Raw genomic sequence first — 57,671 nt, 5'->3', positions numbered from 1 at the left:
TGACCGGTTCGCAGGGTGACCCGATGGGCGTGCGGGGTGGGGGTCTGGTCGTGCGGGGCTGGGGGGGGTGGTTGCCGTCGGTGGTTGACGAGATCGTGCGGGCGCCCTGTCGTGGTGGTGAAGAACAGCAGATCAGCCCGTTGAGGCGCTGCCGATTGCGGGCCGGCCCCGGCGTGGAGTGAGCGTCGGCCATGCATGGGCCGAAGTGCTTCCCAACCCGTCAATTGGCCACCCCGTCACCGCCAAACGACCCGCCCGCCGGCCGGGGCGGGCCAGTTTGCGGGGGCGGGCAGATCTGGGTGAGGGCTTGAACAGGTAATTGCTTGTCTCAGACCACCAGTTCCTGTTCACACCCTCGGCAGCCGGCTTGCCTCGGGGGACGTTGAGATTCACAGAGTTCTGCTGTCACCGGGCGGCAGCAGGACTGCGTGGGGCGCCGGTGCCAGGACCGGCGGCTGGGCTCGGCCGGGGAGCTCGCGTCCGAGAAGACGCCCGGCTACGCCTTTGGACGTTGGCGCTTGGGCGCACCTTCAGCCGAGCCTCGGCTGAAGGTGCACGGGGTGAGGGGGAGGAGCTTCCGCGTTGACGGGCGGACCGGTGGGCCATCACAACTGCACTTCAGGAGGTGCGTTCAGGCGTGGGTTGGTTTGGAGAGCTCGGTTGTGATGGCCTGGGCGTCCGGAGTTGGGGTGTGGCGGCTGGTGGTCGGCTTGTGTGGGCGGACGGCCAGCACCCACTAACTCGGTCAGCTCTTGTCGCGCCACGCGGGGAGCCGGCCTGGAATGGGCTGGGTGAGGGTATTGGTGGGTGGCTCGGGTCCGCCTTGGCCCGCCGTCGCGGTGGCGAAGGTGGGGTTAGCGGGGTGGGGGGAGGCGGTTTTGGGTGAAGGTGCTGGTGGTGTCTAGGCCTTGTTGCTGCCATTGGCGGGCTGTGTACCAGCGGCCGGTTTTCTGGAAGCGGGTGGAGGTGAGGCTGTCGAGGCGGTAGGTGTTCTTGTCGAGGGTTACCTCGCCGGTGGGGATGACGGCGCCGGAGTTCTGGACCATGCCGGTGGCGCTGGTGCCGCCGCGCATGGTGATCAGGTTGCCGGTGACGGTGATGTCGCGGAGTACGTTGACGCCCCAGGGGCCGGAGCCGCGGGTGCGGGACTGGATGGCGATGCCGTTCACGTTGTTCGCCACGACGTTGTCGCGGACGGCGACGTTCGACGAGGTGTTGACGTTGATGCCGCCGCCGTCCCACAGGGACTTGCCGGAGCCGCGGCCGGTGCCGTGGCCGTTGCCGGTGACCAGGTTCTTCTCGATCACGCCGTTGCGGCCGATCTCGAAGCGGATGCCGTCGGCCGCGTTGTCGACGATCGTGTTGTCGCTGAAGGTCCGGTTGTCGTCGTACGCGTCGCTCCACAGCCCGACGCCGCGGTTCTCCTTGATCAGGTTGCCGGTGACGGACCCGCCGTTCGACCAGGTGGTCTTGATACCGCCGGACTCCCAGTCGGCGATCCAGAAGCCGTCGGTGTTGTTGCCGCGGACGTCGTTGTCGGCGATGGTGCCGTTGACGGTGCTGTACTGGCCGACGCCGAGCTGGCCGTTGTGGTGGATGCTGTTCTTCTCCAGGATCGCGCCGTCCGCGTTCACCAGCATGACGCCGACGGCGTGGTTCCAGCGGACCTCGTTGCCGGAGACGTGCCACTTCGGGCCGAGCTGGAGTGCGCCGCCCTGCGGTGGGGTGGCGAAGTGTTCGATCGTCAGGTCGCGGACTGTGACTCCGGCCGCGTTGGAGGCGATCGCGGTGGCGGTCTTCGACATCTCGACCGCACGCTTGCGTGGATCGGTGCCGAGGTAGACGGCGTTCGCGGTGTAGTCGGCGTAGAAGGTGCCGGCGGCAACTTTGTCGCGGGAGGCGACGCGGGTCAGGTGCTTGCCGTCCAGGAACACCTGTTCGCGGAGGTAGCAGATGTTCGCCACGTTGTCCTCGCACTGCCCGGTTTGCCCGTACGCCGGGGGGAGGACGCCCGTGGTCACCCAGTCGTCACCGTTCGCCGCCCACTGGGTGAGTGGAACCGATCCGGTCAGTACTGCACCGGTTTCGCCGGTGAGCACCTGGTTGGCCTTCGGCGCGATGGTCGAGCTGATCCGGTGCAGACCTTTGCTGAAGCAGAACGTCGTCCCGGCCGGAGCGCTCGCCACCAGCTTGGCCGCGTCGTCCTGCGGAGTGATCTGTACCCCGGAGCATGCAGGAGTCGTCGGAGGGGGAGTGGTCGGGGAAGTCGTCGGCGTTGGGGTGGTCGGGCCGGGCGTGGGCGTCGCGGTGGGGTCGTCGGCCGGGCGGACGGCGAGCAGGTCGTCGACGGACGGGAAATCGGCCGAGCCTTCGTCGGAAGCGAGCTGTGCGTCGTCCGGGGTGAAGTAGGTGGGGCCGCCGGGATTGAGCTGTGCGGGGTCAGCGGCCGGGGGGTAGCCCTCGGCGTCTTCCCCCGAGGGGAGGTGCTCGCCTGAGGGGAGGTACGCCTGGGGTTCACCTGAGGTGGGGCCGATGGAGTGGTGCGCGGCGTCTCCGAGATAGGCCTGCTCAGCGCCGGGGTGGGCGCTCAGGAGTTCCGCGGTGGGGCGGGGCGTGCCACCGCCGTGGCTCGCGCCGGGGCCGGCGTCGTCGGGTAGGCGGATGCCGACGGGGCCGGCCGGGGCGGGGCCTGGGGTGCCGAGGGCCTGGGGGGCCAGCAGGGCAGCGGTCAGGGTGCCGGTGGCAACTACTGCGAGAACGGTGAGCGGTGGTTTCACTGAGGAGCCTCCGGGGGGCAACGTAGTTCCTCGGCGCACCCCCCAAGGCGCGACTTCAAGTCAGCAGCGTACTACGTCGGGTAGCCGTTGCAACCCTTATTCGTTGCTTTATGCACCAAATTTACAGACGTTGCAGAGGGCATCGATCACACAGCGCGAAATCGGTTGCGAACAGTAGTTGTTCAGTTCGCCAGGAAGGTGCTGACGGCGTCCAGGCCGGCGTTCTGCCAGCCGTCGGCGGTCAGCTTGGTGCCGAACCTGGCGAACCGCTTGGCCCCGAGCGCGTCCAGCACGTACTTGTTGGCCGAGAACACGACCTCGCCCGCCGGGACCGGGGACGCGGTGTTCTGCACCATGCCGGTCGCCTGCGTGCCGCCGGTCATCGTCACGGTGTTTCCGGTGACCTCGATGTCGCGCAGGACGTAGGCGCCCCAGGGTCCGACACCGCGGGTGCGGGACTGGATGGTGATCCCGTTGACGTTGCCGGAGACCGAGTTGCCCCGGATCGTCACGCCGGTCGACGTGTTCACGTTGATTCCGCCGCCGTCCCACAGCGACGTACCGGAACCGCGCCCGGTACCGAATCCGTTGCCGGTGATGGTGTTGTTCTCGATCACGCCGTTGCGGCTGATCTCGTAGCGGATCCCGTCGGCCGCGTTACCGATGATCTTGTTGCCGCTGATCACCCGGCCGTCGTCGGCGACATCGGCCCACATGCCGACGCCGCGGTTGGCCTTGATCAGGTTGCCGCTGACCGTGCCGGAGGAGCGGGTCGACTTGATCCCGCCGGACTCCCAGTCGGCGACCCAGAAACCGTCGGTGTTGTTCTCGCTGATCACGTTGCGGGTCACGGCCGCATCGGCCGAGCTGTACTGACCCAGGCCGAGCTGGCCGTTGTGGTGGATCAGGTTCTTGTCCACCTTGGTCTTGTTCGCCTTGACCAGCATCACGCCGACCGCGTGGTTCCAGCGGACGTCGTTCGCGGTCACCTTCCACTCCGGGCCGGACACCAGTGCACCGGCCTGCGGAGCGCTGGCGAAGTGCTCGATGGTCAGCCCGCGCACGACCACGCCGGTCGCTCCGGACTCGATCGCTGTCGCGGTCTTCGACATCTCGACCGAGTGCCCGGCCGGGTCGCTGCCGAGGTACACGGCATCGGCGGCGTAGTCGGCGTAGAACGTCCCCGGTGCCACCGAGCTCAGGCTCGCGACTCGGGTCAGGTGCGCTCCGTCGAGGAAGAGCTGCTCCCGCAGATGGCAGATGTTCGCCTTGTTGTCCTCACACTGCCCGGACTTCCCGTACGCCGCCGGCAGCACCCCGCGCACCACCCAGCGATCACCGTCGCGGGTCCACCCGGTCAACGGCACCGACCCGGTCAGTACGGCGCGATCCGCGCTCGCCAGCACCTGGTTGGCCTTCGGCCGGATCGTCGTGCCGATCCGGTGGACGCCGGCCGCGAAGCAGAACGTCGTACCGGCTGCTGCCGCGCTGACGACCTTGGCCGCGTCGTCGCCCGGCTCGATCGACACGCCGCGGCAAGGACCCGCGAGAGCGGGACCGGCCGAACCCTGGTCGATCGCGGGAACCGTCGGAGCCGTGACCGGAGGAACAGGCACCGTGGGCTTGGCGGCCGGCTTCGACGGCACCGGCTTCTTCGAAGACGGCCGCGCACTCGGCGTGCCCTTCGGCGAAGAGTGGTTGGTGCCGGGCTTGGAAGCCTGGTGGGTGGGCACCTTGCCGCGCGCGATCGAGGGATCCGAATTCGTGCGTGACTTCACGGCACTTGTGGCGTTGTTCTCGTGTGCGATCACCGGGAGGGCGACCGTAACGACCGCGACGGCCGCAGCGATGAACGCTGCGAACCACGCCGTAGAGCGCTTACTGCTCAAGGAACCCTCCGGGGTTGCGGTTCGACACCGGCCTGGATACACCAGGCGTAGCCACCGCGAGACTTAAGGTAGTGCCATGCGGGTCGCCATGTTGCACAACCGTTACCGGAGTGGTCAACCCAGCGGCGAGAACACTGTCGTCGCCCAAACGGTTGATTTGCTGGGTAACTCAGGACATGAGATCGACCTTTACGCTCGGAACAGCGACGACATCGCCGAGATGGGCCGAAAAGATCGCGCATTGTTACCGTTTCGCTCCGTATGGTCATTTTCGGCCGAACGCGATTTAACACAGCTATTGCAAGCGAACCGGCCCGATGTGGTGCATGTGCACAACACCTTCCCGCTCTTCAGCCCCTCGGTCCTGCGCGCGGCGTACCGGTTGGGGCTGCCGGTGGTGGCCACCCTGCACAACTTCCGGCTGATGTGTGCGAACGCCGTACTGCAACGCGACGGTGGTCCTTGTGACTCCTGTGTCGGCAAGCTTCCGTTGGCCAGTGTGCGGCACAGCTGCTACCGCGAGTCCCGGGTGCAGACGCTGCCGCTGGCAACCAGCATCGGCCTCCACAACACCTTGCATACCTGGCAGCGTTACGTCACCAAGCTGATCGCGCCGTCGGAGTTCGTGCGCGAGCGGTACGTCGCTCATGGTTTCGACGCGGACCGGATCGTCGTGAAACCGCATGCGGTGCCGCACGACGGTCAGGTCCGGACCGGGCCCGGGGATGCGGTGGTGTTCCTCGGCCGGTTGGTCGAGGACAAGGGGTTCGCAGATCTGTTGCGGGCCTGGGATTCCTCGCTCGGCCGGCTGGTGGTGATCGGGGACGGTCCACTGCGCGCCGAGGCCGAGGAGCGGGCCCGCGAAGACCTGTCGATTCAGGTACTTGGTCAACTACCGTGGGCGGATTGCATGGATGTGCTGCGATCCGCGCGCGCCGTCGTCGTACCGGCGCGTTCGTATGAGACCTTCGGACTCGTGGTGGTGGAGGCGTTCGCGCACGGCGTTCCGGTGGTCGCGTCCCGGCTCGGCGCGCTGGCGGAGCTGGTGGACGACGGTGAGACCGGGGCGCTGGCCGAGCCGGGTGATCCGGAGGGTTTACGCAAGGCGCTCGGGCTGGTGACGGATCCGGCGACTTCGGTAGCCTTCGGCCAGCGTGCGCGGCAGGTCTACCTGGACCGCTTCACCCCGGAACGCGATCTCGCGGCCACGGAGAGGATCTACACGGATGCGATCGCCGAGCAGGCAACGGGTGAACGGATCCGGAAGGGACGCTGGGCACGTCGTGACGCAGAGGTATAGGGTCACCGCTGACGGTCAGGTCGCTCATCGGCCCGGCCGCGTAACACAACGCTCCGTGGGGGAGCCGCAGGGGGAACACAGTTTGCCGCAGAACGGATTCTTGGCCGGGGTCTTCGACCTGTTCCACGTCGGGCATCTCGACGTGCTCGAGCGGGCCCGCCAGGCGTGTGACCGGCTGGTCGTCGGTGTGCTGACCGACGAGTGGGCGATGGATGCCTGGGGTGCGCGGCCGTTCGTGCCGCTGGTCGAGCGGGTCCAGATCCTGCAGCACCTGCGGGCGGTCGACGAAGTGGTCGTCATCGACGACGTGGACAGCAAGCTGTTGTCCGGCCGGCTGGTGTTCGCCGCCGACCTCGACGGTGTCCTCGGTGCGGACGACCTGAACGGCGTACCGGGCCTGCGCGAGCTGCCCGACGCCCGGATGTCCCGCAGCACGATCCTCCGCGCGGCGATCGACCAGCGGCAGTCCCGCAGCTCGGTGGCATGAGCGCGTATACAGAGGCAGTCGCGCGGCTGTCCGGGGCGCAGAAGCCGTCGGCTGGGACGCCGGCGTACTCGCGGTTCGTGAATCGGCGGATCGGGCGGGTGTTCGCGGCGACCGCGTTCCTGGCCGGGCGGACTCCGAATCAGGTCAGTATTACCAGCGGCCTGTGCTCGCTGGCCGGGATAGCGCTGGTTGCGACCGTGCGGCCGTCGTTCGGGCTGGCGCTGGCGGTGACCGTGCTGCTGGTGCTCGGTTACGGGCTCGACTCGGCCGACGGTCAGCTGGCGCGCCTGCGTGGTGGCGGTTCGCCGCTCGGTGAGTGGCTGGATCACATGATCGACGCGGTCAAGATCGTGCTGCTGCACAGCGCCGTACTGATCTCGTTCTACCGTTTCGATGCCTTCAGCAACGAGCTGATCCTGCTCGTCCCGCTGGCTTATCTCTGTCTGTCCTCGGTGCTGTTCTTCGGGCTGATCCTGATCGACCAGCTGCGCCGCGGGCACGGTGGTGCCCAGAAGCCCAACCAGCGTGGCGATTCCGTGCTGAAGTCGTTGCTGATCGCACCGACCGACTACGGCGTACTGTGCCTGGTGTTCCTTGCCTTCGGCACCCAGTCGCTGTTCGCAGTCCTGTACGGCGGGTTGCTCGCGATCAACCTGCTCTTCCTGGCGGCGGCCGTCGTCAAGTGGTACCGGGAGATGGCTGCGCTGCAGCCGGTGCGCGGCTGATGGGTGTCGTCGGCTACGCGCCGGGTGTCTACGACATGTTCCACATCGGTCATCTGAACATCCTGCGCCGGGCCCGCGAGCATTGTGACCACCTGATCGCCGGAGTCGTCGAGGACGACGTGGTGACCCGGATCAAGGGCCGCCCGCCGGTCGTTCCGCACGACGAGCGGATGGAGGTCGTCCGGGCGCTCGGTCTGGTCGACGAGGTGGTCAGCGACTGGTCGAGCGACAAGTTCGAGATGTGGAAACAACTCCGGTACGACGTCCTGTTCAAGGGCGACGACTGGAAAGGGACGGAGAAGGGTACTCGGCTCGAGCGGCTGCTCGGCGAGGTCGGGGCGCAGGTGCATTACTTCCCGTACACGGCGTCCACCTCGAGTACCGATCTGCGCCGCCTGCTGGAGGGGCTGAGCTGATGACGAGCCGTCCGAAGGTCCTGATCAGCGCGTACGCGTGCCGGCCCCAGGGCGGTTCCGAGCCCGGCGCAGGCTGGGCGTGGGCGAAGGCGGCGGCTCGCGATCACGACGTGTGGCTGCTGACCCGGGCGAAGTTCGTGCACGAGATCGCCGAGGAGCTCGCGATCCGGCCGGTGCCCGGACTGACCGTCGTACCGCTGGAGTTGCCGCGCTGGGTGCTGAAGCTGCGGCGCCGGCCGGCGGACGTGTACTGGTACTACCCGCTGTGGCAGCGGCTGGCCGCGCGGACTGCGGCTGAGCTGCATGCCGAGCACTCGTACGACGTCATCCACCATCTGACGTTTGCCGTCGACTGGATGGCGGCCGGCGTGGTGCGGCCGTCGTCGGCGAAGGTGATCTGGGGGCCGGTCGGTGGTTCGACGACCGCGCCGCTGTCGATGGCGCACTGGCTGGGGCCGCGCGGTGTGGTCGGCGAACTGGTGCGCCGGGTCTACACCGGGATCCGCCGGCACCTGACCGGCCGCAAGGCAGCCCGGACAGCCGACCTGATGGTTGCCCAGAACAACGATGTAGCCGCGACCTTCCGTGCCTATGCCCGCGAGATCGTCGTCCAGCCGAACGTCGCGATCAGCCGCTTCACCGCCTCCGGCCCGTACGAGCCGTTCGGGCCGCCGGGCGTGAAGACGGCACTGTTCGTCGGCCGCCTGATCCCGTGGAAGGGCGTGCTGCTCGCGATCAGCGCCCTGGCCCGCCCCGAAGCCGCCAACTGGGTGCTCCGGATCATCGGCGACGGCCCGGACTGGGAACGCGCCGAGCGGCTCGCCCTCCAACTCGGGGTCCGTGACCGCGTCGAGTTCACCGGCCAGCTACCTCGTGAGTCGGTGCTGGCCGCGATGTTCCGGGCCGACGCCGTACTGGCTCCCGCCCTGCGCGAAGCCGCCGGCTGGGCCGTCACCGAAGCCCTCGCCTCCGGCTGCCCCGTCGTCTGCCTCGACCGCGGCGGCCCCTCCGTCATCGTCGGCCCCGGTGAAGGCGCCGTCGTCCCCTGGCAAGGCGACGTAGTCGGCGCCCTGGCCAAGGGCCTCGCCTCCCTCAACGGACGCATCACCCCCGTAGACCGCTGGGGCCCCGACCGCCTCCCAGACCTCCTGGCGGATTGGTACGCCCCAGCCCACGTCTCCCGATGATCCGTTGGCGGTGTGGGGCATCGAGTGTGACCGGTCCTGCCGCGCGCAGCTAGGATGTGCGGAGCTGTGTCACCGTCCAACCTGCTTCGGAGTGGGCTGGGCAGGGCGTGCTGAGCGTGGACCAGGCGGGTCGCGCGGTGTTGGTGGGTGGTGGCGGGTCCGCCGCGGCGAGTTTCAGGATCTGGGCAGTGACGGGGGACACGTGGGCGGGGGCGGAAACGTGGCACGATGATTGACGTGACGACGATTGCCGATGGGGCCAAGTCCTTGCCGCTGTTGTTCCTGGGGCAGAACACGGATCCGCACTCCGAGCGGGGGGTTGAGTGCCCTGGTGCGCTGCCGCCGGCTTCGGATCCGGATCTGGTGGAGCGGGCGCTGAAGGCGAAGGCTGCGCTTGGTGACCAGGTGTTCGTGCTGGGTCACCACTACCAGCGTGACGAGGTGATTCAGTTTGCTGATGTCACTGGGGACTCGTTCAAGCTGGCTCGGGACGCGGCGAACCGGCCGGATGCGCCGTACATCGTCTTCTGTGGTGTGCACTTCATGGCTGAGTCGGCCGACATCCTCACCAACGAGAACCAGACGGTGATCCTGCCGGACCTGGCGGCTGGGTGCTCGATGGCGGATATGGCGCGGATCCAGCAGGTTGAGGCCGCCTGGGAGGCTCTCGCCGACGCGGGCGTGGCTGACGTGACGGTTCCGGTCACCTACATGAACTCCAGTGCGGACATCAAGGCATTCTGTGGGCGTAATGGGGGAGCGGTTTGTACGTCGAGCAACGCTGACGTGGCGCTCGAGTGGGCGTTCGCGCAGGGGGAGAAGGTGCTGTTCCTGCCGGATCAGCACCTCGGGCGGAACACCGCCGTGCTCCAGATGGGGATCTCGCTCGACGAGTGCGTCGTCTATGACCCGCACAAGCCGGGCGGCGGGCTGACGAAGGAGCAGTTGGCCGCGGCCAAGATGATCCTGTGGCGCGGGCACTGCTCGGTGCACGGCCGCTTCACGCCGGAGTCGGTGGACGACGTGCGCTCGCGGGTTCCTGGGGTGAACGTGATCGTGCACCCGGAGTGCCGGCACGAGGTCGTCACCAAGGCGGATTACGTCGGGTCGACGGAGTACATCATCAACGCGCTGGCGGAGGCCGAGCCCGGTACGTCGTGGGCCGTGGCGACCGAGCTCAACCTCGTGCAGCGGCTGGCCAAGCAGAACCCGGACAAGAACATCGTCTTCCTCGACAAGACCGTCTGTTACTGCGCCACGATGAACCGGATCGACCTGCCGCACCTGGTCTGGACCCTGGAGAACCTGGTCGCCGGCCATGTCGTCAACCCGATCAAGGTCGACGCCGACACCGAGCACTACGCCAAGATCGCCCTCGACCGCATGCTCGCCCTCCCCGGCAAGTCAGCCCGCGACTAGGGCGTGTCGACACAGCCTGTCGGCGGCGCGAGTCGTCTCCGGCAGGCGGTACCGCGGTGCGAGGTGCAGGGCGTGCCTGATCGCGGTCGCCAGGCTCACTCGGTGGCCGATCGAGACGTAGACCGGTTTGACCCGCTCCTGGGTCCGTACGACGGCACCCACCACCTCGTCGTCGAGCATCAGGTCTGCAGTCGCACCGCGCGCCGGCCCGGGCTCGGCATGCGTCCCGACGAACGCCGTCTTGGCGACACCGATCGACGGGATCCCGGTCAGCACCCCGAGGTGTGAGGCGAGCCCGAACCGGCGTGGGTGGGCGAGACCTTGGCCGTCGCACACCAGCAGGTCAGGTGTGGTCGAAAGCTGCTCGAGCGCGCTCAGCAGCCCCGGTACCTCGCGGAACGCGAACAGCCCGGGCACGTACGGGAACGCGGTCTTGCCCAGCACCACGGCGTGATCCACCTCGGCGAGGGTCTCGAAGTCCAGTACGACGATCGCCGCGGCCAGGCGGTCGCCGTACGCGACATCCAGCCCGGCGGCGTACCGCGGAGGTCCGCCGTGGTCGGTGCGGTCGACCTGGTCGCGCAGTTCGTGCTGAACGGCGATCGCTTCGGCAGCGGTGGTGGGCCAGCTCACGGGCGGAGTGTAAGCGCGGATCTGTGCCACTGAGTGGGGCGGTCCACAGCGGGTGTCCGACGGATGGCTGGTGGGGAGCGGGTCCGCCTGTGGGTAGGGGAGGATGTCGCCATGCGAGTGCTGATTGCGCCGGACAAGTTTGCTGGGACGTTGACCGCGGTGGAGGCGGCTGCGGCCATTGAGGAAGGGTGGCGGCGGCGGGATCCGGGGGCTGAGGTGCTGGTGGCGCCGATGGCTGATGGTGGCCCGGGGTTCATCGACGTGCTGTCCGCGGTGGTGGACGGGACGCTGCTGTCGGTGACGGTGCGTGGCCCGCTGGGCGAGGAGACTCCGGCGACCGTGCTGGTAGCGGGGGAGACGGCGTACATCGAGACGGCGCAAGCCTGCGGGTTGCACCTGGTGGAGCCGGAGGACCGGCGGCCTGAGGACGGTACGACGTACGGCGTGGGACAGCTCATTGCGGCAGCAGTCGATGCTGGGGCGAAGCGGGTCATCCTGGGGCTCGGGGGTTCGGGGACCAACGATGCCGGTGCGGGGCTGCTGGCCGCGCTGGGAGCGACTGCGGTGGACGGTGACCTGGCGGCCGGGGCGACTGGGCTGGCTGAGTTGACGGCGGTGGACCTGGAGCCTGCGCTGGCGCGGGTGGCCGGGATCGAGTTCGTCGCAGCGAGTGACGTGGAGAACCCGATGCTGGGGCTGCGCGGCGCGACCAACATCTTCGGGAGCCAGAAGGGCATCACCGACGAGCGCAAGCCCGCGGTGGACGGCTACCTGACCAAGTTCGCGGAGCTGGCCGGGCGGAAGACCGCCGACCAGAAGGGCGCGGGTGCGGCGGGTGGGCTCGGTTACGCTCTGTTGCTGCTGGGCGCCGAGCGGGTCTCCGGGATCGACCTGGTCGCGGAGCTGACCGGGCTGAAGGAGAAGGCCGCCAAGGTCGACCTGGTGCTGAGCGGTGAGGGCGCGTTCGATTTCCAGTCCCGCGACGGCAAGGTGATCGCCGGCGTGGCCAAGGTCGCGAACGACGCGATGCGGCCGTGTGTGGTGCTGGCCGGCAAGGTACTGATCGGAGCCCGGGAAATGCGCACGATGGGCGTGGAATCGGCGTATTCGCTGGTCGACGCGGTGGGCGAGGAACAGGCCTTCGCGGACCCGCACGGGTCGCTGGCCACGGTGGCCGAGCGGGTGGCCAAGACGTGGGCAAGGTAGCCAAGATTCTTGATCCTCAAATTAGGTGTGCGACCATGGGAATGTTCGCGGACCGGGTGAGGTTGACCGGTGTTGACAGGATTTTTGCGAGATGACTGGAGTCAGGAATGACTGAAGCGCAGACCGAGCAGACCGTCGCCAGTGGTGTGCTCCTCACCGACGGGGCCGCAGCCAAGGTGAAGGCGCTGCTCGACCAGGAAGGCCGCGACGACCTCGCGCTCCGGGTCGCCGTACAGCCGGGTGGCTGTTCCGGGCTCCGGTACCAGCTGTTCTTCGACGAGCGCAACCTCGACGGTGACGTGGTCGCCGACTTCGACGGTGTGAGCGTCGTCACCGACCGGATGAGCGCGCCGTACCTCAAGGGCGCGTCGATCGACTTCGTGGACACGATCGAGAAGCAGGGCTTCACGATCGACAACCCGAACGCGACCGGCTCCTGCGCCTGCGGAGACTCGTTCAACTGATCTACCTCCGAAGCCCCCGTTCACGGTCGTGAACGGGGGCTTCGGCCTGTCCGGACCGTACCACCGTGTGAAGCGAACACTTGATGGGTACGGAGCCGCGCATGTGGGACTACATCACCGAGCGGCACGCGCAGCTGCTCTATCAGAGCTACCAGCATCTGAGTCTGGTGATCCAGTGCGTGCTGCTGGCGACCGTGCTCGCCGTGGCGCTGGCGGTCTTCGTGCACCGCAACCCGCGGGTCGTCGCGCTCGCCGGAGGGGTCAGCGCGATCGGTCTGACCATTCCGTCGTTCGCGCTGCTCGGCCTGCTGATCCCGATCGCAGGCATCGGTACGGCGACCTCCGTGATCGCGGTCACCTTCTACGCGACCCTGCCGATCCTGCGGAACGCGGTCGTCGGCCTGGCCGGTGTGGACAACGCCCTGATCGAATCGGCCCGCGGAATGGGCATGGGCGCGATCCGCACGCTCGTAAGGATCGAGCTGCCGCTGGCCTGGCCGGTCATCCTGGCCGGGGTCCGGGTCTCCGCGCAGATGTCGATGGGCATCGCCGCTATCGCGGCGTACGTGCTCGGGCCCGGGCTCGGCAGCTTCATCTTCACCGGGCTGACCCAGATCGGTGGCGCGAACGCGCTCAACTCGGCCCTGGTCGGCACCCTCGGCGTGGTGCTGCTCGCTCTTGTCCTGGACGCATTGCTGCTGCTCGCCGGCCGCCTGACCACCTCAAGGGGTATCCGTGCCTGAAAGCACTACAGAAACCACCGGTGTCGACATCGAGCTGATCGATGTCGTGAAGCGGTACCCGGGCCAGAAGCGCGCGGCGGTCGAGAGCCTCAGCCTGCACATCCCGGCCGGGGAGATCGTGATGTTCGTCGGTCCGTCCGGGTGCGGCAAGACGACCTCGCTGAAGATGATCAACCGCCTGATCGAGCCGACCTCGGGCACGATCCGGATCGGCGGTGAGGAGGTCGGCCGGCAGCACGACGACGACCTGCGCCGCAGGATCGGGTACGTGATCCAGGGTGGCAGCCTGTTCCCGCACATGACGGTGACCCAGAACATCGCCCTGGTCCCGGGACTGCTCGGCTGGGACCGGCGCCGTACGGCGGAACGCGTCGACGAACTGCTGGACCTGGTCGGCCTCGACCCGGCCAGGTACCGCGGCCGTTACCCACGCGAGCTGTCCGGCGGTCAGCAGCAGCGCGTCGGCGTCGCGCGCGGCCTGGCCGCGGACCCGCCGGTGATCCTGATGGACGAACCGTTCGGAGCGGTCGACCCGATCACGCGGCAGCGGCTGCAGGACGAGCTGCTCAGCATCCAGGAGGAGCTGCGCAAGACGATCGTCTGCGTCACCCACGACTTCGACGAGGCGGTCAAACTCGGTGACCGGATCCTGATCCTGACCGAGGGCGCGAAGATCGCCCAGTACGACGTACCGGAGGCGATCCTGGCCAACCCGGCCGACCGTTTCGTCGCCGACTTCGTCGGGGCCGGGGCCGCGCTGAAGCAGCTCACCTTGAGCCGGGTCAGCGAGATCGATCTGGGCAGCCGGACTGTCGGCCAGATCGGTGCCGCGGCGGCCGACGTACTGCGGGCCGCACAGGCGGCTGGTGACGACTGCATCGTGGTCCTGGACGCCAAGCGGAGGCCGGTGAACTGGTTGTGGACCCGCGATCTGGTGCACCTGGACCGGATTCCGGCACCACAGGATGGCACCGACCTGGTCACCATCGACCGGCGGGCGACGTTGAACGACGCACTCGACCTGATGCTCGTCTCGAGTCACGGCAGCGCAGTGGTGACCGGCCGCCGCGACGAGTACCTCGGTGTCGTCGATTTCCAGGCCGTCCTGAACCGGATCCAGGTCACCCACGACGAGCACAACCCGACCCCAGAGGTCGTAGCGTGACCGCCTTGGACACCAGGCCGCCGGAGGGGATCGCTGATGCGAAGGCGGCCGCGGCGAGTTTGGCGGGTAGCCGGCATCGCCGGCCGAGTCTGGGGCTGCTGATCGGGCAGCCGTTGTTCGTGGTGGTCGTGCTGGCGGCCTGGGCGATCTGGCGGTCGCAGGCCGAGCTCGACTCGATCGAGCAGCGGCAGCTGGACTGGGGGCTGCTCGGGCGGCTGACGGTCGAGCACCTGAAGCTGACGCTGGTGGCCACGGTCATCGTGCTGGCGATCGCCGTACCGCTCGGGATCGCGCTCACCCGCCCGCGCTTGCGGCGAGCCGCGCCGCTCGTGGTCGCGGTGGCGAACGCCGGCCAGGCCGCGCCGGTGATCGGGCTGATCGTGCTGCTCGCGATCTGGCTCGGCTTCGGCTTCTGGACCGCGATCCTCGCGCTGTGCCTGTACGCGATCCTGCCGGTACTGCGGAACACGATCGTCGGTCTGCAAGGTGTCGACCGGACCCTGGTCGAGGCCGGCCGGGGGATGGGGATGTCGAACCGGTCCGTCCTCGGCCGCATCGAGCTGCCGCTCGCCGTACCGGTGATCATGGCCGGTATCCGGACCGCGCTCGTCCTGGTCGTCGGGACCGCGACGCTGGCCACGTTCATCGACGCCGGTGGACTCGGCAGTCTGATCACCACCGGCATCCGGCTGCTCAGATACCCGGTGCTGATCAGCGGCGCGATCCTGGTCGCCGCGCTGGCGCTGCTGATCGACTGGGCCGGCCGTGTCCTGGAAGAGGTCACCCGTCCGAGAGGACTGGGATGAGAAAACTTCTGGCCATCGGTATGACGCTCGTCCTCGCGGGCTGTGGTCTCGGGACCAGCGGTGGTTTCGTGCCGACCGGTTCGCTGAACGGTCCGCTGAAGTCCGTCCAAGGTCTCGACGGACTGACCATCGGGATCGGTTCCAAGAGCTTCCAGGAGCAACTGATCCTCGGCAAGATCGCCGCGATCCTGCTGCAGTCGGCGGGCGCGGAGGTGAAGGACCTGACCAACATGCCGGGCAGTGACACCTCCCGGCAGGCGATGCTGCAGGACCAGATCCAATTCTCGTGGGAGTACACCGGGACCGCCTGGATCTCCTACCTCGGCCACGACAGCGGTATCCCGGACAAGCAGCAGCAGTACGACGCGGTCGCCAAAGAGGACCGGGAGAAGCACGGACTGATCTGGCTGAAGCCGGCGCCGATGAACAACAGCTACGGGTTCGCGGTCACCCGGAAGACGGCCGACCGGCTGAAGATCAGCAAGCTCTCGCAGATCCAGTCGCTACCGGCGAAGGAGCGCACGTTCTGCGTCGAGTCCGAGTTCGCCAACCGCAACGACGGCTTCGAGCCGATGCTCAAGCACTACGGCATCCCGCTCGGTACCGGGGTTCGGCGCAACGACATCCGGACCCTCGACACCGGTGCCGTGTACGTCGCGACCCAGAACGGCGACTGCTTGTTCGGCGAGATCTTCACCACCGACGGCCGGATCAAGTCGCTGGATCTCGTGGTCCTGGAGGACGACCAGAAGTACTTCCCGGCGTACAACGTGGCGCCGGTGGTGAGCAAGAAGGTGCTCGACGAGTACCCGCAGCTGCCGAAGCTGTTCGAGCCGGTGTCGGACAAGCTCACCGACGAGGTGCTGATCGACCTGAACGCCCAGGTCGACGTCGACGGCCGTGAGCCCGCCGACGTCGCCATGGACTGGCTGGTCAAAGAAGGATTCGTGATCCGGGACTAACGCCAGGACACCGGCAAGCAGGCCTGGCGCGGCCCTGCGGCACCGTGGTGGTCGGTCGGCATTTCATGAATCACGACGGAGCGGTTCCCCGGCAGCGGCGCGAACGGGACGCTGGTGATCGCGAACCCGGTCCCGGCGCGGGTCACCTCGAAGTCCAGCCACACCTCGGTCGTCGCGTTCACCCGCGGCGGGACGCGCCCGGCGACCGTGTCGGAGTTGTAGTGCGGCCCAGCTGCCGCGCCGTTGCCGGTGATGCACGGGCCCGCGTGCAGATGCGCGCCGAAGTCCCGGCCGGACACCGACCGGTCGATGCCTTGCACCTTCAGGATGACCTGACTGCGGCCGTGGCGCTGGACCATCACGACTCTGGCCCGCGCGTGGTCGAAGGGCCCGGCCTGCCCGAGCTGCAGATCACGAAGGTTGCCTTGGGCCCGTACAACCTCAGGCGAGCCGGCCTGGGCGGGCGCCGTACTGACGACAGCGGTGGTCAGGAGGACCACCGCTGTCGCTGCGAGAAACCTCGGTACTGTCATGAGCCGCAAAATAAGGCCCTCGCGCCAGCACCCGGCTCAGCGACGCACCCGTCCGTCGAAGTGATGGCGAACCGCTAGTGCGCTGAGACGCGGGCGCGCTTCGGGAGCAGCCAGGTGACGGCGAGGCTGACTACGAAGAGGGCGATTGCGACCAGCACGGTGGTCTTGGTAGCGGCGAGGAAGGAGTGGTCGCGGAGCAGCTGGAAGAAGACCGTGCCCAGGACTGCGACTCCGATCGCGCCTCCGAACTGCTGCATCGCGGTCAGTACGCCGGACGCCGAGCCTGCCGCTTCGTCGTCGATCGAGGCCAGGATGATGTCGAACAGCGGCGCGAACACCATGCCGGAACCGATGCCGCAGGCAAGCATCGCCGGGACCAGGTTCCAGACCGTGGTGGCTTCGCCGTAGTGGTGCAGGGTGAGCCACATTCCGCCCATCGCCAGCGTCATCACGGCGACGCCGAGTTGCAGTGCCGCGCGCCCGAGCTTCGGTGCGAGCAGTCCGCCGGACAGCGGTGCGCCGATCGCGATGCCCAGCGAGAACGGCACCATCGAGAGGCCGGCCTTGAGCGGGCTGTAGTGCAGTCCGAGCTGGGTGAACAGGTTGAGGACCAGCGTGAACCCGGACATCGCCAGGAAGAACGTGGTGATCACGGCGAGCCCAGCGACGTACCCGCGACTGCGGAACAGGGACGGATCGATGACCGGGTTGCCCGACCGCCGTTCCCGCCAGACGAAGAGCGCGAAGACCGGGACCGAGGCAACCATCATCACGATTGACCAGACCGGCCAGCCGAGCTCGCGGCCTTGGACCAGCGGGTAGATCAGCAGCGCCGAGGCCAGGCTGACCAGGAGCACACCGGCTGCATCGAGCCGCTGCGCACCAGCTGTCTTCAGCTCGGGCATGAAGCGGAGCGCGCCGAAGATGGCGAGCAGGCCGATCGGGACGTTGATGAAGAAGATCATCCGCCAGCCCTGGCCGAACCAGTCGGCATCGATCAGGACTCCGGCCAGGATCGGGCCGGCCACCGCGGACAGGCCCATCACCGGGCCGAACAGCGAGAAGGCCTTGCCGATCTCGGCGGGTGGGAAGACGGACTTCAGCATCGCGAAGCCCTGCGGGATCATCACCGCGCCGAGCAGACCCTGCGCGACCCGGCTGCCGATCAGCAGTTCGGGGGAGGTAGCCAGCCCGCAGGCGGCCGAGGCGAGCGTGAAGCCGACCGCGCCGATCAGGAACAGCCGGCGGCGCCCGACCAGGTCACCGAGCCGGCCGAAGGTGATCAGCCCGATCGCGAAGGCGAGCGTGTAACCGGCCAGCATCCACTGCATCGCGGACTCCGACCCGCCGAGCTCGGCCCGGATCGACGGCGCGGCGATATTCACGATGGTGGCGTCGACGAGATCCATGATCTCGGCGACCAGCACGGTGGCGAGGACGATCCAGCGCCACCGGTACGCCGGGGGTGCGGCGGCCACGGGGTCCGTGGCGAGGGTGGGGGTGCTCATCGATGGCTCCAATGCGAACGGTGTTCGTTGACGAACACTGTTCTACGCACGAACGCTGTTCCTGTCAAGTACGCTGTTCGCTAGAGTGGCCCGCATGACCCAGTCGCCGTGGCAGCCGATCAGCCCGCCCAAACCCCCGCGCCCGGTCAAGGAACCCCTGACCCGCGAGCGGATCGTGGACGCCGCGATGCGGCTGATGGTCGAGCAGGGGTACGACGCGGTCTCGATGCGCAAGATCGCCCAGGAGCTGGGCACCGGCCCGGCCTCGCTGTATGCCCACGTCGCGAACAAGGGCGAGCTGGATCAACTCCTGGTCGACCGGGCGGCCCAGCAGATGAAGTTCCCCGAGGAGGCCGATCCGGAGCGCTGGCAGGAGCAGCTGAAGGACGCCATGCGCGAGATGCTGCGCGTACTGCAGGCGAACCCGGGCGTCGCCCGAGCCGCGATCGGCCAGGTTCCGCTCGGCGAGCAGGCACTGCTGATGACCGAGAAGCTCCTCGCGATCCTGAAGGCCGGCAAGCTCCCCGATCAGGCCGCCGCCTGGGCGGTCGACCTGATCCCGCTCTACGTCACTGCGGTCTCCTTCGAGGAGACGGTCCAGAACGCGGCGTCCTGGACCGTGGACGACATCGAGAACTTCGTCACCGAGATGCGCGCGTACTTCGTCGGGCTGCCCGCCGACCGCTTCCCGCTCACCGTTGCCCTCGCTGCCGCCCTGACAGCAGGTGCCAAAGGCGACGAGCGCTTCGAGTTCGGCATCACGGTGATCACCGCCGGTCTGGCCGCCCTGGCCGAGAAGGACTAGCCCTCGACCTTCACCACGGTTCCGGCGGCACCGTCGACTGTGACCAGGTCGCCGGTTTCCAGGCGTTGGGTGGCGTCCGGTACGCCGACCACCGCGGGGATCCCGTACTCCCGGGCGACCACCGCGCCGTGTGAATTGGAACCGCCCATCTCCATCACCAGCCCACCGGCGGTCAGGAACAACGGGGTCCAGCCAGGATCGGTCGAGGGTGCGACGAGGATCTCGCCGGGCTCCAGGTGCGCGCCGACCGGATCGAGGATCACCCGAGCCTTCGCGGTGACCGTGCCGGCTGAGGCCGGGCTGCCGACCAGTGCCCCCTCGACGGCCGCGGGAATCGCCAGCGTCTCGGGCTCCACGCCGTCGGACTGAATCAGGCGTGGCACCCGGCGGCGGCGCAGTTCCTGGTCGTACGCCGCCCGGCGCTCGGTGACGATGGCCCGCAGGTCGCCCGGCGACCGCAGTTCGCGCAGGTCGAGGAAGAAGACATCGGTGGGGGAGTCGAGGCGGCCGGCCTCGACCAGCTCGGCGCCGACCTGGCGGAGCTCGCGACGGGCCGCGGCAAGGATGCGGACCAGCAGGTACTTCGGGGCCTCGCGCAGACCGGCGAGTTCGCGGGTCCGGCCGAGGGCGAACCGGACGATCCGGCTGCGCAGCGGGCTGACCCGCAACGCGAGCTCGGCGATCTTCGCCGAGGCCGCCGCCGAACCGGCCTTGAACTGGAGGTCGGGCGCCAGCGCCGGATCGGTCAGCCGCAGGTAGTTCGCCAGGACGCCGATCAGGTGTGCCGGGTTCTCCGACCAGCGCGGCAGGCCGAGATCGATCTCCGCCACGGCGCGATGACCGTAGACGCCGAGGAAGTCAGCCAGTCCGTCCTGTGTGACCTTCGGCAGCCCACCGGATCGGTAGCGCTCGGCAACGATCTCGGCCGGCTCCTCGAACGCCTCGACCGACGCCTCGTCGGTACGGATCCGCTGCGCCAGCGACCACAGCTCGAGGTCCATCTCGGTCGTGACGTTGTGCGGTAGCCCACGCAGAACGGTCTGCAGCTCACCCGGCTGAACCGCCTTGCCGAGCACCTTCTGGGCCAAGCCCAGCATCAGGAACCCCGCGGCGGGCGCGGGCAGCAATCGCGGCATCAACGGGATGACCTCGCTCCGGAGCACCCGCTCGACGAAATCCAGCCGCCCGGTCGCGGAGCGCGAAGCGGCTGCCAGCAACGAATCCAGTCGCCGGGAGGTCCGGCGTACCTGGAAGTGTGCGAGACGCGGGGCCAGGACGGCGGCCAGCACGCGGAGTGGAACACCCCTCCGAAGCGCCACTCGTGCGAGCCGGCCGCCGGCCTCCCGCCGCGACGACGTCAGTACGGCGAACCGCGGATCGTCGAAGACGTGTCGCAGTACTGCGGCCGACCGGGCCTCCATCACGCCGAACACCCGCGGCACGAGCGCGCGGCCGACCGTACTGCGCACGGCCGGGGTGAGGTCGACGAAGAAGCGTTGCCCAGCCTCCGTGTACGCCGCCGGTCCGTCGAGCGGATCGTCGACCCGGGCACCGACGAGCTCGGCGGCCGATGTCGCGATCAACCGGAACCCGGCCAGTCCCATCGGTGTGATCGGCCGGACCAGACCCTGCGCGAGGCTGCCGCACAGGTAGATGCGCGGACTCGATCCATCCATCCGCTGCGGCGGAATCGGGTAGAGCGTGGTGATCGGGCGGGCCTGTGTCAGCCAAAGCTTGCCCTCGGCATCGAGTACCCACTCGATGTCCTGTGGCGTGCCGTAGTGCTCCTGCACCTGTCCGCCGAGCGTCGCCAGTGCGCGCACCTGCTCGTCGGTGAGACAGTCGTGGACGAGCGTCCGCTCGTGGATCGCGCCGGTGGCGGTGTCGACGACGAAGTGGTCCGGGTTCACCGCGCCGGACACGACCGCCTCGCCGAGCCCGGGTGCGGCGTCGATGACGGCCTCGTTGCGCCGGCCGGTGAGCGGGTTCGCCGTGAACAACACCCCGGCGGCCTTGGCGTCGACCATCCGCTGCACGACGACAGCGACTGCGACCGTGTCCTGGTCGACCTCGTTGGTCTCGCGGTAACTCCAGGCCCGATCGGTCCACAGTGACGCCCAGCAACGCCGTACGGCGTCCAGTACGGCGTCGGCCCCGACCACGTCGAGGTAGGTGTCCTGCTGTCCGGCGAAACTCGCGAAGCCCAGATCCTCGGCGGTTGCCGACGAGCGCACGGCCACCGGAACCTCCGCCCCCAGCGCCGCGTAGGCCGCGCGGATGGCCTGCTCGATGTCGGCGGGCACCTCGGTCGCGAGGATCGCCTCCCGCCTCGTTGCGGCATCGCCGTCGGCCGGAGCGACCTGCCGGTACGCCGGCGTCGTCACGCAGAAACCGCCCGGCACCGGGAACCCGGCGCGGAGCAGGATGCCCAGGTTGACGGCCTTGCCGCCGGCCGACTCCAGCTCGCCGGCACCCACCTGTCCCAGTTCGACCACCCAGTCGGTCATGTCCGCCCCTTCCCGAGCCTTACCAGGAGGTTAATGGGCAGGTGACCAAGAATTCAATACGTGATGAATTACTGGTTGTGTGAGCAGCCTCACCCGGGGTGTCCGGCTCAGCCCAGCAGCCGGACCGCGGCCAGCAGGAAGGCCCGCGCGGCGACCGCGAGCTCGGCGATCGGGACGGACTCGTCGGCGCGGTGGGCCTGCTGCGCCACCGATCCCGGCCCGAGGACGACGACCGGGATGCCCAGGTCGCGGTCGACGTACCCGCCGTCGCAGGCAGCGGCCCACCCGGCCAGCGGAACGTCCGGACCACCGGCGTCCCGGCGGGCGGTCTCGGTGATGCGGACCAGCTCGGCGTCGGCCGGGGTCTCGAACGGCGGCATCTCCATCGGCATGTCGAGGTCGACCGAGAGTCCGCGGTCCTCCAGCTGCAGGGCGGCGACGCGGTCGCGCAGGTTCTCGAGCACGGCCGCCGGCGATTCGCCTGGCAGCAGCCGGCGGTCGGCGATCACGACACATTCGGCCGGTACGATCGACCCGCCGGTACCGCCGTTGATCTGGCCGACGCTCCAGGTCGCCGGTCCGAGCAGTGGGTGCGGATCCGCAGCCAGCTCGGCGTGCAGGCGCTCGATCTCGGTGATGATCGCGGTCGCGCCGTAGATCGCGTTGGCGCCGGCCTCCGCATTGCTGGCATGAACCGCGAGCCCGTGCACGGCGACCCGCAGATAGGAGTCGCCTCGCGCCGCGATGATCGTCTGCAGATCCGTCGGCTCGGCGGTGATACAGCCGACGTATTCCCGGGGCGAGTCCTGGACGAAGGCCCGGATCCCTTTGCCGGTCTCCTCCTCGTCGACCACGGCCGCCAGCTCGACCGGGCCACTCAGCTCGACATCGCGCAGGACGGCGAGTGCGGCCACCGCGGCAGCCAGCCCGCCCTTCATGTCGGAAGCGCCACGTCCGTAGATCCTGCCGTCGCGGATCTCGGCGCCGTACGGATCAGTGGTCCAGCCTGCACCGACCGGTACGACGTCGGTGTGCCCGAGCAGAAGCAGTCCCGGGCCGGTGCCGCTGCCGACGGTCAGGCTGATGTTGTCCCGCCCCGGCTCGACCGTCGTCGTGGACACGGTGAGCCCGAGCTCGCGGCCGACCGCGTCGAGCACGGCGACGGTCGCGGCCTCCTCGCCGGGCGGGTTCTGACCGGTCGCCCGGACCAACGCCGTACAGACCCTGAGTAGCAGGTCCTCGTCGATCCGGGCGAGCAGACGCTGTTCCTCGGCGGTCGTCATCCGCCAACCCTAATTCAGCGGACGGGGGAGTAGTCGTCCCAGACGACGCTGTTGCCGGCGATGTAGGCGCGGTAGCTGAAGGTGGCCTTCGGGGCCCACTTGAAGGACGCCTTGCCGTTGGAGTTCGCCTTCACCTTGGTGAGCTGCTTCCAGGTGCTGGTGCCGGCCTGCTTGTACTGCAGGACGATCTCCTTGCCACCCCACGGGATGAACTTGTTGATCGCCGGGCGGTAGTTGCCGGCCGCCATGCTCGCGGTCGTGACGCCCCGCGACTTGGTGACGGTCAGGTCCACGGCCGAGACGTACTTGTTCATCCGGTTGAACGACGCCAGCGTCGCGACCGGGTTGCCTTCGCTGTCCTCACCCGAGCCGTCGTCGGTGTCGCCGGTGAAGTTCACCACGCCGACCGGCGAGACCTCCGAGTACAGCGTGAACGTGGTCTTCCGGTTGCCATCGCGGTACTCGATGTCGATGGAGACCGGGTCACCCTTCTGGCGGCCGTGCCAGTCGGCACTGTGCAGGTTCGCCGGGCAGCCCTTGCCGTAGGTGATCGTGTAGTGGGTCTGGCGGTTGTTCATGACGAGCCGGTCCGGCACCCCCGGGTGGCAGACCGGCAGCGCGGCGGGCTTCTGGGCGACGGGGGCAGCGGCCTGGGCCGGTACGGCGGCGGCGAGGCCGGTCGCCAGCAGGCCCGTTGCCGCGAGCAACGACAGGGTGGAGCGCATGGAGGTCCCCTCAGATGTGATGACTTTGGCTGCCGGTAACGCTAGACAGCCGAAGCCCACCCCGCCGGGGGATCGACCTGATCGTGCATGTTCGGCGGGGCCGCGGTGCCCGATCAGGTCAGCACCCGTTGCCCGTGGCCCTCACTCGGATGTGACGGTGAACTCCAGTGGCGCGAACGACACGTTCAGCCGGCCGTCCACGGTCATCCGCCCGTCCTCGATCCGGCAGCGGAACTCGGCGGCATGCGGCCCCTCGAGCCAGCGGATCGTCGCCACCAGCGCGTCGCCGTCGCCGTACGCACTGGTCACCACTCGCTCACTGCCGGCGTCGCTCTCGCGCCAGGCGCCGACGGTGAAGAGATGGCTGTCCGGCCCGAAGGTGAGCAACGCGCTGCCATCCGCGTCCCAGCGGACCGACTGCAGGTAGCCCTGATTCTCCGCGAAGGTGTAGGTCTTTCCGTCGCCGCCCTGCGGTGCCGGGCCGGTCGGTGCCGGAATCTCCAGCCGCTCGGGTCGCGCCACGGCCGGCAGCTCTTTGCCCTCGAGGGCAGGCAGCAGGTGCTCCCAGATCAGATCCAGCTCCGCCTGCATAGTGGACGCGGCGCTGGTGATGATCAGCACCGCGTCGTGATCGGGGAAGGCGAGGATGAATTGGCCGAATGCACCGTCCGCGCGATAGGTGTTGTGCCGCCCCCGCCAGAACTGGAACCCGTACCCCTGCTGCCAGTCCGGGTTCGGTTCATTGTTGGAGACCTGCTTGGTGGTGGCCGCCTCGAACCACTCGGCCGGGACGAGTTGCTCGCCCTCCCAGCCACCGCGCTGCAGCAGGAGCTGCCCGAACTTCGCCATCGACTCGGTGCTCAGACTCAGCCCCCAGCCGCCGAAGGTGATGCCCTCCTGCGAGGATCCCCAGGTCGCGTCGGTGATCCCCAGCGGCGCGAACAGCCGGGACCGCAGATACTCGAGCAGGGTCTCGCCGGTGAGCCGCTGCAGAATCGCCGACAGCATGTACGTCGCGCCGCTGTTGTAGACGAACGGCGCACCGGGCTCGTGCTCCACCTTGAGGCCGAGGAACTTCTGCACCATCCGATCGTCCCGGCTCATCCGCTGGACCGTGTCCTCGGAGTGTCCCGTGCTCATCGTCAGCAGATGCAGCACCGACATCGCGGCCAGGTTGTCGCTGATCGTCTCCGGCAGCTCCTCGGGGCCGAAGAACGACACCACCTTGTCGTCGATGGTCAGCAGCCCGGCATCGACGGCCAGCCCGATCGCGGTCGAGGTGAAGCTCTTCGAGACCGAGTAGAGCAGATGCAGGTCGGACCGCCGGTACGGCGACCACTCCGCCTCCAGCACGACGTGTCCGTGCCGCACCAGCATCACGGTCTGGAATTCCTGCTCGGACGCATCCAGCGCGGCGACGAACGAGTCGATGGCGGCGGCGGATAGTCCCTGGTCGTCCGGGGTACTGCGTGGAAGGCTGCTCACCTCGGACACGCTATCTTCCCGGACGGACAAAATCAGTTGAGTTCTTCGCACACGGCCGTGATCGTCAACCCGATCAAACAGGTCGACCTCGAAACGTTTCGGGCCACGGTCACCGAGGCCTTGTCCGCCCGCGGGATCGAGACCGTGATGTGGTTGGAGACCACCGTCGACGATGCCGGCGTGACGATGACCCAGGAAGCGATCGAGGCGGGTGTCGACCTGGTCGTGGTGGCCGGTGGTGACGGGACGGTCCGGGTGGTCTGCGCCGAGCTGGCCGGTACCGGGATCGCGGTCGCCGTCCTGCCCGCCGGCACCGGCAACCTGCTCGCCCGCAACCTGGGCATCTCGCTCGATCTGGAGACCGCGCTCGCCGAGGTCCTCGACGGGACCGACCGCAGGATCGACAGCGTCCGGATCTCCGGTGACAATCTGCCGGACGACCGGTTCGTGGTGATGGCCGGTCTGGGCCTGGACGCCGCGATCATCGACGACGCTCCGGACGACCTGAAGAAGCGGGTGGGCTGGGCGGCGTACGTGATCTCCACGGTGAAGAACCTCAACCACCCGGCGTTCCGGGTCGAGCTCACTGTCGACGACCAGCCGCCGATCCGCCGCCGCGCCCGCACTGTGGTGATCGGCAACGTCGGCACCCTGCAGGCGAACATCCCGCTGCTCCCCGATGCCAGCGCGGACGACGGCGTCATCGACCTCGTCGTCCTGGCGCCCCGCCGGGTAAGCCACTGGCCACGTCTTGCCCTCAGCCTGGTCATCAGGAGCTGGCGGGAGCGCGACATCGAACGCTTCACCGGTCAGCGCATCCAGGTCCGGGCCCGCCGTCCCGTCCGCCGTCAGCTGGACGGCGACATGATCGACCCCGGCCGCATTCTCACAGCCGAGGTCGATCCGTCATCCCTGGTAGTGCGCGTCCCCAGCTAGTGCACCAGTACTGCGACAGTCCGCGCCGGTACCTGGACCGTGCCGGACGATGCGGTCCAGGTGGTCTGCTTCACCACCGGATCGCTGCCGTTCGCCTGAACCGGTGCGAGCTTGAGCGATTGCCCGGCCAGTCCAGGCACTGTCTGCGTCACAGTCGACCCGGTGCTGTTGAAGACCACCAGCACACCCTTGAGAGCCGGGTCGACGTTCGGACCGACAGTGTCGTCGATGCGCATCGTGACAACGCCAGGAGTCGAGCCACTCAGCGGATAGCTCAGCTTGGCCTTGATCAGGTCCGCCGAACCGAGCCGGAACAGCGGTGTGGAGAAGCGCAGCTTCAGCAGGTCAGTAGCAGCTGCCGATGCAGTCTGTACGTCGGTAGCGCTGGGCTTCAATGCCGGATTGCCGAGCAGTGGCTTGATGTACGGCCACTTCTCCTCGTTGTCCGTCTTCGGCGGCAGACCGTGCCCGAAGCCGTTGTCGGCGCCGGTCCAGTCCAGGGTGTTGAACCAGTCGCCGGAATCGTACGAGTTCCGGTCCAGTGACTTGCTGCGCAACAGGTCTGCACCGGCATGCCAGAACGATGGCGTCTGGGCGAGCGCGGTCGTCGCGAGTGACAGCGTGTTCATCCGGACGCGGTCTGCCATCGGCAGGTCCGTTGGCAGCTTGTAGGTCAGCGCGTCCCAGAGCGTCTCGTTGTCGTGCGCGTCGACGTACGTGACCACCTCATCCGGCTGGTCGGCGTACCCGGCGGGGGAGCCGTTGTAGTCGACCGCATCACCGCGCACTGTCGCGCCAGTCTCCGCAGAGCGGAAGCTGAACGACCGCAGGTTGCCGGCCAGACCCAGCTGGATCAGATCGGTGTCATGCGCAAGGCGCTTGGCCCGGTCGGCCGCTGAGCCGTTGATCGGGTCGCCGTTCGGGTCACTGGCCGCTCCGGAACCGAAGCCCTGCACTCGCGGGTTGTCGTCGAACGGACCGCCGCCCCGGACCGCATCGCGCAGCCGGTCGGAGAAGGTGCCGATCCCGGTGCCACCGAGATTGCCCTGACGCGCCTGCACGAACAGGGCGTCGTTCGCGACCTCACCGAAGTTCCAGCCCTCGCCGTACAGGTAGACACGTTTGCCGTCGACACCGTCCTTGGCCAGTGTCAGCTGGTCGAGTGCGGCCCGCACCTTCAGCATGTTCGCCTTGGTGTGGTGTCCCATCAGGTCGAAGCGGAAGCCGTCGACCCGGTAGTTGCGTGCCCAGCTCACAGTGCCGTCCACCATGATCTTCTCCGCCATGGCGTGCTCGGTGGCGATGTTGCTGCAGCAGGTCGAGGTCTCGACCTTCCCGGTCGCGTTCAGCCGCTGGTAGTACCCGGGCACGACCTTGTCCAGTACGGACGTCGGCGCCTGTCCAGCTGAGGGCGTGTGATTGAAGACCTGGTCCAGTACGACGCGCAGCCCGGACCGGTGCAGTCCACCGACCATGGTGCGGAACTCGGCGACTCTCGCGAGACCGTCCTTCTGGGTCGCGTAAGAGCCTTCCGGAGCCAGCCAGTGGAACGGGTCGTAGCCCCAGTTGAAGCCGTCCTTCGCAGCCACCGCACTCACACAGGCCTGCTGCTGCTCGGAGTCCGCCGGGAACGACTTGAGATCGCAGGCAGGTGTCTGCTGCCCGGTCTCGGGGATCGACGCGATGTCGAACGTCGGCAGCAGATGGACCGTGTTCAGCCCTGCTTTCGCCAGCGTCCGCAGATGCTTCGTTCCGGCACCCTCATCCGCAAAGGCGAGATAGGTCCCGCGGTGCGCAGCCGGCACAGTCGGGTCGCTGATCGAGAAGTCCCGGACGTGGAGCTCGTAGACGGTCGAGTCGACGGACTGAGCCAGCTTCGGCGCCGCAGTGTTCGACCACAGCGCCGGCTTCCCCGCCGGATCGTTCAGGTCCACTGCGACCGAGTACGCCGAGTCCGTGGTCAGTGCGGCCGAGTACGGATCGGTGACGACGTTCGTCTCCACCTTGCCGGTGCTCGGCGCATACACCTGCACCTCATACCGGTACGACGCATTCTTGAACGACCTGACGCCCTTGGCTGACCAGGAGCCGTCGTCATGGCGCTGCATCGGCAGTCGCTGCGCACCGACCAGCAGAGCGACGTTCTGCGCGGTAGGTGCCCACAGAGTGAAGGTAGGAGTGCCGCCGTTCCAGCTCACCCCATAGCTCCGTTTGGTCGCTGAACCGTACACATCGTCGAGCACACCAGGGATCTGTACGCCGGTCGCATCCAGCAGCCGCCCGGCATCGTCGTACTGGGCCAGGCCGAGCTGTCCGGTCAGAATCTTCCGTACATCCGCATGATCGAGCCGCAGCGTCGTGTACCCGGGCCGCACCTCACGCGGGTCGTAGCGCAACCCCACCGACGTACCGCCGATGTCGTCCGCGTCGATCTTCAGTCCGCCCGTTGTCGACCAGTGCAGCCGCCAGCGCGACCGCTCCGGATGTGCGACCGCCGGTACGGCGAGGGTGTCGCGGGACAGCCAGTAGGCCTTGGCCTGACTCAGGTCCGGCTGCGCACCGGGCTTGGAAGTCGTCACCGTGAGGGCGTGGGTCGCGAGGACGTACGAGAACGTGACGACGAGCCCGTCACCGGGCACAGTGATCGGTACGTTCTGCGCCGGGTAGCTCTCGTCCCACGAGAGGTTGTGCGCGACCTTGGCCTCATAGCTGCCCGCTCCGATCTCACTCGTCGACCAGGTGTAGGTACCGTCACCGTCGGCGTCCGTCAGCCAGGGTCGCATGCAGGCCGGATCCCAGTCCGCCGGACACCCGAGCTCGGACTGGAACGAGCCAGGCACCGTGATGGTCGGCCCCTCCGCAGTGGAGGTGGCGAAGTGCCGGCCGTGCTCGTAGTAGAACGTCACCGGCCCAGCGGGTGCCGTGTAGGAGATGTTGGCGCCGTTCTGGTTGCCTCCGGCTCCGTAGTTGACGTCCCAGTTCTTGTTCAGCGCCGCCTTGTACGCGTGCTCACCGGCCGGGATCGTGTAGGTGCCCTTCCACACCTTGTCCTTCGGGTCGAGCACCAGCTGCGCCTGGTCGCAGTCCGGCGACCAGTCCGCCGGGCAGCCCATCTCGCTGTTGTGATCGCCAGGGACACTCACGTTGGCCGGCTGGACGACCGGTCCGGTCTCACCGCCGCCCCCTGGCTTCGGTGCGTCGCCGACCACGCCGTACGAGCCGGACACCGAGTAGCGACCCGCCGAGTCCCGCAGTACAGCCCGGTACTCGAGCAGCGTTCCCTTCGGCACTCCGCTGACGTCCTGGAACACCCGGTACGGCGCGTTGTCGTCCGAACCGAGCCGCTGCCAGGCCGACGTACCCACTGGGCGGTAGCCGAAGGTCACCGTGACCGGAGTGTTCGCCGGAACGGCCGCACTGATCTCAGCACGCCCGCCGACCACGCCACCCGGCTCAGGCGCTGAAACGTAGACCGCGGGAGCCTTGGAAGGTACAGGCACCTTGCTGACTGCTTGGTACACAGTCACTGACAGAGGCGGCTGGCTGAGCAGTACCCGACCCTCGCGGTCTGTCCGGACCGGCCGCGAGCCGCCATAGACCGGCTTGAGCCACGTGTTCGGCCCGTACGTCGGAATGGTCGCGGACTTCGCCGTGGTCGCGTTGTTGGCGACGACCAGGTACTCCACGTTGTCCGCGCCGACCCGGCTGAACGCGTAGAGCCCACCGGAGTTCGACGAGTACCGGTGTACCTGGCGTCCGTCCGCCAGCGCTGGGTACTGCGACCGGAGCTTGGCCAGCGCCGCAATGTGCTTGTACATAGGCGCGTTGACGTCGTACCGGTCCTTGCTACCGATCGTCGTCGTGCCACTGCCGTCGACCACCTCGTCGTCGGCGTAGTCCGTGGTCTTGGTCGCGAACATGTCTTGCCGCGCGTCCTTGTCACCACCCGGACCGGTGAAGCCCTGTTCGTCGCCGTAGTACACGACCGGCTGCCCGCGCGTCAGGTACATGAGTGAATGCGCCAGCTTGTCGCGGGCGAGCAGTTCCGGCCCGTTGGCACCGCCCTGCTTGAGGAACGTGCCCACCCGGCCCATGTCGTGGTTCCCGAGGAACGTGGGCAGTTGGTACGCGTTCGAGTCCGCATCGGTGTAGTAGTCGTCGCCTGCGTAGAAGTCCCGGAGCTTGGTGGCCGGGTCGCCCTTGGCGAACGTCACCGCGTTCTGCTGGAACCCGAAGTCCAGCGTCGCCTGCAGCGCGCCGGCGGTCGTGTACGTCGACATGAACTTCGGGTCGGCGTCGTACACCTCACCGAACATGAAGAACTTCTTCGACCCGGCAGCACGCGCCGCCTTCAGCACAGCCGGCGAGAATTTCTGCCAGAACTCGAGGTTGACGTGCTTGACGGTGTCGATCCGGAAGCCGTCGATGCCCAGCTCGGCCCAGGTCTTGTAGACGTCGATCATCCCGTCTAGCACCCGCGGCTGCTCGGTGAACAGGTCGTCAAGCCCGACGAAGTCGCCGTACTCGGCCGATTCGCCGGCGAAGGTCGAGTCGCCGCGGTTGTGGTAGAGCGTGGGGTCGTTCAGCCAGGCCGGGACCTTCACGGTCTCGTCGGCCGGCGTCCTGAAGACCGGCACGTTCGGGAACGAGGTGTTCCGGTCCAGAGCTGGGAACGTGTCCCCACCGGCATAGGCCTTGTCGTCGAACACGTTCCCGGCCGCGTCCTTGTACGGCGCCGTCGACTTCGGGATGTAGCCGTACTGACCGGACTGGTAGGCGATCACATCGGCGGTGTGGTTGGTGATGATGTCGAAGAAGACCTTCATCCCCTTGCCGTGCGCCAGGTCGATCAGCCGCTTCATGTCCGCGTTGGTGCCCAGGTGCGGATCGATCTGGCTGAAGTCGGTGATCCAGTAGCCGTGATAGCCCGCACTGACGTCGGCACCGGCACCCTGCACCGGCCGGTTCTTGAACGACGGCGTGAGCCAGATGGACGTCGTACCGAGCGCCTTGATGTAGTCGAGCTTCTGGATGACTCCGGCCAGGTCACCACCGTGGTAGAAGCCCTTGTCGGCCGGGTCCAGCCCGGTCTGCAGCCGGTCACCGGTCAGACCACCGGCGTCGTTGCTCTTGTCTCCGTTGGCGAACCGGTCCGCCATCAGGAAGTAGAACCGCTCCTTGGTCAGGTCCTGCCGCAGACTCGGTGTGGCCAGCGCCTTGTCGGCTGCCGTCACACTCGGCCCGGCCAGCTCCACCGGCCGCACCGACACCACATGCGTCTTGTCGTCGTAGCTGAACGACAGCTTCGCCGGACCCTCGATCCGCAGCGGGATGTTCGGCCCGTTCAGCACCCCACCGGCGCCGTAGTTCTCGTCCCAGCCGCCGTTGACGGTCACCTTGTACTCGTACGATCCGGCCGGTACGTCGAACACCTTCGTGTACGGCGCCGCCGTACCGAGACTGCTCGCCGTACAGGCGGGGTCCCAGTCACCCGGACAACCCAGCTCACTCTGCAGTGAGCCAGCGAGCGTAATCACCCGGTCCGCGCTCACCTGTGCCTGTGCTGGAGCTCCCAGCCCCATGACGACCAACGCCGCCGCTGCGAACCCTGCTGTCCAACGCCTCAACCCACGCATTGCTGTCCCCTCCCGTGCCGGTCCCCGGGGACGCTAGCCCGCACTCCAGAGGCGGGGAAGGCTTCGAACGTCACAAAACGACAGTCCTGATCGAAAGGGTTGCGAAATGGACTAGACCAGTATTTTCTGAGGTCATCCGCACCGCCCCGAAGGGATGTCCGCCCATGACCATCCGCTGGCTACTGGTCGCAGCGCTCGCCGTCGGCGTGCTGACGACCACTGCTCCGGCTGCCACCGCCGAAGACCTGCCTGCGCTGAGCCCGGCCCCGCAGTCGATCCGCCGACTCGGAGCAGACCTGCGCTCAGCCCCCACCGTCATCAAGGAGACCGGTACGGCGAGCACGCGCGCCGCTGGTGCCTTGTCTGCCTGGTCCCTGCCGTCGGCCGCCACTCTGAAACCCGGCGGCTATGTCCTCGGCATCGGCTCCTATCAGGGCGAGCACCTGGCAGTCCTGGTCGGCCATGACCCCGCCGGCACCTTCTACGGCGAGCAAACACTGGCCCAGCTGACCCGGTCCGGCGCAGTGCCCAGTGTGGCCGTCGTCGACGAGCCCGCGTTCGCACTGCGCGGTGGCATGGAGTCGTTCTACGGTCAGCCCTGGAGGCAGGCCGACCTGCTGAACCACCTCGACTTCATGGGCCGGCACCGGCTGAACGCCTTCCAGTACACGGTCAGCGGCGACCCCCACACCGCAGGCGCGGCCTGGCGGCAGCTCTACACCGGTGTGGAGCTGGACCAGATGCGTGCGGCGATCCAACGGGCCAAGGCGAACCACGTGGAGTTCATCTACCGGGTCAACCCGGAGGCCAACGTCAAGGAGGAGTACGGGATCTGCCACGCAGACCAGGCCGACAAGGACGCACTGATCGCCCGCTACCAGCAGCTGTGGGACCTCGGTGAGCGGGTCTTCTCGGTCGGTTGGGACGACGTCGGCGGTCAGTTCCGCTGCCTTGCGGACCACCGCGCCTTCGGGTCCGACGCGAGCCCGCTGGCGGCGGCCCAGGCGCACGTGGTCAACGACGTGTACGACCGGTTCGTCAAGACGCACCCCGGCGCCCGCCTGCTCACGGTCCCCACCCAGTACTGGGGGAACGGCGAGACGCCGTACCGGACTCGCTTCACCGCTCTGATCCCGGCCGAGGTGGACATCTTCTGGACCGGTCCGGAGGTGGTGTCGCCGACGATCACCACGCAGGACGCAGCTCAGGCGTCGGCCGCGTTCGGTGGCCGGAAGCTGCTGATCTTCGACAACTACCCGGTGAACGATTTCGCCTCGATGTCGCAGCACCTCGGCCCGCTGGTCGGCCGGGACGCCGGACTGCCGCAGTACGCGACCGCCTACCTGATCAACGAGATGCAAGAGGCAGAGCCGTCGCTCATCGCACTCGGTACGGCGGCGGAGTACGCCTGGAACCCCGGTGCTTACCAGCCGCAGGAGGCCTGGTCCCGGATGCTCACCGAACTCGGCGGTCCGGCGGCCGACGCACTCCGCCGGTACGCCGAGGTGCACACCGGGCCGGCCGTCCTCGCCGACCCGTCGGCGCCACTCACTCCGCTGGTCCGGGCATTCATGACGGCCTACCGCAGCGGAGGGGACCTGAATGCTCCGGCTGCCGCACTGACCGGATTCCTCGAGCGTCTGGGCGCAGCGCCGGCCGAGCTGCGGGCCAAGCTCGACAACCAGTCGTTCAAGGACGACTCCGCGCCGTGGCTGGATCGCACCGAGAAGCGAGCTCGCGCCGGCATCGCCGCGGTGCGTGCGCTGCAGGCCAAGGCAGGCGGGGACCTGGCCGGCTACCGGGCGCAGCGTGAGGTGATGTACGCCGCCCTCGCCGAAGGTAACACTGCGTTCTGCTACGCCGTCCCGGGCAGCCTCGACGACCTGCTCGACCTGGCCGGTGTGAGCCGAGGGACCGATGTCGTGCGGCATGACGACGGCACCATGTCCGTCTATGAACGCAGCAGCGGTGGCGCCGTCCAGACCGCACGGCAGCAGACCGTGGGAAGCACCTGGGACGCCTTCGTCGACCTGCCGCCGATTGCGGCGGCCGGCAAGCCGGAGGTCGTCGTACGGCGCGATGGTGGGCTGACCGCGTTCGTCCGCGGCACGGACAACCGGATCCGCACCAGCCGGCAGACCGCACCGGGTGGTGCGTGGAGCGGATGGGAGCTCGTGCTGGACGTCGCGGTCGGCGGCGACCCGGCAGCGATCGTCGGCGACGACGGCCTGATCAGCCTGTTCGCTCGTGGCACCGACGGTCTCCTGCAGACGCTCTGGCAGAGCGGTGACGGCTGGCGGATGGCTTCGCTGGGCGGAAAGCCCATGCTCGGCAAGCCCGCTGTGGACGTCAGTCTGGATGGCGTCCTGACTGCTGTGGTGCGTGGCGCCGACAACGTCCCGCGGACCAGCTGGCAGTCGAGTGCCGGCGGTGACTGGGTGCAGCCCTGGCAGGATCTGCCGGGCTCGATCGGCTCGGACCCGGACCTGGTGATGAGCTACAGCGGATCGTTCAGCCTCTTCTACCGTGGTACGAACGACGGCGTCTACACGAGCTGGCAGCCCAGCCGCGGTGCCAAGTTCGCAGACCCGGTCCGGCTGAGCGGCATCACCGCACAGGGCAGTCCGCGCGCCGCTCTCGACAACCTCGGCGGTCTCACCCTGACGGTCCGCGGCTCCGACAACCGCGCCTGGACGATGTGGCAGAAGGCACCTGGCGGTGAGTGGAAGCACGGCTGGATCACCGACCAGGTGGTGGCCTACTCCGACGTCCGGCTGATCGACAGCCTGACCGGGGCGGCATCGACCTTCACCATCGATGCCGGTGGCAAGCTCCGGACCGCCTGGCAACCGATGTTCGGTTCAGGGTGGAGCGGCTGGGCCGACCTGGGCGGCTCACTCAGCTGAACAGCGCCGGGAGCGTCGTCTCGATCGGAGTGCGCAGCACAGTCGTCGCCTCCTCGTCGTACGGCGTCTCCTGCGCGTTCAGGATGACGAGTGGTTTACCCGCCCGCAGTGCGACGTCGCACAGCCCTGCGGCCGGGTAGACCTGCAGTGAGGTGCCGATCGCGATGAACACGTCGGCAGCCTCCGTAGCGGCGACCGCGGCGTCCAGGACAGCCACATCGAGCGCCTGGCCGAACGAGACCGTGGCGGACTTCAGAATGCCGCCACACACCTCACACGCTGGGTCCTCGTCACCTGCGTCCAGGCGGGGGAGGACGTCGGCCATCGGGATCCGCCGCTCGCACTGCAGGCAGTCGACGAACCAGACCGTGCCGTGCAGCTCGTGAACCAGCTCTGGTGCTGACCCAGCCTTCTGGTGCAGCCCGTCGATGTTCTGCGTGACGAGACCGGTCAGGCGGCCCTGCCGCTCCAGCTCGACCAGTGCGAGGTGGCCGGCGTTCGGCTCGGCCGTCCACGCCGGTGCGGCCAGCCGGAACTTCCACGCCTCGACCCGCACCTCTCGACGAGCGACGTACTCGTCGATGTCGAACATCGCCTGCGCTGCCGGGTTCCTCGTCCACAGCCCCTGCGGCCCGCGGAAGTCGGGGATGCCGGAGGCGGTCGAGATCCCGGCACCCGTGAGTACGGCGATATGTTCGGCGTCGATCACGCCTTGGACTGTATCCAGTCCGTCGCCAGCACCGACATCATGACCTCGTCGACCCACTCGCCGTCCCACAGCAACGCGTCCCGGAACACACCCTCGACCACGAACCCGGCCTTCTCGTACGCGCGCTGGGCCCGCGGGTTGAACGCATACACCCCGAGGCTGATCCGGTGCAGGCCGATCTCCTCGATGCCGTAGCCGACGATCAGCTTGGTCGCCTCGGTCCCGAGCCCGCGGCCCTGACCCTTCGGCCCGATCAGGATCCGGAAGTTGCACGATTGGTTGTCCGGGTCCCACTCGTTGAGCACCGCTTCGCCGACCACCTCTCCCGAGGCTTTGTCGACGATCGCGAGGTCCAGCCGGTCGGTCTGGTCCTGCCGGGTCCGGTACCACTCCCGGGCCTTCTCCTCGCCGATCTCTCCGTGGCTTCCGGTCAGCCGTCGCACGTCCGGATCGTCCATCGCCACGGCCAGCGCGGGGTAGTCGTCCTCGGTCACCTGCCGCAGTACGACGAGCTCACCGGTCAGCGTCGGTTTGTCAGAGAAGTCAGTCACGCTGCGGAGTGTGTCAGCTGACCCGCCGGACGACATACGTATTTTCGGCGGCCGACACGAGCTCCTGCGACCGCATCCGGCACCAGGCCGGGATGTCCGTCGCCGCGGCCGGGTCGTCGGCCAGCACGGTCACGGTCTCGCCCACCGCGACAGCGGGTAGCGCCTTGGCCAGTCTGATCACCGGGAGCGGGCAGAGCAGCCCACGGCAGTCCAGCTCCACGTTCACATCCCCACCTCCGCCCGGATCCGCGCCACGATCCCCGGCAGCACCCTGCAGAACCGGTCGATCTCGCCGTACGTCGTCGTCCGGGCCAGCGAGACCCGGACATTGCCGTGGGTGAGCACCCCCATGGCTGCCAGCACATGTGACGGTCGCAACGTACTCGACGTACAGGCGGAGCCGCTGGACACGGAGAAGCCCTCAGCGTCCAGTGCGGTGACCAACGCCTCACCGTCCACGTAGAGACACGAGAACGTGAGCACATGCGGCAGGCGGTCCTCCGGGTCACCCACCACCTCGACATCAGCGACGTCCGTGGCCACCCGCTGCCGGATCTCCGCGATCCAGGCCCGGTGCTGCCGGTCCAGCTCCGCAGCCTCAGTCAGCCGGGCCTGGAGCGCGGCCGCGGCAGCCAGCAGGTTGGGAACGTCAGGGAACCCGGGGGAGAGGCCGTCCTCCCGCTCGTCCATCGGCCAGGCCGGAGCGATCCGGGTGCCCTTCCGAACCGCCAGCAGCCCGACCCCGGCCGGACCACCCCACTTGTGAGCACTTGCCGTCAGCACCGACCAACCCGCTGGCACAACATCCCGTCCGACCGACGCCGCCGCATCAACGAACAGCGGCACGCTGCCGCATGCCGCTGCGGCAGCCTCTAGAGGTTGCCGCGTCCCCACCTCGTGATTGGCCGACTGCAGCACCGCCACCGCCACTCCGGGCTGCCGCACCGCCTCCGCGAACGCCTCCAGGTCCACCCGGCCCACCATGTCCACACCGACCTCCACCCCCGCCTCACCAGCGGTGTGCAGTACGGCGGAGTGCTCCACCGCACTGTGGACGACAGTCGGGCCGACGCGCCGCCGAGCAGCCAGTACGGCGGACAGTCCGCTGTGGATGGCCGCCGTACCGGAGGTGGTCAGGTAGAGCTCGTCAGGGCGCACTCCGACGCCTTCGGCAAGCACCGCCCGGGCGTTGTCCAGCAGCAGCCGGGCCGTCCGGCCCTCGTGGTGCAGGCGGACCGGATCGGCCCACCCGGAATCCACTGCCGAGAGCAACATTTCCCGCGCGGCCGGATGCAGAGGCTCCGCCGATGCGGCGTCGAGGTACGCACGCTCATTCACAGGGGAAACGCTAAGGGCTACCTATGCGCAGGACGGCGTTTGGTGTCCAGTAGTGTTTGGTCGTCAGTCTCACTTGGGAAGGGAAAGGCGCCCCGTGGGTTCGAACGGCACGTCCGGAGTGGAGGAGCGCATGGCAGGTCCTGCCCGCGCCACACGTCCGGCGAAACGACGGCTGCTGGCCGCCGCGGCAACGGTGCTCGGCACCGTGCTGCTGACCGGTTGCTCGTCGGAGACCACTGAGCAGTGGAAACGACTCGGTCTCCCCGAGGCAGCCTCGGACCGGACCGAGGCTGTCCGCAGCCTCTGGATCGGCGCGTGGATCGCAGCTCTGATCATCGGCGTCGCGGTGTGGGCCCTGATCCTGTACGTCGTGGTGCGCTATCGCAAGCGCAACGACGAGGCACCCAAGCAGGTGCGGTACAACCTGCCGCTCGAGGTGCTCTACACGCTGGCCCCGTTCGCGATCATCGGGGTGCTCTTCTTCTACACCGTCGAGCACGGCAACCAGATCACCCGGATGTCGGGCACGCCCCAGCACACGGTGAACGTGGTCGGCCAGCAGTGGCAGTGGACCTTCAACTACAAGGAGCAGGTCAACGGGCAGGAAGGCGTCTGGGAGACCGGCACGCTGGACAAGCCCGCGGAGCTGTGGCTGCCGGTGAACGAGTCGGTGCACTTCGACCTGACCTCACCGGACGTCATCCACTCCTTCTGGATCCCGTCGTTCTACTTCAAGCTCGACGTCATCCCGGGCCGGACGAACAAGTTCGAGGTCACGCCGACCAAGACCGGGACGTTCGCCGGCAAGTGCGCGGAGCTCTGCGGGCTCTACCACAGCCGGATGATCTTCTCCGTCAAGGTGGTCACCCGCGCCGAGTACGACCAGCACCTCAAGGAACTGGCCGACCGCGGCCAGACCGGTGCCGCCGTCGGCGGCCAGGACGCGACCACGATTCCCGGTACCGGTCAGCAGGAGGGCCACAAATGAGCGGCTACGCCGAGCGCACCGGCGCTGTCGGGAGCAGCACCGCGCTGCCGAGGCGGCGCAGTAAGGGCCAGCTCGCGGTCAAGTGGATGACGACGACCGATCACAAGCTGATCGGCCACATGTACCTGATCACGTCGTTCGCCTTCTTCCTGATCGGCGGCGTGATGGCGCTGCTGATCCGGGCCGAGCTGGCCAAGCCCGGTCTGCAGATCGTGAACGAAGAGGTCTACAACCAGCTCTTCACGATGCACGGCACGATCATGCTGCTGCTGTTCGCGACCCCGCTGTTCGTCGGGTTCGCGAACGTGATCATGCCGGTCCAGATCGGCGCTCCTGACGTCGCGTTCCCGCGGCTCAACATGTTCAGTTTCTGGCTGTTCCTGTTCGGCGGCCTGATCACGATCAGCGGGTTCTTCACCCCGGGCGGCGCGGCCGACTTCGGCTGGTTCGCCTACGCCCCGCTGTCGAACGCGGTCCGTTCGCCGGGTATCGGCGGCGACCTGTGGATCATGGGTCTGTGGATGGCCGGTCTGGGCACCATCCTCGGTGCCGTCAACTTCGTCACCACGATCATCACCATGCGCGCCCCCGGGATGACGATGTTCCGGATGTCGATGTTCACCTGGAACATCCTGGTGACGTCGATCCTGGTGCTGATCGCCTTCCCGATCCTGGCCGGCGCGCTGCTGATGCTGGAGGCGGATCGAGCCTTGGGGGCTCACGTCTTCGACGCCGCGAACGGCGGTCCACTGCTCTGGCAGCACCTGTTCTGGTTCTTCGGGCATCCAGAGGTCTACATCATCGCCCTGCCGTTCTTCGGCATCATCACCGAGATCCTCCCGGTCTTCAGCCGCAAGCCGCTGTTCGGCTACATCGGCCTGGTCGCCGCGACGCTCGGTATCGGCATCCTGTCGGTGGCGGTGTGGGCTCACCACATGTTTGTCACGGGCGCGGTGAACCTGCCGTTCTTCTCGTTCATGACCTTCCTGATCGCGGTCCCGACCGGGGTGAAGTTCTTCAACTGGATCGGCACGATCTGGGGCGGATCGGTCTCGTTCGAGACCCCGATGCTCTGGTCGATCGGCTTCCTGACGACCTTCCTGTTCGGCGGCCTGACCGGCATCATCCTGGCCTCGCCGGCCCTGGACTACCAGCTGTCCGACTCGTACTTCGTGGTCGCGCACTTCCACTACGTCGTCTTCGGCACGGTGGTGTTCGCGATGTTCGCCGGGTTCTACTTCTGGTGGCCGAAGATGACCGGCCGGATGCTCGACGAACGCCTCGGCAAGCTGCACTTCTGGCTGCTGTTCATCGGCTTCCACACGACGTTCCTGGTCCAGCACTGGCTGGGCGTCGAGGGCATGCCGCGGCGCTACGCGTCGTACGGGGCGAACGAGGGCTTCACCACGCTGAACGAGGTCTCCAGCGTCGGTGCCTTCGTGCTGGGGCTGTCGATGCTGCCGTTCTTCTACAACGTCTACAAGTCCCGCAAGGCGCCGCTGGTCAAGGTCGACGACCCGTGGGGCTGGGGCCGCTCGCTGGAGTGGGCGACCAGTTCGCCGCCGCCGCGGCACAACTTCGACAGGCTGCCGCGGATCCGGTCCGAGAGCCCGGCGTTCGACCTGCACCACCCGGAGCTGGCGCTCGCGGAGTACCCGGCCAACCGGGCCTCGGCGGACAACCTGCTGGACGCCGGTGAGGACCAGGGCCGGGTCGCCCTGCTCGAGGAGAACGTGGCCAAGGACGACGCGGCCATCAAGGAAGGGAAGGACGGCGCGTGAAGGTCGAAGCCTGGGTCTTCGGGATCCTGAGCGTGTTCGTACTGGTCGTCACGCCGATCTACTGGCTGATGTCGGAGGACCCGACCGGGACCACCGCGCTGGTGATGACGTTCTTCCTGGCACTGCTGATCGCGTTCTACCTCAGCATCACCGCCCGCCGGATGGACGCCCGTCCGGAGGACCGCAAGGAAGCCGAGATCGTGGAGGGCGCCGGTGAGCTCGGCTTCTTCCCGCCGCACTCGTGGTGGCCGCTGTTCTGCGCCCTCACGCTGTCGGTGGTCGTCCTCGGCCTGGTCTTCGGCTGGTGGCTGTTCATCGCCGGTTGCGCGATCGGGATCGTGACGCTGTCGGGCTTCATCTTCGAGTACTACCGCGGGGATCACGCCCACTAGTCGTCGAATCACCGATGAGAGCGCCGTCCGGCCAACCGGACGGCGCTTTCGTGCGTCTGAGGAACGACGGGTTACGCTGGGCGGCGGTTGACGGATACAGGGGAGAACTGGGGAATGGTGAGCAGGAAACACGGCCTGGCCGTGGTGGGAATCGCGGCGATGCTGCTGGTCGGCACCGCGTGCAGCGACACCGAGGGCGGCGGTAACGCCGGCCCGGGAGCCACGCAGAGCAGCAGTACGCCGGGAGCGTCCACGACCCCCGGTACTTCGGCAACACCCTCGGACAACCCGGCTGCGGCCAATGTGGCGGTGGTCCCGGCCAAGGGCGCCAAGGGCGTCGCGCCGGACAAGCCGGTGACCGTGACCACCTCGGCGGGCACGATCAAGTCGGTCACGCTCAAGGACGACGACGGTGACACCGTCGACGGCACCCTGAACGCCGAGAAGACCCAGTGGACCGCGGGACCCGGGGTCAAGCCCGGTGCGACGTACACGCTGAGCGGTTCGGCCGAGGGCACCGACGGCGCGAGTGTGCCGATCTCCTCGACCTTCAGCACGCTGAAGGCGACCAAGAACCTGAAGGCCTCGGTCGTCCCGCTGAACGGTGAGACCGTCGGCGTCGCGCTCCCGATCCAGATCTACTGGAACAACCCGGTCACCGACCGGGCCGCGGTCGAGAAGCGGCTGGAGATCAAGACGTCGGTGCCGGTCGAAGGCAGCTGGCACTGGGTGAACAACAAGCAGGTCAACTACCGGCCGAAGGCCTATTGGCCGGCCGGTACCAAGGTCACGGTGCTGATCAAGACCGCCGGGGTGAACGCCGGTAACGGCACCTGGGGTGCCGCCAGCCGCGAGATCAAGTTCGCGATCGGCAAGTCGGTGGTCAGCAAGGTCGACGTACCGAAGCACACCATGACGGTCACCATCAACGGCAAGCTGGCCCGCACCATCCCGATCACCGCCGGCAAGTCCGGCTTCACCACCCGCAGCGGGGTGAAGGTGATCATGGAGAAGTTCGCCACCAAGCGGATGGACGCCCGGACCGTCGGCATCAAGCCGGGCGACCCGGAGTACTACGACATCCACGACGTGAAGTGGGCCCAGCGGGTGACGAGCTCCGGCGAGTTCATCCACGGCGCCCCGTGGTCGAGCGGCAGTCAGGGCAGCGCCAACGTCAGCCACGGCTGCGTCGGCATGAGCCTGGCCAACGGCCAGTGGTACTTCAACCAGACCCTGCGCGGCGACCCCGTCATCGTGACCGGCACCAAGCGGTACATGACGGCCGGCAACGGCTGGACCGACTGGAACCTGCCCTACGAGAAGTACAAGCAGGGCTCGGCGCTCTAGAGGGCCATCAGGCTCGCATCCTGCCAGCCGCCGCCGGCGGAGTAGCGAGCCTGGGTCCATGGATTGCTGGTCGTGGCGCCGTTGTGGGGATACACCCACACGGCGCCACTGCTGTCACGGACAGTGATGTCCAGCCGTCCGTCCCCGGTCACGTCCTGCAGCAGCATCACGTTGGCCAGGCCCCAGCCGCTCCCTGCGCCGATCTGAGCGCCGGTGGCGGTCACATGGATGGTCAGGTTCCCCGAGCCGTCCCGGGCCACCAGATCGGCCCGTCCGTCGCCGGTCACGTCACCGACGAGCAGGGCGGTGGCCGAGTTCCAGTTCACTCCGACACTGAACGGTCCGGTCCAGTTGGCCGCCGTACCGGACTTGCCGTTGTGCGGGTAGGTCCACATGCTGCCGTCGCGGAAGCGCGCCACCAGGTCCGGCTTGCCGTCGCCGGTCAGGTCGCCCATCCCGATCCAGTCTGCGATGTCCCAGCCGGTGAGGCCGGTCGCGTACGGCGGTTTCCAGCCGGCCGCGTTTCCGGTCAGCCCGTTGTGCGGGTAAACGTGCAGGGTCTGGTCGTTGCGGATCGTGACCAGGTCCGCCTTGCCGGTGCCGGTCGCGTCGGCCAGGAACATCACCCGGACGATGTCCCACTCCGTCGTGTTGGTGTCGTAGGAGGTCGTCCACGGATTACTACCCGGCTGCCTGTTGTGCGGGTACACGAAGAGCCGGCCGCCGCGGCGGATCACCATGTCGGCCCAACCGTCGCCAGTCACGTCGATCATCAGTTGACCTCCGTTCCGTTGACGACCAGCCGCTCGAGGCCGGGGACCGGTGGGCGGTGGACCGTGATCTTGGCCGGGTTCTGCGCCCAGCTGGTCGAGTGGGTGACGTTGAGGGTCTTGCCGTCCGCGGACAGCCGGAAGCGCAGCGACATCGGCCCGAACAGGGTGGGCATCTTGTCGAACACTGTCTCGGTGTCCTTCGAGATCCAGGCGAGCGGACAGATCCGGAGCAGATGCAGTTCGCCGGCGGTCACCGCGTCGTCGATGACCGCGTGCCGGGCGGCCCAGGTGATCAGCGGCTGAGTGAAGAGCGTCCCGTACATCCCGTGCCGGTGCTCGCCGGAGATGAACGTGTCCGGCGAGATCGCGCCGGTGAGCAGGCCGTACAGCCCTTCGAGGAAGTGCGGGCGATCGCCCAACTGCCAGCTGTGGAAGAGGTTCCAGCTGTAGCAGGGCTCACCGCTGCTCTGCTCGTGGTCGAGGACGACCCGGTCGAGCGCGGTGTGGTGCGCAGGATCGAAGTTGGCCACGTTGGGACCGACCCGGAAGAACTCGACGAACGACTTCATCAGCGGATCGTCGGCGGGGAGCAGATCGGCATAGACCGACATCAGCGCGCCACCGTCGAACGCCTCCAGATCCGGCCAGGCGCTCTCGTTGCCGTAGAACTTGCTGGGCAGGATCGGCTGCTTGACGCCGTTGGGATCGGTCCAGCGCGGGGCGGTCGCGGCCTCTTGGCGGAGTGTGTTCACATACGTGGTCCGGAAGGAATCGGCGAGCTGCGCGAACTCGGTCGCCCGCGGGTGCGAGATCTGCTGCAGTAGCTGGACCGCAGTCCGCAGACCGCGGTGGATCCAGGCCTGACTCGAGACCGCTTGCTGGACCTGGGCGGTGTCGTTCGCTTTGCCCGGGGGCATCAACCCCTTGACCGCCTCGTGGCCCTGGTACCGACAGGCCCGCTGGATGAACTCACAGGCCTTCACGATCGGGGTCAGCCAGCGGTTCAGGAACGCCTGGTCCCGGCTGAGCAGCACATGCCGGGCCGCCGCCTCCAGGATCGCCCCGTGGTCACTGAGCCAATGGAACGGCTGGAGCTGCGGCGGGGTCGCGAAGAAGCCCTCATACGAGAACTCCTTGTAGTCATCACCCGGCGGCTCCACCGTGCTCTGGACCGCCAGATACAGCTCCAGATGCGACGCCACCACGTCGTGGTAGCCGAGCAGGTCCAGGAACATGTGGCTGACCATCGAGGTCGGCGTACTCCACAGCATGTCGTAGCCGTAGGAGCCGGACAGAAAGGTGTGCTTGCCGGTGTCCGGGCTCTTCTCGCCGATGATCTCGGCCAGCTGCACACTGCGACGGAAGAACTGGTCGACGTAAGGCTCCGGCGTGCTGATGGTCGCGGCGGTGGCCGGCTTCTTCGCCCAGTACGTCTCCGCCTGGGCGAGAGCACCGGCGTACCCGAGGGCGAGCTCGGCGTCGATCTCGGCGCGCGGCTGGGGGAGCATCGGCACCAGTACGTCGACGTACGCGCCCTTGCGCGCCTGGATCACCACCTTGAGGTCGTACACCCCGTTGGCCCCGGTCAGCGTGGTCGCACCCGGCACGCTGACTGCCATCCGGACCAGTCCGGCGCTGTCGAAGACCCTGGCGGGTACCGGCTCCGGTCCGGGGTTGAAGACCTGCTCGATCCGCAGACTGGTGTCGAGCGGTGCTGTGGACGGGATGACCTCCATGGTGACGAAGGCGTCCTGCTGCTGCGGCGGATCGATCCGGTGCTTGATGTACGCCTTGCTGAGCCGCAGAACAAAGGTGAACGACGCAGGTGGCCGCACCTCACTCACCTGCTCGATCGAGAACCGCGTCCACGCGTAGATCGGCTCCAGCGCAGTCTGAACGTCAGGGGCACCGCGCAGATGCGCAAACACCGACTGACGCAGTACGACGCCCTCCTGCCGCCGGTGCTCGGTCCACAGCACCGGCGTGTGCTTGTCCTGCTGCCAGCCCTGGATGCCGACCCCGAAGTCACCCTTGTAGAGGTAGTACCGCCCGGTCGGCATCGGCGGAATCGTGCCACGGTCCGGCATGACGGGAGTGACCTGGAAGTCCTTGCCTTTGTAGCCATCCAGGTACGGCTTGGGCTGGCCGACCGGCAACGCCACCGCCGGCTGGCACACCATGGTCCCGTTGTAGAACATGTCGAACCGGAACAGGTGCGACTTCCACCCCACCGGAGTCCAGACACCCCGCTGCGGCGCCCACCACCGCAGCGCCTCCTGCACATTCGGCTCACCGATCACACCGACCACCTCAGCTTGCGCCACGGCCGGTGCAGCGGGCGCGGCGGTCGCCGTACTGGTGGACGTCAGACCGGCAGCAGTTGCTGCACCGGCCAGCTGGAGAGCACGTCGTCGAGACACTTGGGGCGGCATGGCGAAATCGTTCGCCAGGTCAGGACCAGGCACAAGCTGTTTCGTCAGCGCCGTAAAGCTGAGCCTGAACGGCGGTGCCAGTACTGCCAGGTGAGCGCGGCCAGGAGCGGTCCCCACACCGCCATCGGCGCGTAGGCGAGCAGCTGCACAGTCGTCGCCGTACCGGCCGCCATCTCGCTGTCGAACGTCGTACCGGTGATGGCTGCCACCGGCACGCCGACAGTCCAGACCGCGATCAGCCCGAGCGCACCCGCAGCAGCCGGTACGACGGCGACCAGGCGGGGGACCGTCTCGCCCCAGCGCTGGATGAGGCCGAAGGCGAGCAGCGCCAGCACCTCGCTGAGAACGCAGAGGAAGGTCAGGTAGAGCCCGCCGTGCAAAGTGTCCAGCTCGGACCTGCGGATCCAGCCGGTGTCATAGCCGACCGGAAAGCCGACGATGATCCCGATCCGCCAGAGCGCGGAGGGAAGGGTGCAGAGGGCAATGATGTGGGCGGCGAGGGGAGCCCAGGCGGGTACGCCGGCCGCATGGCGAAGGTAGGAGTACATGTCTCGACCGTCTCGCGAGCCAGTCGCCCAGCCCACGTGCCGATCGGCACATCTTTCAGGCGCGCTGTGACCAGACGGCAGCGGCAATCCCGACTCTGTTCCGGGCACCGAGCTTGCGCTGGATGGCGGCCAGGTGGTTCTTCACAGTCCCGGGGGAGAGCACCAGTTGCTCGGCGATGTCGGCGTTGGTCCCTCCATCGGCCACCAGCTCCGCCACCTCCTGCTCGCGAGCCGTCAGCGTCGCCCAGCGCGGGTCTCCAGGCACCTCACGGATCCGGCTGAACAGGCGCGTCGTGAGCTGCGGGCTGATCAGTACGTCACCGGCCGCCGCGGCCCGGATCGCCTCAACCAGCAGCGCCGGTCCGGACCGCTTGAGCACGAACCCGGCCGCGCCGTTCCGCAGCGCGGTGTGCACGTACTCATCCAGGTCGAACGTCGTCACCACGATGACCTTCAGCGGTTCTGCGACCTGCGGTCCCGCGAGCTGCTCGACCACGCTCAGCCCGTCGCCCTTCGGCATCCGAATGTCGGCCAGGCACACGTCCGGCCGCAAATGCAGCGCCTGCGCGACAGCCGACGCACCGGTCGCCGCCTCGGCCACCACCGTCATGTCCGGCTGCGCGTCGACCACCGCCCGGAACGTCTGCCGGATCGCAGCCTGGTCGTCTGCGAGCAGCACCCGGATGGTCATGGCACCACCAGCCGCACCTGCCAGCCGGCCCTCTCCGCAGGCCCGGCGTTCAGCGTGCCACCCAGTGTCTCCGCTCGAGCCGCGAGCATCCGAAGCCCACTGCCAGGTTCGCTGTTCGCCGGCCCGGAACCGTCATCGGCGACAGTCACCTCAACTCCGGTCGTGCCAGCCGCAATCGTGATGCTGACTTCGGTGGCACTCGGCGCATGCTTGCGCAGATTGGTCAGACACTCGGTCACCGTCCGGTAGACCAACGCCGCCACATCCGCGGTCAGCTGCAGCCGGCGAGGAGCCACCAGCACCGCCCGAGGCCCTGGTACGGCGTTGAATCGGGCAACCAGCTCTGGCAACGCGGCCAGGTCTCGTCCAGCCTCGGTCGGCACACTGTCGAGGTGCAGCGCCCGCACAGTCGCCTCCAGTGATTCCAGGGAGCGGAGGCCGGCCCGTTCGATCGGTTCGAGGACGTCAGTCGCCTCACCCAGATACCGTGCGGCCTGGATGCGCGCTACCACTTCACTGAGATCGTGGGCCACGTAGTCGTGCAGCTCGGCCGCGACCGCCAGCTGCCGACGGTACCCAGCAGCCTGCTGAGCGGCCTGACGCGCGCGCTCCAGCCCGCGCAGCGCCAATCCGAGCAGGGCCGCGCTGGCGCCCGCCGTACCCCAGAGGCCGACTGCCAGCGCCTTACCGCCCGCGCCCAGCGCAGGCGTTTCGGAGTACCGCAGAACCATCACTGCGAGAGCTATCACCACGATGGGCGTGACCAGGATCGGCCGCGCGGCCCACCGCGTCACAGCGAAGGCCAGCAGCAACAGGGCGACCGGCTCGGCGACGGCGGCGACGTCCGGGTCACCATCCAGCGGCGGCAGCAGAACGGTGGCCAGCAAGGACCCCAGCCCCGCGACCGCACCTGTCACCGCCAGCCAGGTCCGTGCGCTGAGTGCCACGGCACGGATCCTAACGAAAAACGCCCCTGCCGAAGCAGAGGCGTCTTTCGGTGTTACTGCGTTCAGTGCTTGTCGGGCGTGACCTCGTGGAAGGCTTCCGTGTCGGTCAGCTCGTGCACGTCGTCGTCGTGACCGTGCGAGTGCGCGTCCTCGATCTCCGCCGCGGTCGGCTTCTGCACCGCGTCCGCGTAGTAGAAGCGGCTGAGCTTGGCGCGGACCTTGTTGAGTGCCCGGCGCGGGGCGCGAACCCCGTTGTCGTCGGTCTCCGGGCCCACCTCGTACGGGACGAGACGGTCGTGCGCGGTGAGCTCGTAGGCCTCGTACTGCGAGATCGGCGTGTGCCGCTCGGAGTAGCCGCCGTCGGGGGAGCGGACGATGATGCCCGACTCCAGACCGTGCAGCAGCCGCTCCTGGTCGGCGCGCTGCAGCGAGATCGCGATCCGCCGGGTCACCCAGAAGGCGAGGACCGGGCCGAGGAACACCGCGAACCGCAGGAACCAGGTCACCTTGTTCAGCGAGACGTCGAAATGGGTGGCCACCAGGTCGTTACCGCCACCGATCCACAGCAGGCCGTAGAAGGTGATGAAGGCGGCACCGATACCGGTCCGGGTCGGCACGTTGCGCGGCCGGTCCAGCAGGTGGTGCTCCCGCTTGTCGCCGGTGATCCAGCTCTCGATGAACGGATACAGCGCGACCAGGGTGACGAACGCCGGTGGTATCAGTAGCGCCGGTATCAGCAGGTTCCAGCTGAGTGTGACGCCCCAGAAATGGGACTCGAAGCCCGGCATGATGCGGACCGAGCCTTCCAGCCAGCCCATGTACCAGTCCGGCTGCGAACCCGCCGTCACCTCGGCCGGGTTGTACGGACCGTACAGCCAGACCGGGTTGATCTGCAGCAGCGCACCCATCAGGGCGGTGATGCCGAACACGACGAAGAAGAAGCCACCGGCCTTGGCCATGTAGACCGGCATCAGCGGGTAGCCGACGACGTTCTTCTCGGTCCGGCCGGGACCGGCGTACTGGGTGTGCTTGTGGTACACGACCAGGAAGAGGTGCGCCGTGACGAGGGCCAGGATCAGGCCCGGGATCAGCAGCACGTGCACGGTGAAGAACCGCGACACCATGTCGTCACCCGGGAACTCGCCGCCGAAGATGAAGAAGCTCAGGTAGGTCCCGATCACCGGGGAGGCCTGGATCATGCCCTGGGTGATGCGCAACCCGGTCCCGGACAGCAGGTCGTCGGGGAGGCCGTAGCCGATGAAGCCCTCGATGATGCCGAGGAACAGCATCCCGAAACCGATCACCCAGTTCAGCTCCCGCGGCTTGCGGAACGCTCCGGTGAAGAAGACCCGGAGCAGGTGCACCATCATCGCGGCGATGAACAGCACCGCCGCCCAGTGGTGGATCTGCCGCATCAGCAGACCGCCCCGGACGTCGAACGAGATGTCCAGCGTCGAGGCGTACGCCTCGGACATGTGCAGGCCCTTGAGCAGGCTGTACGAGCCCTGGTACTCGATCTCGGCCATCGAGGGCTTGAACCAGAACGTCAGGAAGACGCCGGTCAGGATCAGGATGATGAAGCTGTACAGCGCGATCTCGCCGAGCATGAACGACCAGTGGTCCGGGAAGACCTTGCGCAGGTTCTTCCGGCCGATCTTGCCGATCCCCAGCCGGTCGTCGACCCACTTGACCGGGCCCGGAAACTCCGCCGTGGCGGCAGGCTTTTCTTTGGTGTCAGACACTGGTGTCACCCTCGTTCCCAGAAGCTCGGGCCGACCGGCTCGGTGAAGCCGCTCTGCGCGACCAGGTAGCCCTCCGCGTCCACTGCCAACGGTAGCTGAGGCAGCGGCCGGGCAGCAGGCCCGAAGATCACCTTCGCGCCGTCGGCCAGGTCGAACGTCGACTGGTGGCACGGGCAGAGCACGTGGTGCGTGGTCTGCTCGTACAGGGAGATCGGGCAGCCCACGTGGGTGCAGATCTTGGAGTAGCACAGGATGCCGTCGATACCCCAGTTCTCACGACCGGGCTTCGTGCGGATCTTGTTCGGCTCGATCCGGACCACGATCACCGCGGCCTTCGCCTTGGCGTTCTGGTACTCGACCGCGCTCTCCTCCTGGATCGGAGTGAGGTTCGCGGGCTGCGCGTTGACCAGCTGCCCGACCACCAGGTCGGACGGCTTGATCGGGCGGTCGGTGACGTCGTTGACGACCCGGATGCCCTTGGCCCAGATGGTGTTGTAGAGGGCGCGGCCCGGCAGCGGGCCGAGGTCACGCAGCAGGACGATGGCCGGCAGACCGAGCAGGCCCATCGACGCGAGCAGCGACCGGCGGATCAGCTTGCGCCGGCCGAAGCCGGACTCCGCGGCGCCTTCCTGGAAGCCGCCGATGATGTCGGCCTTCTGCTCCGGTGACGAGTTGGCGTCGTGCCGCAGCTCGATGATCTCGGTGTCGACCATCAGCTGCTTGGCCCACTGGATCGCGCCGGCGCCGATCAGGAACAGCCCCAGGCCCAGGCACAGGCCCAGCGTCATGTTGTTCGCGTTACCGGTCAGCGGGCCGAACTCGATGATCGCGTCCCGCGGGATCGCGAAGTACCCGACGCAGGCGCCGAGGGCGAGCAGACCGGCCAGCGTGAACATCGTCGCGACCTGACGCTCCGCCCGGTCGGCGGCCTTCGGGTCGATATCGGTGATCCGGTACTCGTGCGGCTCCAGACCCGGATCCGCGATCGGCTCGGCCACCTCGACCGCGCCGTGGTGCTCGTCGTCCGCCTTCACCGGCAGATTCTTGTCGCTCATTCGGCCTTCGCTCCCTCAGCCTTGTGCGCGGCCGGGCCCTTGGCCTTCACACCCTTGGCGCCGATCCAGACTGCCACCGCGACCAGCAGGCCGATACCGACCAGCCAGCCCCACAGACCCTCGGAGACCGGGCCGAGCCGGCCGAGGCCGAAGCCACCCGGGTCCTTCTGCTCCTGCAGCGCGTGCAGGTAGGCGATGATGTCGCGCTTGTCCTCCGGCAGCATCACCTGGTCGGAGAAGACCGGCATCTGCTGCGGACCGGTGAGCATCGCCTCGTAGATGTGCTTGGGGTCGACGTTCATCAGCGACGGCGCGTACTTGCCGTTCGGCAGCGCGCCGCCCTTACCGGCGAAGTTGTGGCAGGCCGTGCAGTTCGTCCGGAACAGCTCGCCACCGCGGGTGACCTGCTCGTCGGTGGCCTTGCTGATGTCGTACGCGTCGGTCGCCGGGACCGCCGGGCCCGGGGCGAGCGAGGCGACGTACGCGGCCAGGGCCTCGATCTCCTCCGGCGTGTACGACGGAGTCTTGCGCGGGATCTGGGCGCCCGGCTGCTGGGCCGGCATCCGGCCGGTGCCGACCTGGAAGTCGACGGCGGCCGCGCCGACACCGATCAGCGACGGGCCGGCCATGTCGCCCTCACCGTTCCCGCTGCCCTCGGCGTTCAGGCCGTGACAGCTGGAGCAGCCGACCGCGAAGAGCTTCTTGCCCTCTTCGATCTGCTGGGACTGGGCGGAGTTGTCGGCCACCGCGCTGTCAGGGGCGAACGCGGCGTACGCCGAGCCCACTGTCAGGAGGCCGAACAGGAGCACGACGAGGCCGGCGGACCGGTGCCGTCGTCGCGCGGAGAGAAAGCGCGCCGGTGACAAGGAGGTTCTCTTCTCACTCATTTGAGCAGGTAGATGGTCGCGAACAGGGCGATCCAGACCACGTCGACGAAGTGCCAGTAGTACGACACGACGATCGCCGAGACGGCCTGTTCGTGGGTGAACTTGCGGGCCATGTAGGTCCTGGCCAGGACGAACACGAAGGCGATCAGGCCGCCGGTCACGTGCAGGCCGTGGAAGCCGGTGGTCAGGTAGAACACCGACCCGTACGGCGAGGACGAGATCGTGATGCCCTCGTGGATCAGCGTGGCGTACTCCGTCACCTGGCCGGCGATGAAGACCGCGCCCATCAGGTACGTGAGGATGAACCACTCACGCATCCCCCACTTGAGGAAGTTCGCCGCGGAACCGACCCGGCCGACCCGGCCGTGCTCGGCCGCGAAGACGCCGAACTGGCACGTCACCGAGGAGAGCACCAGGATCAGCGTGTTGGTCAGCGCGAACGGGATGTTCAGCATCTCCGTCGACGCGTCCCAGAGCGTCGGCGTCCCGGGCGCCGCGGTCGCGGTCGTCACCGACCGGATCGTGAAGTACGCCGCGAACAGGGCGGCGAAGAACATCAGTTCGCTCGCTAGCCAGACGATCGTGCCGACACTGACCATGCTGGGACGGTCGTGGTGTCCGTGTTCACGAGACGCTGGGAGCGCGGTTGCAGTGGCCACGCCGTCATTATGTCGGTCCATCTGCGAAGTACTACGACCACCCCCATGCATGTCGCGGAACGGTGCTTCTACTGTGGACGGGTGCTTCCCCTCCACGCCGGGCCCGGTGACCAGATCGCGCCGTTCACACCGCTACGCCTGCTGACGGCCTGGACCTTCGAACCGGTGTTACTCGCCGTGATCGTCGCCGTCGGCGCGCTCTATCTGTACGGCGTCCGTCAGCTCCGCAAGCGCGGTGACAAATGGCCGGTCGGGCGCACCGTCGCGTTCGTCGGACTGGGGCTGGGCAGCGCGGTGATCGCCACCCAATCGGCGCTGGGCACCTACGATACGGTGCTTCTGAGCGTGCACATGGCCCAGCACATGGTGCTGTCGATGCTGACCCCGCTGATGATGGCGCTCGGCGCGCCGGTCACGCTCGCGCTGCGGACGCTGCCCCAGCGGCCCCGGAAATGGTTGCTCTCCGTATTGCATTCGCGGTTCGCGAAGGTCGCCTGCTTCCCGCTGATCGGCTTCACGCTGTTCGTCCTGAGCCCCTGGGTGCTCTACTTCAGCGGGATCTACGACGCCACGCTGCGCTCGACCGTGCTGCACGACCTGCTGCACTTCCACTTCATCATGGTCGGATCGCTGTTCTTCTGGCCGCTGCTGGGCATCGATCCGGTCCCCGGGCGGGTGATCTACCCGTTCCGGCTCATCATGACGTTCCTCACGTTGCCGTTCCACGCGTTCCTCGGCATCACGATCATGTCCGCGAACAAGCTGATCGCCGAGGACTGGTACACGAGTTTCGAACGCTCCTGGCCGCCCTCGCCACTGCACGACCAGTTCATCGCCGGCGGCCTGTTGTGGGGCTCCGGCGACATCGTCGGGCTGGTGTTCTTCGCGGTTCTGTTCGTCCAGTGGGTGCGTGACTCGCAGCGTGAGGCACGCCGTGAGGACCGCCGGCTGGACCGGTTGGAGGAGCAGGCGCGCCAGGCCGAGCAGGCACCCCGGTAGCATTCAGCTGTCCAGTCGTCTTTTTCACAGCTTGGGATGAATCGATGAGCTCAGAGCGTCCGCTGAAGGTTCTCGTCTACAGCGACGACCGTACGACGCGGGAGTCCGTCCGGCTGGCGCTGGGCAAGCGCCCGGCCGCCGATCTGCCCGCCCTCGAGTACGTCGAGTGCGCGACCGAGCCGGCCGTGATCAAGACCATGGACAAGGGCGGCATCGACCTGGCCATCCTGGACGGTGAAGCGGTGCCGGCCGGTGGACTGGGCATCGCCCGGCAGCTCAAGGACGAGATCTTCAACTGCCCGCCGATCCTGGTCATCACCGGCCGTCCGCAGGACGCCTGGCTGGCCACCTGGTCGCGCGCCGAGGCCGCGGTCTCGCACCCGATCGACCCGGTCCGGCTCGCCGAGGTCACCGCGGAGCTGCTCCGCGCCGTGGTCGCCAAGCTGCCCGCCACCACCTGATCCCGGCGATGTCCGCCTACACCTGGCCGCACGTCCTCAACCCGCTGCTGCGTGGCGAGGACCTGGAGGCCACCGCCACCGCGTGGGCGATGGAGCAGATCCTGTCCGGGGCCGCGTCCCCGGCCCAGCTGGCAGGTTTCGTGATCGCACTGCGCGCCAAGGGCGAGACGGTCAGCGAGGTCGAGGGCCTGGTCACGACCATGCGCAACTTCGCGACCCGGATCTCGGTCCCCGGCCGGACCCTGGACGTCGTCGGTACCGGCGGCGACCAGGCGCACACGGTGAACATCAGCACGATGTCCGCGATCGTTGCCGCCGGCGCCGGTGCGAAGGTCGTCAAACACGGCAACCGCGCCGCATCATCGGCGTGCGGAGCGGCCGACGTACTGGAGGAGCTGGGGATTCCCCTCGACCTCACCGCGGCGCAGGTCGCCGAGGTGGGGGAGCGGGCCGGGATCACCTTCTGCTTCGCTCCGGCGTTCCATCCCGCGCTGCGGCATGCCGCCGTACCGCGCCGGGAGCTCGGCGTACCGACCACCTTCAACTTCCTCGGCCCACTGGCGAACCCAGGTGATCCCTCCGCCCAGGCGGTCGGCGTCGGCGACGCCCGCGTGGCTGGGCTGATGGCCGGCGTCCTGGCCCGGCGCGGGATCGACGCGCTCGTCTTCCACGGCGACGACGGCCTGGACGAGCTCACCACCCGTACGACGTCGCAGGTGTGGAACGTCGGTGGCGGAGAGGTGGAAGGCCCGTTCACGGTCGACCCGCGCGATCTCGGCATCGAGCCGGTGTCGGCGGACGCGCTGAAGGGTGCGGACGCGCCCTTCAACGCCAAGGTCGTCCGGTCCCTGCTCGACGGCGAGGCCGGCGCGGTGCGTGACGTCGTCCTGCTGAACGCCGGCGCCGCCCTCGCGGCCTACACCCCGGTCGAGGGCCCGATCACCGCCCGGATCCGGGCCGGGATGGACCGCGCCGCCGAGGCGATCGACTCCGGCGCGGCCAAGGACGTCCTGGAGCGCTGGATCGCGGCCTGCGCCGCTGTCCGTAGCTGAATCTTGTCGGTGCCGGCGGGGTGATCACCCCGCCGGCTCTCAACGGTTGATCTTGATCTGGCTGACCTTCGTCCGCCACACCTGGATCCAGGTCGGCGTCGACCCGGCGATGTCACCGATCGACACCGCCGCCGTACCGTCACCGCGATCGACGACCGCGATCAGCACGGTCGAGAACGTCTCCTTCAGCTTCGGCGTACTGACCGCCACCCGCGTGGTGATCTCGTGCCCCTTGCGCCCGTCCACGGTGATCGCCTTGTGCGTCGTACCGGAGATCTTCGCGCCCTCGCCGTACAGCCCGATGATCGCGCGCGACCCCGCCTGCGTGGCTGCTGCCTTCAGCCCGGCCGGCGTACTGGTCACCTTGAACGTCGGCGTCAGCTGCCCGAACGAGACGTAGTTGCCCCAGTCGGCCCCGCCGCCGTTGTAGTTCTTGTGCACGGTCAGCCAGATCGCCGCCCCGCCGTACTGCCCCGACCGCTCACCGGTGTTGGTCCACGCCGACCCCATGATCGGCATCGTGTCCTTGTTGGTAGCAACGATCTGCGACCCGATCACCGACCCCTTGGGAGGCGGCGTCGCGGAAGGCTTGATCGACGGACTCACCGTGCGCAGCCCCGGATTCCCCGAAGGAAGGTCGACCGGCATCACCGCATCGGCCCGCGTCCAGATCCACCCGATACTCAGAGCAGTAGCCGTCAAAGCAGCCACCACCAGCACCAGCGCCCCGATCAACCGAGCCCGCGCGTTCGAATCCCCACTCTGCCGCAAAACCACCCCATACCCCTCAGCCTCAGGCACCCCAACCCACCCCACACCACCACGCTTACCCGCCCCACCCGCCCCAGCACCCGGAGGAACCTCCGGCTGCCCGCCCTGCGGCGCAGGACCAGTCGGAACGCCCGGCGCCCTACCCGGCTCTGCACCGGACTGCATACCCGGCTGCCCACCCTGCGGACCACCAGGCCCAACTGCCGGCCGGGAGCCCGGCTGCGCACCTTGAGACCCAGCAGACCCCGGCACCGGCCATGAGCCCGGTTGCTGACCCTCCGGACCAGCTGGCCCCACGCCCTGCGGAGCTCCTGGCTGCCCAGCCTGCGGCCCCTGGGGTGCCGACGGCCCAGCCGCTGCCGCACTAGGCCCATACGCAGGCGGCCGGCTCTGTGCACCAGCCGGCATCTGCCCCGACCGCTGCCCATACCCCGGCTGTCCGAACTGTGCCGACTGCTGGGGCTGACCCGACTGCCCAGGCTGTGCCGGTGGACCCGACTGCACGGGCGGCCCGCCGTACGGACCAGCAGGCGGCTGCCCACCCTGCCGCGGACCCCCAACCGGCGGTGCCCCGAGCTGCGGGCCTCCAGCCGACGGACTTCCAGCCGACGGACTTCCAGGTTGCGGGGCTCCAGCCGACGGACCTGCAGCGTGCGGACGTCCGAGCTGCGGATTCACGGGTTGTGGACCCCCAAGGTGAGGGTCTGGGGCCTGGGGGTTTCCCAGCTGCGGATGCCCAACGTGCGGGTCGCCAGCAGTCGGACCTGCAGGGCCTGCAGCCTGCGGACTTCCAAACTGCGGATTCACCGGTTGTGGACCCCCAAGCTGAGGGTGTGCAGCCTGGGGGTTTCCAACCTGCGGACGCCCAAGCTGCGGGCCGCCAGCAGACGGAACTACAGGCTGCGGAGTGCCGAGCTGCGGGTTCACCGGTTGTGGAGTGCCGGGCTGTGGGCCTGGAGATTGCATGCCGCCAGGCTGCGGGCGCTCGGGTTCGGGACCTCCGGCCTGCGGCCCGCTGGAGTGCGGTCCTCGGGTGGCGCCAGGGCCGTACGCCGGGCTCGGTGCTGCCCCCTGCCCAGAGTGCTGCCTGAACTGTTGTCCTGGCTGCGGTTCGGGTTGGGTCGGAAACACCGGCTGTTGACCCACTGGCGGAAGCGGCGCCTGCTGCTGACCGTGTCCCGGGGAACGCGGCGGCGGAGGTGGCGGCGGTGCGGGCGCAGGCGACTGCCCCATCAACACGTCATCCGACCCACCCGACGAAACCGGGGGAGGCGTAACCCGACCACCCACCACTGGGGGAGGCGCAGCCGGACCGCCCATTGGGGGCGGAGGTGCAACTGGACCGCCAGCCACGGGCGGAGGTGCAGCTGGGCCACCCGGCGCCCGCGGAGGTGCGACTGGGCCACCCGGCAGTGGGGGAGGTGCAACTGGACCACCCCGCATCGGCGGGGGTGCAGCTGGATCACCCGGCACCCGCGGAGGTGCAACTGGGCCGCCCGGCAGTGGGGGAGGTGTAGCCGGGCCATTCGTCACGGGCGGAGGTGCGACTGGACCAGCCGGCACCGGCGGAGGCGCAACTGGACGACCCGCCACCGGGGGAGGTGTATCCGGACCGCCCAGTACGGGCGGAGGTGCAGTTGGGGCACCCGGTGTGAGGGGTGTGCCGGGTGGGGGGTTCGGCGTGGTGGGGGTGTCCGCCGGTGGGGCAGGGGGTGGTGGGGGACGGCGTACGGGGGCGACCGGCGGGGGTGGGGCGCTGTGCCGGCCGGAACGTGGCGGTGGGGGCGGAGTGTTCTCGTTGTCAGCCAACGTTGATTCCCTTGTAGGCCTGGCTTTCGGCCGCCTTCAGGTCTGGCCGGTTGGTGGGGATGTCGCTGATGTAGGCGACGGCCGTGCCGTCCCCGAGGTCGAAGACGGCCACTGTCAGGGTAAGCACCCGGGCGGTCACCTTGGCCGACTTCGCGGTCACCGTCTGCTGGACGTACCAGCCCGACTTGTCCGACCGCTTCACCTGGCCGTTCATCCCGGGCTTCCGGGTGATCGCGATCCCGCCGTACAGCGACGCCGGTACCTCGTTCGCGAGCGCCAGCGCGGTCGCCTTCGGGTCTCCGCCGTAGCGGGCTTGGTTGCCCAGGGCACCGACAAAGATGTTCGCGTACCAGTTGTTGGTGCCGTCGAACTTCTGCTGCAGTACGACGTACTGCCCGCTCGAGTCGAGCAACTGCGGTACCAGCCGCTTGCGGTCCGACCACAACCCGGTACGGCGCGGGAACGAGATCGCGGTCGACGCGATCCGCTCGCCTTCGTGCAGCTTGGGGTTCTTCGACTCACCGGGTTTGGTCGTGCCGGTGGGCTGGTTCGTGGGTTGACTGGCCGGTGGCGTGGGGCTCGGATCCGCCTTCTTGTCGCCGGGGTTCACGATCAGGAAGATCGCGGCGACCACCAGCATCACCAGGGCGACTCCACCAGCGATGAACAGCGGTAGCTTCGCACCCGAAGGCCCGCCACCGCCGCCGGACGACTTCTTCTTCGTACTCCCACCGGACTTCTTGGACGGCTTGCCTCCGCCCCGGCCGGAACCACCGGTCCCCGCCCCGGCACCCCATCCGCCAGCCTGCTGTCCGCCACCCCACGGCCCACCCTCAGCCTGTGTCGTGGCCGCACCGCCCTGTCCAGCTCCCCAAGCCGCCTGCTTCTGTTCAGGCCCACTCGCGGTCTGGGCACCCCAGGCGGTCTCCTGCTGTCCGCCCCAAGGACCACCGTCACTCTGCCCAGCACCCCAAGCACTAGGACCAGCCTGCTGACCCGCACCGCTCGCCGCCCACGGGTCGTTGCCTCCCGCGGCCGCACCAGTCTCCGGGTGCCCGCCCCAAGACGTGCTGCCCGTCTGCGCACCACCCGCGGACTGCTGCGCACCCCAGGAGCTCACCTGGCTCTGAGGCGCATCACTCGCAGTCTCCGGCGCCTTGGCCCCAGCAGAGGCATCCGTGCCCCACAGCTGAGTCTTCTCCTCCGAAGCCGCAACACCCCAGCCCTGCTGCCCCG

At 68.2% G+C, this 57,671-nt stretch carries 47 protein-coding genes (1 of these 47 cut by a window edge); 22 read left to right on the top strand and 25 right to left on the bottom strand.

What is annotated here, in order from left to right:
• Positions 1 to 854: 854 nt before the first annotated feature.
• Both ACFCV3_RS37695 and ACFCV3_RS37690 read right to left on the bottom strand, forming a co-directional pair.
• Positions 855 to 2,777, bottom strand: coding sequence for a right-handed parallel beta-helix repeat-containing protein (locus ACFCV3_RS37695; protein WP_376038914.1), 1,923 nt, complete (start codon positions 2,775 to 2,777; stop codon positions 855 to 857).
• Between the two features lie 182 nt (positions 2,778 to 2,959).
• The gene (locus tag ACFCV3_RS37690; protein ID WP_376038912.1) at positions 2,960 to 4,666 is read right to left on the bottom strand and encodes a right-handed parallel beta-helix repeat-containing protein; all 1,707 of its coding nucleotides are present in this window, start codon (positions 4,664 to 4,666) and stop codon (positions 2,960 to 2,962) included.
• 76 nt (positions 4,667 to 4,742) lie between these two features.
• On the opposite strand from ACFCV3_RS37690, the gene ACFCV3_RS37685 reads away from it, so the two are divergent.
• The 6 genes from ACFCV3_RS37685 (at position 4,743) to nadA (ending at position 10,200) form a co-directional block, all read left to right on the top strand.
• Positions 4,743 to 5,966 carry a glycosyltransferase family 4 protein gene (locus ACFCV3_RS37685; RefSeq protein ID WP_376038909.1) on the top strand — a complete coding sequence of 408 codons (1,224 nt, stop codon included), beginning with the start codon at positions 4,743 to 4,745 and terminating at the stop codon, positions 5,964 to 5,966.
• Between the two features lie 82 nt (positions 5,967 to 6,048).
• Positions 6,049 to 6,453 carry an adenylyltransferase/cytidyltransferase family protein gene (locus ACFCV3_RS37680; protein ID WP_376038907.1) on the top strand — a complete coding sequence of 135 codons (405 nt, stop codon included), beginning with the start codon at positions 6,049 to 6,051 and terminating at the stop codon, positions 6,451 to 6,453.
• Positions 6,450 to 7,178, top strand: a complete 729-nt coding sequence (locus ACFCV3_RS37675) for a CDP-alcohol phosphatidyltransferase family protein (protein ID WP_376038904.1) — start codon at positions 6,450 to 6,452, stop codon at positions 7,176 to 7,178. Before ACFCV3_RS37680 ends, ACFCV3_RS37675 begins: the two co-directional genes overlap by 4 nt.
• The gene (locus ACFCV3_RS37670; RefSeq protein ID WP_376038901.1) at positions 7,178 to 7,594 is read left to right on the top strand and encodes an adenylyltransferase/cytidyltransferase family protein; all 417 of its coding nucleotides are present in this window, start codon (positions 7,178 to 7,180) and stop codon (positions 7,592 to 7,594) included. The genes ACFCV3_RS37675 and ACFCV3_RS37670 overlap by 1 nt, the downstream gene beginning before the upstream one ends.
• Positions 7,594 to 8,781 (top strand): glycosyltransferase, encoded by a 1,188-nt coding sequence (locus ACFCV3_RS37665; RefSeq protein WP_376038900.1) that lies wholly within the window; start codon positions 7,594 to 7,596, stop codon positions 8,779 to 8,781. The genes ACFCV3_RS37670 and ACFCV3_RS37665 overlap by 1 nt, the downstream gene beginning before the upstream one ends.
• A 228-nt stretch (positions 8,782 to 9,009) precedes the next feature.
• Positions 9,010 to 10,200: a quinolinate synthase NadA gene (gene nadA / locus ACFCV3_RS37660; RefSeq protein WP_376038898.1), complete on the top strand. Its 1,191-nt coding sequence runs from the start codon at positions 9,010 to 9,012 to the stop codon at positions 10,198 to 10,200.
• On the opposite strand, the gene nfi is transcribed toward nadA, so the two are convergent.
• A complete protein-coding gene (nfi, locus tag ACFCV3_RS37655) occupies positions 10,186 to 10,833 on the bottom strand; it encodes a deoxyribonuclease V (protein ID WP_376038896.1) in 648 nt (215 codons plus the stop codon). The genes nadA and nfi overlap by 15 nt on opposite strands.
• A 111-nt stretch (positions 10,834 to 10,944) precedes the next feature.
• On the opposite strand from nfi, the gene ACFCV3_RS37650 reads away from it, so the two are divergent.
• The 6 genes from ACFCV3_RS37650 to ACFCV3_RS37625 all read left to right on the top strand — a co-directional run bounded on the left by ACFCV3_RS37650 (position 10,945) and on the right by ACFCV3_RS37625 (position 16,179).
• A complete protein-coding gene (locus ACFCV3_RS37650) occupies positions 10,945 to 12,039 on the top strand; it encodes a glycerate kinase (protein ID WP_376038893.1) in 1,095 nt (364 codons plus the stop codon).
• A gap of 107 nt (positions 12,040 to 12,146) precedes the next feature.
• Positions 12,147 to 12,503 (top strand): iron-sulfur cluster assembly accessory protein, encoded by a 357-nt coding sequence (locus tag ACFCV3_RS37645; protein WP_132406182.1) that lies wholly within the window; start codon positions 12,147 to 12,149, stop codon positions 12,501 to 12,503.
• A gap of 101 nt (positions 12,504 to 12,604) precedes the next feature.
• A complete protein-coding gene (locus ACFCV3_RS37640) occupies positions 12,605 to 13,246 on the top strand; it encodes an ABC transporter permease (protein ID WP_376038890.1) in 642 nt (213 codons plus the stop codon).
• Entirely contained in the window at positions 13,239 to 14,411 is a 1,173-nt protein-coding gene (locus tag ACFCV3_RS37635; protein WP_376038888.1) for an ABC transporter ATP-binding protein, read from the top strand. Before ACFCV3_RS37640 ends, ACFCV3_RS37635 begins: the two co-directional genes overlap by 8 nt.
• Entirely contained in the window at positions 14,408 to 15,217 is an 810-nt protein-coding gene (locus tag ACFCV3_RS37630) for an ABC transporter permease (RefSeq protein ID WP_376038887.1), read from the top strand. The genes ACFCV3_RS37635 and ACFCV3_RS37630 overlap by 4 nt, the downstream gene beginning before the upstream one ends.
• Positions 15,214 to 16,179 carry a glycine betaine ABC transporter substrate-binding protein gene (locus ACFCV3_RS37625; protein WP_376038884.1) on the top strand — a complete coding sequence of 322 codons (966 nt, stop codon included), beginning with the start codon at positions 15,214 to 15,216 and terminating at the stop codon, positions 16,177 to 16,179. Before ACFCV3_RS37630 ends, ACFCV3_RS37625 begins: the two co-directional genes overlap by 4 nt.
• Here ACFCV3_RS37625 and ACFCV3_RS37620 read toward each other — a convergent pair.
• Together ACFCV3_RS37620 and ACFCV3_RS37615 are read right to left on the bottom strand one after the other, a co-directional pair.
• A complete protein-coding gene (locus ACFCV3_RS37620; RefSeq protein WP_376038882.1) occupies positions 16,176 to 16,712 on the bottom strand; it encodes a hypothetical protein in 537 nt (178 codons plus the stop codon). The two genes, ACFCV3_RS37625 and ACFCV3_RS37620, sit on opposite strands and share 4 nt — an antisense overlap.
• A 74-nt stretch (positions 16,713 to 16,786) precedes the next feature.
• A complete protein-coding gene (locus tag ACFCV3_RS37615; protein WP_376038879.1) occupies positions 16,787 to 18,220 on the bottom strand; it encodes an MFS transporter in 1,434 nt (477 codons plus the stop codon).
• A 94-nt stretch (positions 18,221 to 18,314) separates the two neighbouring features.
• On the opposite strand from ACFCV3_RS37615, the gene ACFCV3_RS37610 reads away from it, so the two are divergent.
• Positions 18,315 to 19,025 (top strand): TetR/AcrR family transcriptional regulator, encoded by a 711-nt coding sequence (locus ACFCV3_RS37610; RefSeq protein ID WP_376038877.1) that lies wholly within the window; start codon positions 18,315 to 18,317, stop codon positions 19,023 to 19,025.
• On the opposite strand, the gene ACFCV3_RS37605 is transcribed toward ACFCV3_RS37610, so the two are convergent.
• From ACFCV3_RS37605 to ACFCV3_RS37590, 4 genes are all read right to left on the bottom strand, one after another.
• Positions 19,022 to 21,532: a PEP/pyruvate-binding domain-containing protein gene (locus ACFCV3_RS37605; protein WP_376038874.1), complete on the bottom strand. Its 2,511-nt coding sequence runs from the start codon at positions 21,530 to 21,532 to the stop codon at positions 19,022 to 19,024. The two genes, ACFCV3_RS37610 and ACFCV3_RS37605, sit on opposite strands and share 4 nt — an antisense overlap.
• A 107-nt stretch (positions 21,533 to 21,639) precedes the next feature.
• Positions 21,640 to 22,815 (bottom strand): M20 family metallopeptidase, encoded by a 1,176-nt coding sequence (locus tag ACFCV3_RS37600; protein ID WP_376038872.1) that lies wholly within the window; start codon positions 22,813 to 22,815, stop codon positions 21,640 to 21,642.
• Positions 22,816 to 22,829: 14 nt separating this feature from the next.
• Positions 22,830 to 23,540, bottom strand: a complete 711-nt coding sequence (locus tag ACFCV3_RS37595) for a hypothetical protein (RefSeq protein ID WP_376038870.1) — start codon at positions 23,538 to 23,540, stop codon at positions 22,830 to 22,832.
• Positions 23,541 to 23,681: 141 nt separating this feature from the next.
• Positions 23,682 to 25,025: a serine hydrolase domain-containing protein gene (locus tag ACFCV3_RS37590; protein WP_376038868.1), complete on the bottom strand. Its 1,344-nt coding sequence runs from the start codon at positions 25,023 to 25,025 to the stop codon at positions 23,682 to 23,684.
• A gap of 36 nt (positions 25,026 to 25,061) precedes the next feature.
• Between ACFCV3_RS37590 and ACFCV3_RS37585 the strand changes: the two genes are divergently transcribed.
• Positions 25,062 to 25,961: a diacylglycerol/lipid kinase family protein gene (locus ACFCV3_RS37585; protein WP_376038865.1), complete on the top strand. Its 900-nt coding sequence runs from the start codon at positions 25,062 to 25,064 to the stop codon at positions 25,959 to 25,961.
• On the opposite strand, the gene pulA is transcribed toward ACFCV3_RS37585, so the two are convergent.
• A complete protein-coding gene (gene pulA / locus ACFCV3_RS37580) occupies positions 25,958 to 31,498 on the bottom strand; it encodes a pullulanase-type alpha-1,6-glucosidase (RefSeq protein WP_376038862.1) in 5,541 nt (1,846 codons plus the stop codon). The two genes, ACFCV3_RS37585 and pulA, sit on opposite strands and share 4 nt — an antisense overlap.
• A gap of 263 nt (positions 31,499 to 31,761) precedes the next feature.
• Here pulA and ACFCV3_RS37575 point away from each other — a divergent pair, with 263 nt between their 5' ends.
• Positions 31,762 to 34,503, top strand: coding sequence for a beta-N-acetylglucosaminidase domain-containing protein (locus ACFCV3_RS37575; protein ID WP_376038859.1), 2,742 nt, complete (start codon positions 31,762 to 31,764; stop codon positions 34,501 to 34,503).
• Here ACFCV3_RS37575 and ACFCV3_RS37570 read toward each other — a convergent pair.
• The 4 genes from ACFCV3_RS37570 to ACFCV3_RS37555 are packed head-to-tail and all read right to left on the bottom strand — an operon-like array spanning position 34,496 to position 37,101.
• Positions 34,496 to 35,212, bottom strand: coding sequence for an NAD-dependent deacetylase (locus ACFCV3_RS37570; RefSeq protein WP_376038856.1), 717 nt, complete (start codon positions 35,210 to 35,212; stop codon positions 34,496 to 34,498). The two genes, ACFCV3_RS37575 and ACFCV3_RS37570, sit on opposite strands and share 8 nt — an antisense overlap.
• Entirely contained in the window at positions 35,209 to 35,763 is a 555-nt protein-coding gene (locus ACFCV3_RS37565) for a GNAT family N-acetyltransferase (protein ID WP_376038853.1), read from the bottom strand. The genes ACFCV3_RS37570 and ACFCV3_RS37565 overlap by 4 nt, the downstream gene beginning before the upstream one ends.
• A 13-nt stretch (positions 35,764 to 35,776) precedes the next feature.
• Positions 35,777 to 35,989, bottom strand: coding sequence for a sulfurtransferase TusA family protein (locus tag ACFCV3_RS37560; protein WP_376038850.1), 213 nt, complete (start codon positions 35,987 to 35,989; stop codon positions 35,777 to 35,779).
• The gene (locus ACFCV3_RS37555; RefSeq protein ID WP_376038847.1) at positions 35,986 to 37,101 is read right to left on the bottom strand and encodes a cysteine desulfurase family protein; all 1,116 of its coding nucleotides are present in this window, start codon (positions 37,099 to 37,101) and stop codon (positions 35,986 to 35,988) included. The genes ACFCV3_RS37560 and ACFCV3_RS37555 overlap by 4 nt, the downstream gene beginning before the upstream one ends.
• A gap of 94 nt (positions 37,102 to 37,195) precedes the next feature.
• On the opposite strand from ACFCV3_RS37555, the gene coxB reads away from it, so the two are divergent.
• The 4 genes from coxB to ACFCV3_RS37535 all read left to right on the top strand — a co-directional run bounded on the left by coxB (position 37,196) and on the right by ACFCV3_RS37535 (position 41,609).
• Complete coding sequence (coxB, locus tag ACFCV3_RS37550) at positions 37,196 to 38,089, top strand: cytochrome c oxidase subunit II (protein WP_376038845.1); 894 nt, start codon at positions 37,196 to 37,198, stop codon at positions 38,087 to 38,089.
• A gap of 86 nt (positions 38,090 to 38,175) precedes the next feature.
• Positions 38,176 to 39,870 (top strand): cytochrome c oxidase subunit I, encoded by a 1,695-nt coding sequence (ctaD, locus tag ACFCV3_RS37545; RefSeq protein ID WP_376039006.1) that lies wholly within the window; start codon positions 38,176 to 38,178, stop codon positions 39,868 to 39,870.
• The gene (locus ACFCV3_RS37540; protein WP_376038843.1) at positions 39,867 to 40,262 is read left to right on the top strand and encodes a cytochrome c oxidase subunit 4; all 396 of its coding nucleotides are present in this window, start codon (positions 39,867 to 39,869) and stop codon (positions 40,260 to 40,262) included. Before ctaD ends, ACFCV3_RS37540 begins: the two co-directional genes overlap by 4 nt.
• Positions 40,263 to 40,376: 114 nt before the next feature.
• Positions 40,377 to 41,609 (top strand): Ig-like domain-containing protein, encoded by a 1,233-nt coding sequence (locus ACFCV3_RS37535; RefSeq protein WP_376038840.1) that lies wholly within the window; start codon positions 40,377 to 40,379, stop codon positions 41,607 to 41,609.
• Here the strand turns inward: ACFCV3_RS37535 and ACFCV3_RS37530 are convergent.
• The 9 genes from ACFCV3_RS37530 to ACFCV3_RS37490 all read right to left on the bottom strand — a co-directional run bounded on the left by ACFCV3_RS37530 (position 41,606) and on the right by ACFCV3_RS37490 (position 51,343).
• Positions 41,606 to 42,382, bottom strand: coding sequence for an FG-GAP repeat domain-containing protein (locus tag ACFCV3_RS37530; RefSeq protein ID WP_376038838.1), 777 nt, complete (start codon positions 42,380 to 42,382; stop codon positions 41,606 to 41,608). The genes ACFCV3_RS37535 and ACFCV3_RS37530 overlap by 4 nt on opposite strands.
• Positions 42,382 to 44,814 (bottom strand): hypothetical protein, encoded by a 2,433-nt coding sequence (locus ACFCV3_RS37525; RefSeq protein ID WP_376038835.1) that lies wholly within the window; start codon positions 44,812 to 44,814, stop codon positions 42,382 to 42,384. The genes ACFCV3_RS37530 and ACFCV3_RS37525 overlap by 1 nt, the downstream gene beginning before the upstream one ends.
• Before the next feature lie 44 nt (positions 44,815 to 44,858).
• Entirely contained in the window at positions 44,859 to 45,362 is a 504-nt protein-coding gene (locus ACFCV3_RS37520) for a hypothetical protein (RefSeq protein ID WP_376038833.1), read from the bottom strand.
• 55 nt (positions 45,363 to 45,417) lie between these two features.
• Positions 45,418 to 46,053 (bottom strand): response regulator, encoded by a 636-nt coding sequence (locus ACFCV3_RS37515; RefSeq protein WP_376038830.1) that lies wholly within the window; start codon positions 46,051 to 46,053, stop codon positions 45,418 to 45,420.
• Entirely contained in the window at positions 46,050 to 47,000 is a 951-nt protein-coding gene (locus tag ACFCV3_RS37510) for a sensor histidine kinase (protein ID WP_376038828.1), read from the bottom strand. The genes ACFCV3_RS37515 and ACFCV3_RS37510 overlap by 4 nt, the downstream gene beginning before the upstream one ends.
• Before the next feature lie 62 nt (positions 47,001 to 47,062).
• Positions 47,063 to 48,742 carry a cytochrome bc complex cytochrome b subunit gene (locus ACFCV3_RS37505; RefSeq protein WP_376038825.1) on the bottom strand — a complete coding sequence of 560 codons (1,680 nt, stop codon included), beginning with the start codon at positions 48,740 to 48,742 and terminating at the stop codon, positions 47,063 to 47,065.
• Between the two features lie 5 nt (positions 48,743 to 48,747).
• Positions 48,748 to 49,797, bottom strand: a complete 1,050-nt coding sequence (locus ACFCV3_RS37500) for a Rieske 2Fe-2S domain-containing protein (protein ID WP_376038822.1) — start codon at positions 49,795 to 49,797, stop codon at positions 48,748 to 48,750.
• Entirely contained in the window at positions 49,794 to 50,684 is an 891-nt protein-coding gene (locus tag ACFCV3_RS37495; protein ID WP_376038819.1) for a c-type cytochrome, read from the bottom strand. Before ACFCV3_RS37495 ends, ACFCV3_RS37500 begins: the two co-directional genes overlap by 4 nt.
• Complete coding sequence (locus tag ACFCV3_RS37490) at positions 50,681 to 51,343, bottom strand: heme-copper oxidase subunit III (protein WP_376038817.1); 663 nt, start codon at positions 51,341 to 51,343, stop codon at positions 50,681 to 50,683. The genes ACFCV3_RS37495 and ACFCV3_RS37490 overlap by 4 nt, the downstream gene beginning before the upstream one ends.
• 81 nt (positions 51,344 to 51,424) lie before the next feature.
• On the opposite strand from ACFCV3_RS37490, the gene ACFCV3_RS37485 reads away from it, so the two are divergent.
• From ACFCV3_RS37485 to trpD, 3 genes are read left to right on the top strand one after another with little or no spacing between them, the layout of a single operon-like run.
• Positions 51,425 to 52,342, top strand: coding sequence for a cytochrome c oxidase assembly protein (locus tag ACFCV3_RS37485; protein ID WP_376038815.1), 918 nt, complete (start codon positions 51,425 to 51,427; stop codon positions 52,340 to 52,342).
• A gap of 44 nt (positions 52,343 to 52,386) precedes the next feature.
• Positions 52,387 to 52,803 (top strand): response regulator transcription factor, encoded by a 417-nt coding sequence (locus tag ACFCV3_RS37480; protein WP_132406233.1) that lies wholly within the window; start codon positions 52,387 to 52,389, stop codon positions 52,801 to 52,803.
• Between the two features lie 8 nt (positions 52,804 to 52,811).
• A complete protein-coding gene (gene trpD, locus ACFCV3_RS37475; RefSeq protein ID WP_376038812.1) occupies positions 52,812 to 53,855 on the top strand; it encodes an anthranilate phosphoribosyltransferase in 1,044 nt (347 codons plus the stop codon).
• Positions 53,856 to 53,894: 39 nt separating this feature from the next.
• On the opposite strand, the gene ACFCV3_RS37470 is transcribed toward trpD, so the two are convergent.
• Together ACFCV3_RS37470 and ACFCV3_RS37465 are read right to left on the bottom strand one after the other, a co-directional pair.
• A complete protein-coding gene (locus ACFCV3_RS37470) occupies positions 53,895 to 54,656 on the bottom strand; it encodes a hypothetical protein (RefSeq protein ID WP_376038810.1) in 762 nt (253 codons plus the stop codon).
• A gap of 1,771 nt (positions 54,657 to 56,427) precedes the next feature.
• On the bottom strand, positions 56,428 to 57,671 hold the 3' portion of the coding sequence (locus ACFCV3_RS37465; RefSeq protein ID WP_376039008.1) for a hypothetical protein. It continues 997 nt past the right edge of the window; only the last 1,244 of its 2,241 coding nucleotides appear in the window; the start codon falls outside the window, past its right edge; the stop codon is at positions 56,428 to 56,430.

Source organism: Kribbella sp. NPDC056345 (assembly GCF_042262745.1).
Classification (GTDB): Bacteria; Actinomycetota; Actinomycetes; order Propionibacteriales; family Kribbellaceae; genus Kribbella.
This window is presented reverse-complemented; position numbering and strand designations above follow the sequence as displayed.

Coding starts and splice junctions, on each gene's coding strand:
- ACFCV3_RS37675 (WP_376038904.1), top strand. CDS start 6,450: ATGAGCGCGTATACAGAGGCAGTCGCGCGGCTGTCCGGGGCGCAGAAG.
- ACFCV3_RS37645 (WP_132406182.1), top strand. CDS start 12,147: ATGACTGAAGCGCAGACCGAGCAGACCGTCGCCAGTGGTGTGCTCCTC.
- ACFCV3_RS37525 (WP_376038835.1), bottom strand. CDS start 44,814: ATGCCGCCCCAAGTGTCTCGACGACGTGCTCTCCAGCTGGCCGGTGCA.
- ACFCV3_RS37515 (WP_376038830.1), bottom strand. CDS start 46,053: ATGACCATCCGGGTGCTGCTCGCAGACGACCAGGCTGCGATCCGGCAG.
- ACFCV3_RS37605 (WP_376038874.1), bottom strand. CDS start 21,532: ATGACCGACTGGGTGGTCGAACTGGGACAGGTGGGTGCCGGCGAGCTG.
- ACFCV3_RS37495 (WP_376038819.1), bottom strand. CDS start 50,684: ATGAGTGAGAAGAGAACCTCCTTGTCACCGGCGCGCTTTCTCTCCGCG.
- ACFCV3_RS37615 (WP_376038879.1), bottom strand. CDS start 18,220: ATGAGCACCCCCACCCTCGCCACGGACCCCGTGGCCGCCGCACCCCCG.
- ACFCV3_RS37600 (WP_376038872.1), bottom strand. CDS start 22,815: ATGACGACCGCCGAGGAACAGCGTCTGCTCGCCCGGATCGACGAGGAC.
- ACFCV3_RS37665 (WP_376038900.1), top strand. CDS start 7,594: ATGACGAGCCGTCCGAAGGTCCTGATCAGCGCGTACGCGTGCCGGCCC.
- ACFCV3_RS37500 (WP_376038822.1), bottom strand. CDS start 49,797: ATGAGCGACAAGAATCTGCCGGTGAAGGCGGACGACGAGCACCACGGC.
- ACFCV3_RS37685 (WP_376038909.1), top strand. CDS start 4,743: ATGCGGGTCGCCATGTTGCACAACCGTTACCGGAGTGGTCAACCCAGC.
- ACFCV3_RS37670 (WP_376038901.1), top strand. CDS start 7,178: ATGGGTGTCGTCGGCTACGCGCCGGGTGTCTACGACATGTTCCACATC.
- ACFCV3_RS37535 (WP_376038840.1), top strand. CDS start 40,377: ATGGTGAGCAGGAAACACGGCCTGGCCGTGGTGGGAATCGCGGCGATG.
- ACFCV3_RS37610 (WP_376038877.1), top strand. CDS start 18,315: ATGACCCAGTCGCCGTGGCAGCCGATCAGCCCGCCCAAACCCCCGCGC.
- ACFCV3_RS37530 (WP_376038838.1), bottom strand. CDS start 42,382: ATGATCGACGTGACTGGCGACGGTTGGGCCGACATGGTGATCCGCCGC.
- ACFCV3_RS37650 (WP_376038893.1), top strand. CDS start 10,945: ATGCGAGTGCTGATTGCGCCGGACAAGTTTGCTGGGACGTTGACCGCG.
- ACFCV3_RS37575 (WP_376038859.1), top strand. CDS start 31,762: ATGACCATCCGCTGGCTACTGGTCGCAGCGCTCGCCGTCGGCGTGCTG.
- ACFCV3_RS37480 (WP_132406233.1), top strand. CDS start 52,387: ATGAGCTCAGAGCGTCCGCTGAAGGTTCTCGTCTACAGCGACGACCGT.
- ACFCV3_RS37640 (WP_376038890.1), top strand. CDS start 12,605: ATGTGGGACTACATCACCGAGCGGCACGCGCAGCTGCTCTATCAGAGC.
- ACFCV3_RS37520 (WP_376038833.1), bottom strand. CDS start 45,362: ATGTACTCCTACCTTCGCCATGCGGCCGGCGTACCCGCCTGGGCTCCC.
- ACFCV3_RS37625 (WP_376038884.1), top strand. CDS start 15,214: ATGAGAAAACTTCTGGCCATCGGTATGACGCTCGTCCTCGCGGGCTGT.
- trpD (WP_376038812.1), top strand. CDS start 52,812: ATGTCCGCCTACACCTGGCCGCACGTCCTCAACCCGCTGCTGCGTGGC.
- ctaD (WP_376039006.1), top strand. CDS start 38,176: ATGACGACGACCGATCACAAGCTGATCGGCCACATGTACCTGATCACG.
- ACFCV3_RS37595 (WP_376038870.1), bottom strand. CDS start 23,540: ATGCGCTCCACCCTGTCGTTGCTCGCGGCAACGGGCCTGCTGGCGACC.
- nadA (WP_376038898.1), top strand. CDS start 9,010: ATGATTGACGTGACGACGATTGCCGATGGGGCCAAGTCCTTGCCGCTG.
- ACFCV3_RS37620 (WP_376038882.1), bottom strand. CDS start 16,712: ATGACAGTACCGAGGTTTCTCGCAGCGACAGCGGTGGTCCTCCTGACC.